Annotated in this window: 39 protein-coding genes; 19 read left to right on the forward strand and 20 right to left on the reverse strand. The window is 63.5% G+C overall.

Annotation, left to right across the window (positions count from 1 at the left end; genetic code table 11):
* Positions 1-213: 213 nt before the first annotated feature.
* Both HY836_RS09875 and HY836_RS09880 read left to right on the forward strand, forming a co-directional pair.
* Positions 214-576 carry a hypothetical protein gene (locus HY836_RS09875; RefSeq protein ID WP_290675925.1) on the forward strand — a complete coding sequence of 121 codons (363 nt, stop codon included), beginning with the start codon at positions 214-216 and terminating at the stop codon, positions 574-576.
* A gap of 93 nt (positions 577-669) precedes the next feature.
* Positions 670-1,074, forward strand: a complete 405-nt coding sequence (locus tag HY836_RS09880) for a phage holin family protein (protein WP_290675927.1) — start codon at positions 670-672, stop codon at positions 1,072-1,074.
* On the opposite strand, the gene fumC is transcribed toward HY836_RS09880, so the two are convergent.
* Together fumC and HY836_RS09890 are read right to left on the reverse strand one after the other, a co-directional pair.
* Positions 1,075-2,457, reverse strand: coding sequence for a class II fumarate hydratase (gene fumC / locus HY836_RS09885; RefSeq protein WP_290675991.1), 1,383 nt, complete (start codon positions 2,455-2,457; stop codon positions 1,075-1,077). It abuts the gene before it with no gap.
* Between the two features lie 28 nt (positions 2,458-2,485).
* Positions 2,486-2,701, reverse strand: coding sequence for a hypothetical protein (locus HY836_RS09890; protein WP_290675929.1), 216 nt, complete (start codon positions 2,699-2,701; stop codon positions 2,486-2,488).
* A gap of 134 nt (positions 2,702-2,835) precedes the next feature.
* On the opposite strand from HY836_RS09890, the gene HY836_RS09895 reads away from it, so the two are divergent.
* Positions 2,836-4,308, forward strand: coding sequence for an RNB domain-containing ribonuclease (locus tag HY836_RS09895; RefSeq protein WP_290675931.1), 1,473 nt, complete (start codon positions 2,836-2,838; stop codon positions 4,306-4,308).
* A 185-nt stretch (positions 4,309-4,493) separates the two neighbouring features.
* Here HY836_RS09895 and HY836_RS09900 read toward each other — a convergent pair whose 3' ends face one another.
* Positions 4,494-6,278, reverse strand: coding sequence for a methyl-accepting chemotaxis protein (locus HY836_RS09900; RefSeq protein ID WP_290675933.1), 1,785 nt, complete (start codon positions 6,276-6,278; stop codon positions 4,494-4,496).
* A gap of 156 nt (positions 6,279-6,434) precedes the next feature.
* Here HY836_RS09900 and HY836_RS09905 point away from each other — a divergent pair, with 156 nt between their 5' ends.
* The 4 genes from HY836_RS09905 to speD all read left to right on the forward strand — a co-directional run bounded on the left by HY836_RS09905 (position 6,435) and on the right by speD (position 9,862).
* The gene (locus tag HY836_RS09905; RefSeq protein ID WP_290675935.1) at positions 6,435-7,478 is read left to right on the forward strand and encodes an AraC family transcriptional regulator; all 1,044 of its coding nucleotides are present in this window, start codon (positions 6,435-6,437) and stop codon (positions 7,476-7,478) included.
* Positions 7,479-7,563: 85 nt separating this feature from the next.
* Positions 7,564-8,661 (forward strand): fatty acid desaturase, encoded by a 1,098-nt coding sequence (locus HY836_RS09910; RefSeq protein WP_290675937.1) that lies wholly within the window; start codon positions 7,564-7,566, stop codon positions 8,659-8,661.
* 59 nt (positions 8,662-8,720) lie between these two features.
* A complete protein-coding gene (gene murU / locus HY836_RS09915; RefSeq protein WP_290675938.1) occupies positions 8,721-9,437 on the forward strand; it encodes an N-acetylmuramate alpha-1-phosphate uridylyltransferase MurU in 717 nt (238 codons plus the stop codon).
* 11 nt (positions 9,438-9,448) lie between these two features.
* Complete coding sequence (speD, locus tag HY836_RS09920; protein ID WP_290675939.1) at positions 9,449-9,862, forward strand: adenosylmethionine decarboxylase; 414 nt, start codon at positions 9,449-9,451, stop codon at positions 9,860-9,862.
* On the opposite strand, the gene HY836_RS09925 is transcribed toward speD, so the two are convergent.
* The 5 genes from HY836_RS09925 to HY836_RS09945 form a co-directional block, all read right to left on the reverse strand.
* On the reverse strand, positions 9,820-11,499 hold the full coding sequence (locus tag HY836_RS09925) for an NAD(P)/FAD-dependent oxidoreductase (protein ID WP_290675940.1): 1,680 nt from the start codon (positions 11,497-11,499) through the stop codon (positions 9,820-9,822). The genes speD and HY836_RS09925 overlap by 43 nt on opposite strands.
* A gap of 38 nt (positions 11,500-11,537) precedes the next feature.
* A complete protein-coding gene (locus HY836_RS09930) occupies positions 11,538-13,112 on the reverse strand; it encodes a polyamine aminopropyltransferase (protein ID WP_290675941.1) in 1,575 nt (524 codons plus the stop codon).
* The gene (locus HY836_RS09935; RefSeq protein ID WP_290675942.1) at positions 13,105-13,329 is read right to left on the reverse strand and encodes a DUF350 domain-containing protein; all 225 of its coding nucleotides are present in this window, start codon (positions 13,327-13,329) and stop codon (positions 13,105-13,107) included. The genes HY836_RS09930 and HY836_RS09935 overlap by 8 nt, the downstream gene beginning before the upstream one ends.
* A gap of 16 nt (positions 13,330-13,345) precedes the next feature.
* Positions 13,346-14,845: a DUF4178 domain-containing protein gene (locus HY836_RS09940; protein ID WP_290675943.1), complete on the reverse strand. Its 1,500-nt coding sequence runs from the start codon at positions 14,843-14,845 to the stop codon at positions 13,346-13,348.
* A 106-nt stretch (positions 14,846-14,951) separates the two neighbouring features.
* Entirely contained in the window at positions 14,952-15,983 is a 1,032-nt protein-coding gene (locus tag HY836_RS09945) for an SPFH domain-containing protein (protein ID WP_290675944.1), read from the reverse strand.
* A 118-nt stretch (positions 15,984-16,101) separates the two neighbouring features.
* Here HY836_RS09945 and HY836_RS09950 point away from each other — a divergent pair, with 118 nt between their 5' ends.
* From HY836_RS09950 to HY836_RS09960, 3 genes are all read left to right on the forward strand, one after another.
* The gene (locus HY836_RS09950) at positions 16,102-16,566 is read left to right on the forward strand and encodes a hypothetical protein (protein WP_290675946.1); all 465 of its coding nucleotides are present in this window, start codon (positions 16,102-16,104) and stop codon (positions 16,564-16,566) included.
* 34 nt (positions 16,567-16,600) lie between these two features.
* Positions 16,601-18,004, forward strand: coding sequence for a tRNA (N6-isopentenyl adenosine(37)-C2)-methylthiotransferase MiaB (miaB, locus tag HY836_RS09955; RefSeq protein WP_290675948.1), 1,404 nt, complete (start codon positions 16,601-16,603; stop codon positions 18,002-18,004).
* Positions 18,005-18,138: 134 nt separating this feature from the next.
* Positions 18,139-19,257 carry an HD domain-containing phosphohydrolase gene (locus HY836_RS09960; protein WP_290675950.1) on the forward strand — a complete coding sequence of 373 codons (1,119 nt, stop codon included), beginning with the start codon at positions 18,139-18,141 and terminating at the stop codon, positions 19,255-19,257.
* Here HY836_RS09960 and bioF read toward each other — a convergent pair.
* Genes bioF through HY836_RS09975 form a run of 3 tightly spaced genes read right to left on the reverse strand, consistent with a single transcriptional unit; the run spans position 19,242 to position 22,693 of the window.
* Entirely contained in the window at positions 19,242-20,474 is a 1,233-nt protein-coding gene (gene bioF, locus HY836_RS09965) for an 8-amino-7-oxononanoate synthase (RefSeq protein WP_290675952.1), read from the reverse strand. The two genes, HY836_RS09960 and bioF, sit on opposite strands and share 16 nt — an antisense overlap.
* Positions 20,475-20,483: 9 nt before the next feature.
* Positions 20,484-21,704, reverse strand: a complete 1,221-nt coding sequence (locus HY836_RS09970) for a PLP-dependent aminotransferase family protein (protein ID WP_290675954.1) — start codon at positions 21,702-21,704, stop codon at positions 20,484-20,486.
* Positions 21,701-22,693: a DMT family transporter gene (locus HY836_RS09975; RefSeq protein WP_290675956.1), complete on the reverse strand. Its 993-nt coding sequence runs from the start codon at positions 22,691-22,693 to the stop codon at positions 21,701-21,703. The genes HY836_RS09970 and HY836_RS09975 overlap by 4 nt, the downstream gene beginning before the upstream one ends.
* A gap of 125 nt (positions 22,694-22,818) precedes the next feature.
* Between HY836_RS09975 and HY836_RS09980 the strand changes: the two genes are divergently transcribed.
* Positions 22,819-24,237: a PLP-dependent aminotransferase family protein gene (locus HY836_RS09980; protein WP_290675958.1), complete on the forward strand. Its 1,419-nt coding sequence runs from the start codon at positions 22,819-22,821 to the stop codon at positions 24,235-24,237.
* Between the two features lie 15 nt (positions 24,238-24,252).
* On the opposite strand, the gene nhaR is transcribed toward HY836_RS09980, so the two are convergent.
* Positions 24,253-25,158 carry a transcriptional activator NhaR gene (nhaR, locus tag HY836_RS09985; protein ID WP_290675960.1) on the reverse strand — a complete coding sequence of 302 codons (906 nt, stop codon included), beginning with the start codon at positions 25,156-25,158 and terminating at the stop codon, positions 24,253-24,255.
* A 101-nt stretch (positions 25,159-25,259) separates the two neighbouring features.
* Between nhaR and HY836_RS09990 the strand changes: the two genes are divergently transcribed.
* Positions 25,260-25,664: a hypothetical protein gene (locus HY836_RS09990; RefSeq protein ID WP_290675962.1), complete on the forward strand. Its 405-nt coding sequence runs from the start codon at positions 25,260-25,262 to the stop codon at positions 25,662-25,664.
* Positions 25,665-25,743: 79 nt separating this feature from the next.
* Complete coding sequence (locus HY836_RS09995) at positions 25,744-26,400, forward strand: Bax inhibitor-1/YccA family protein (protein ID WP_367114673.1); 657 nt, start codon at positions 25,744-25,746, stop codon at positions 26,398-26,400.
* 7 nt (positions 26,401-26,407) lie between these two features.
* On the opposite strand, the gene HY836_RS10000 is transcribed toward HY836_RS09995, so the two are convergent.
* Positions 26,408-27,454, reverse strand: a complete 1,047-nt coding sequence (locus HY836_RS10000) for a nitronate monooxygenase (protein WP_290675966.1) — start codon at positions 27,452-27,454, stop codon at positions 26,408-26,410.
* A 236-nt stretch (positions 27,455-27,690) separates the two neighbouring features.
* Between HY836_RS10000 and HY836_RS10005 the strand changes: the two genes are divergently transcribed.
* Positions 27,691-29,337: a GMC oxidoreductase gene (locus tag HY836_RS10005; RefSeq protein WP_290675967.1), complete on the forward strand. Its 1,647-nt coding sequence runs from the start codon at positions 27,691-27,693 to the stop codon at positions 29,335-29,337.
* On the opposite strand, the gene HY836_RS10010 is transcribed toward HY836_RS10005, so the two are convergent.
* Positions 29,338-31,764 carry an ATP-binding protein gene (locus HY836_RS10010; RefSeq protein WP_290675969.1) on the reverse strand — a complete coding sequence of 809 codons (2,427 nt, stop codon included), beginning with the start codon at positions 31,762-31,764 and terminating at the stop codon, positions 29,338-29,340.
* A 151-nt stretch (positions 31,765-31,915) separates the two neighbouring features.
* On the opposite strand from HY836_RS10010, the gene HY836_RS10015 reads away from it, so the two are divergent.
* The gene (locus HY836_RS10015) at positions 31,916-33,226 is read left to right on the forward strand and encodes a sugar ABC transporter substrate-binding protein (protein ID WP_290675971.1); all 1,311 of its coding nucleotides are present in this window, start codon (positions 31,916-31,918) and stop codon (positions 33,224-33,226) included.
* Here HY836_RS10015 and HY836_RS10020 read toward each other — a convergent pair.
* Complete coding sequence (locus tag HY836_RS10020; RefSeq protein WP_290675973.1) at positions 33,217-34,707, reverse strand: PLP-dependent aminotransferase family protein; 1,491 nt, start codon at positions 34,705-34,707, stop codon at positions 33,217-33,219. The genes HY836_RS10015 and HY836_RS10020 overlap by 10 nt on opposite strands.
* A 107-nt stretch (positions 34,708-34,814) precedes the next feature.
* Here HY836_RS10020 and HY836_RS10025 point away from each other — a divergent pair, with 107 nt between their 5' ends.
* Complete coding sequence (locus tag HY836_RS10025; protein WP_290675975.1) at positions 34,815-35,510, forward strand: pyridoxamine 5'-phosphate oxidase family protein; 696 nt, start codon at positions 34,815-34,817, stop codon at positions 35,508-35,510.
* 40 nt (positions 35,511-35,550) lie between these two features.
* Positions 35,551-36,018 (forward strand): OsmC family protein, encoded by a 468-nt coding sequence (locus tag HY836_RS10030; RefSeq protein WP_290675977.1) that lies wholly within the window; start codon positions 35,551-35,553, stop codon positions 36,016-36,018.
* A 33-nt stretch (positions 36,019-36,051) separates the two neighbouring features.
* Here the strand turns inward: HY836_RS10030 and bioD are convergent, their stop codons facing one another.
* Genes bioD through HY836_RS10055 form a run of 5 tightly spaced genes read right to left on the reverse strand, consistent with a single transcriptional unit; the run spans position 36,052 to position 39,542 of the window.
* Positions 36,052-36,750, reverse strand: a complete 699-nt coding sequence (bioD, locus tag HY836_RS10035) for a dethiobiotin synthase (protein ID WP_290675979.1) — start codon at positions 36,748-36,750, stop codon at positions 36,052-36,054.
* 16 nt (positions 36,751-36,766) lie between these two features.
* A complete protein-coding gene (gene bioA / locus HY836_RS10040; RefSeq protein ID WP_290675981.1) occupies positions 36,767-38,182 on the reverse strand; it encodes an adenosylmethionine--8-amino-7-oxononanoate transaminase in 1,416 nt (471 codons plus the stop codon).
* A 36-nt stretch (positions 38,183-38,218) separates the two neighbouring features.
* Positions 38,219-38,590, reverse strand: coding sequence for a 6-carboxytetrahydropterin synthase (locus HY836_RS10045; protein ID WP_290675983.1), 372 nt, complete (start codon positions 38,588-38,590; stop codon positions 38,219-38,221).
* 15 nt (positions 38,591-38,605) lie between these two features.
* Positions 38,606-39,268, reverse strand: a complete 663-nt coding sequence (queE, locus tag HY836_RS10050) for a 7-carboxy-7-deazaguanine synthase (RefSeq protein WP_290675985.1) — start codon at positions 39,266-39,268, stop codon at positions 38,606-38,608.
* A gap of 4 nt (positions 39,269-39,272) precedes the next feature.
* Positions 39,273-39,542: a hypothetical protein gene (locus HY836_RS10055; protein WP_290675987.1), complete on the reverse strand. Its 270-nt coding sequence runs from the start codon at positions 39,540-39,542 to the stop codon at positions 39,273-39,275.
* A 166-nt stretch (positions 39,543-39,708) separates the two neighbouring features.
* On the opposite strand from HY836_RS10055, the gene hemA reads away from it, so the two are divergent.
* Together hemA and HY836_RS10065 are read left to right on the forward strand one after the other, a co-directional pair.
* Positions 39,709-41,073 carry a glutamyl-tRNA reductase gene (gene hemA, locus HY836_RS10060; protein WP_290675989.1) on the forward strand — a complete coding sequence of 455 codons (1,365 nt, stop codon included), beginning with the start codon at positions 39,709-39,711 and terminating at the stop codon, positions 41,071-41,073.
* Positions 41,074-41,081: 8 nt separating this feature from the next.
* Positions 41,082-41,855, forward strand: a 774-nt coding sequence (locus HY836_RS10065; RefSeq protein ID WP_290675993.1) for a PCRF domain-containing protein, incomplete at its 3' end; no start/stop codon positions are given.

A 41,855-nucleotide genomic window follows, 5' to 3' on the forward strand; every position in this document is an offset into this window, starting at 1 on the left:
CGCTTACTTGAGCAGGCTCGTTACTTCGTGCTCCCTCCTCGTCGCACCGATCGCAGCTTCCCCCGCGAGGTCAAACGCTCCGCCCGCGGTAAGTACCCATCAAAAAAAACGCCAGTCAGGCTTAACTGACTGGCATTGACCCTAGAGGTGGCTTTTTGTTTTGTGGCTGCAAGCGGACTCAAGTCACTCACGGTCCATGCCGAAGTTCCCGGGATGCCCAAGCCTGCTTCCACCCTGAGCGATACGCAAACGCCCGTGCCCGATGACGCGCATTGGCGCGCTGCCGCTGAAATGGGCGCGCGACTGGCTGCCAAGCATTGGCAAGTCCCACTTGCGAACATCAAAGAGATCGCCTTGTCGGATGCGGACGGCCCTTGCTACCTGTTCAAGGTGATCTACACCGATGACAGTGGCCAGCGCTTCACGGGCGCCGTGCACATGCCAAAGTGCATGATGTTCACGAGCCAACTGTCGATGTCCGCGCTGAGCGCGGGCCAGAACGGCTGCACCGATGAGCTGACAGTAACGTCGGCAACGAACGAGGACCAGTGGCCCCACTTGGCCCGCCCACACTGAGGCGTCAAAGAGTCTCCGCAAGGTTGGGCATGGCCTGCCACGATGACCCTATCATGCCTGGATCGCAGTCACAGCCAGTGCTTGAACCAAGCCATGCTTTACCACCTCGGCCCATTTCTCATTCACTGGGCCATCACTGCCCTGTCCCTATGGGCGGCCAGCCGCATCTTTGATGGCATTCGCTTCGGCCAGACATCTGATCTGGTGGTGGCGGCCTTGCTTTTGGGGTTCGCCAATGCCATGGTCAAACCGATCCTGATCGTCCTGACCTTTCCACTGACCTTGCTGACGTTTGGCCTCTTCCTGCTGGTGATCAACGCCTTGATGATCATGCTGGTCTCGTCACTGGTACGCGGGTTCACGGTATCGAGCTTCTGGACAGCCTTCTTTGCCAGCATCTTCATCTCGCTGCTCAGTGCCTTCATGGGCGGCATCCTGCTCTCCGATGGCAGGCAGACCGACATCATTCACACGCCAAACGGTGGCACCTGGATATAGTCAAGCGCCCGACAACACGCCCTTGATCCACTCGTCAAATTGCGCTGGCGACACATACCCGAGCGCCAGGGCGGCCTCACGCAGGGTGCTGCCTCGGGCCAGGGCCTGCCTGGCAATCTCCGCTGAGCGGTCGTAACCGATGTGCGGCACCAACGCGGTCACCAACATGAGCGATCGGTGCAGCAACTCGTCAATGCGAGCCTTGTCAGGGCCCATGCCCCTGGCGCAGTGCTGATCGAAGCTGGCCACCGCGTCGGCCAGAATCCGCGTGCTTTGCAGAAAATTGTGAGCAATCAAAGGCTTGAACACGTTCAGCTCGAACTGGCCCCATGCACCGCCAATGCTCAGCGCCACGTCATTGCCCATCACCTGGCAACACACCATGGTCAGGGCTTCGCATTGCGTCGGGTTGACCTTGCCGGGCATGATGGAGCTGCCAGGCTCGTTCTCGGGCAGATGCAGCTCGCCCAGTCCACAGCGCGGCCCCGAGGCCAGCCAGCGCACATCGTTGGCGATCTTCATGAGCGCCACTGCCAGCGTCTTGAGCGCCCCATGGGCATGAACCATGGCATCGTGCGCCGCCATGGCGGCAAATCGGTTGTCAGCGCAACGCAGCGGCAAGCCTGTTTCTGCCGCCAGGCGGGCCGCAACCCGATCACCAAAGCGTGGGTCGGTATTGAGGCCATTGCCCACTGCCGTGCCGCCAATGGCCAGCTCGCACAATCCGGGCAGCGTTGACGTGATGGCCTGCCGAGCGTGGTCCAACTGTGCCACCCAGCCAGACATTTCCTGGCCCAGTGTCAAGGGCGTGGCATCTTGTAGATGAGTCCGCCCGATCTTGACAATGTGCGAGCAGGCTTGCGCCTTGTCTGCCAAGGTGGTCCGCAAACAGCCCAAGGCAGGTAGCAGGTCTCGGGTCACGTTGAGCGCAGCGGCGAGGTGCATCGCGGTAGGAAAGACATCATTGGATGATTGCCCCAGGTTGACATGGTCGTTTGGGTGCACACACCGGAGCGAGCCACGCCCCCCGCCCAAGATCTCCGAAGCGCGATTGGCCAGCACCTCGTTCATGTTCATATTCGTTTGCGTACCGGAGCCCGTTTGCCAGACGGACAGAGGAAAGGCCTCGTCATAGCGACGTGCCAACACCTCGTCTGCGGCCTGCGCAATGGCAGACGACAGGCGCTGCGGCAGCAGGCCGAGCTCCGCGTTGACCAATGCGGCGGTACGCTTGACCTGTGCCAAGGCCATCAACAGATCGATGGGCATGCGCTCGGTCGAAATGCGGAAGTACTGCAAGGAGCGCTGCGTCTGTGCGCCCCACAAGGCAGTGACGTCAACCAGCACATCACCCAGAGCGTCATGCTCGGTGCGCGTTGTCAGTGGCACGGGGAAACTCCGAACGGGCCCGTCAGGATGGTGTCGGACCACGCAAGGCGGCACGACTGGTGCAGGCCATCGGCAGGAGGGGCGCCATCACCTGAGCTGCCAGACTCCCGACAATGCGTTCTTCCACACTCTGCACCACGATGTCATCGCTCGCCAAAGGGTAAGCGCCTTCAGAGACCAGATCATCCAAGGCCCGATGCAGCGTCCATTCAGCTTGCTTTCTGGTGGTTCGACTCATGACTCTTGCCTTTCAATACGGAAGGCTCCGACATGGCACCAACTCCTGTTGCAGCGTGCGCGCTCTGATCCAGTCTGTCAAGGCGCCGCATGCGATCATGAGCGATCGCGCCATCGGCGCCTGTCGCTGTCAACATGTTTGCCTCTCACCACCACCAACGTGCCGACCTGGTCCGCATCGCCATTGACGCCATGACCGAGCGAGGGCTCGCGCCAGATTTCCCGCAGCCGGTGCAACAACAACTGGATGCACTCACCGGCCCGAACGGCGATGCGGACAGCAGCATCCGGGACCTGCGTCACCTGCCCTGGTGCTCCATCGACAACGACGACTCGATGGACCTGGATCAACTCACCGTCAGTGAGCGACTGGATGATCAGTCTGTGCGGATCATGGTGGCCATTGCCGACGTGGACGCTCTGGTTGAAAAGGGCTCCGCCATCGACGAACACGCCCGAATCAACACGACTTCGGTCTACACCTCATGCAAGATCTTTCCGATGCTGCCGGAGCGGCTGTCAACCGATCTCAGCTCGCTGAACCTCGACGCAGACCGGCTGGCCATCGTCACGGAGATGCGCATTGCGCCAGACGCGTCGATCACCCACACCGACGTCTACAGGGCGCGTGTGCGCAACAAGGCCAAGCTGGCCTATGACGCGGTATCGGCCTGGATCGACGGCAAGGGCCCTGCTCCGGACGCATTGCAACGCCAGCCAGAGATGGCGCAACAGGTGCGCACGCAAGATGAAGTGGCCCAGAGGCTGCGTCAGCGACGTCACACGCAAGGCTCCCTGGAGCTGGAGACCTTTCAGCCTCGCGCCGTGTTCGAGGGCGAGAAGGTTGTGGACATTCGTCAGCAGGTACAGAATCGCGCCCGGCAATTGATCGAGGAGTTCATGATTGCCGTCAACACCTGCACGGCCAGGTTCCTGGCCTCGCACGGCGGAACCTCCCTGCGCAGAGTGGTGCGGTCGCCTGAGCGCTGGTTGCGCATTGTCGAACTGGCACGCCGATACGGTGAATCACTGCCCGGCACACCGGACGCTCGCGCACTGGAAGCGTTTCTGGCTCGCCAGCACAAGGCTGATCCCTTGCGTTTCCCGGACCTGTCCCTGGTGGTCGTCAAGCTGATGGGCTCGGGTGAATATGTCGTCGAGCAAGCGCAAGCCGAGCCGGTGGGACACTTTGGCCTGGCTTTGCGTGACTACACCCACTCGACAGCCCCGAATCGCCGTTATCCCGACCTGATCACCATGCGGATGATCAAGGCCTTGCTCAAAGGCGGCAAGTCCCCCTACAACGGCACGGAACTGCAGGATCTGGCCGCGCACTGCACCACACAGGAAGATGCGGCACGCAAGGTCGAACGTCGCGTCAGAAAGTCCGAAGCTGCGCTGTTTCTGGAACCCCGGATCGGGCAGGTGTTCGAGGCCATCGTCACAGGCAAAACCGACAGTGGCACCTGGGTGCGCCTGCTCACACCTCCCGCCGAGGGCATGCTGACGGGGCATGTGCCGGACGCGGACGTAGGGCGCCAGTTGCGCGTGAAGCTGGTTGACACCGATGTGGAGCGCGGCTTCATCGATTTCGTCGCCACGCACTGAGGCCACACAGCAAAACGCGGCCCTGGTGGAGCAAAGTGCAGCCGCGGCCGAAAGCCTCAAGCAGCAGGCGCGGCAACTGGTGCAAGCTGTCGCGGAATTCAACCTGGCTCGCTGAAGCAAGCTCGCGCAGCCAACAAAAAGCCCGGCTCAATGCCGGGCTTTTTGTTGGAGAAGTTATCAAGACGTCAGAACGTTTCCCAATCGTCGCTCGCCCCTTTGGGTTCACTCTTGGGTTCGAATGATGGCGGCGCGGCCAATGGTTCATTGCGAGGAGCCGCGCTGGCTTTGGGTTGCGGCGTGAAACTCGGTGCAGCAACCGGAGTCGATGCGGGAGTAGACGATACCGAGGGCTGCACGCGACTCCCCGCGCGTCGCTCCTGCCCCCCAAAGCTGGACGAAGAGGCCGACATGTGTTTGGAGGCGCTCGCCCCGCTCATGCCGTGGTCCACCTTGAACACCGCCACCGCTTGCACCAGTTGCTGAGCCTGCTGCTTGAGGCTTTCGGCCGCCGCAGCGCTTTGCTCCACCAAAGCGGCATTCTGCTGCGTAGCCTGGTCCATCTGGTTGACGGCATCACCGACAGATGCCACGCCACTGCTTTGTTCGGCACTGGCCGCGCTGATCTCGCCGATGATGTCAGAGACACGCTTGATGGAAGCCACGATCTCCTGCATGGTCGAGCCTGCCTGATCCACAAGCTCGGTTCCTTGCTCTACACGCTCCACACTGGTACTGATCAGGCTCTTGATTTCCTTGGCTGCTTCAGCGCTGCGTTGCGCCAGATTGCGCACCTCGCCTGCCACCACAGCAAAGCCACGCCCTTGTTCACCGGCACGAGCGGCTTCCACCGCCGCATTCAGCGCCAGGATGTTGGTCTGGAAGGCGATGCCATCGATCACGGTGATGATGTCGGCAATCTTGCGCGAGCTTTCGTTGATGCCCTTCATGGTATCGACCACCTGAGACACCACCTCCCCACCACGCGCGGCCACGCTGGAGGCGCCTTGCGCAAGTTGATTGGCCTGCCGTGCATTGTCAGCATTCTGACGCACGGTCGAGCCCAGCTCCTCCATGGAAGAGGCGGTCTGCTGCAGCGAGGAAGCCTGTTGCTCCGTGCGCCCGGACAAGTCCTGGTTGCCCTGCGCAATCTGAGAGCTAGCGGTGGCCACGCTGTCGGAGTTACGACGCACCGTGCTCACCACATGGGACATTTCCGAGCGCATGCGATCCAGGGCCAAGACAAACTCGCCCACCTCGTCATCCACCTTGTCGGTGTTGGCCCCTGTGAGATTCAAGGCCGCCAACTCTTCAGCCTGAGCCTTGGCATAAGCAAGCCGGCGATTGATGTTGGCTGCCAGCACGAAGCCGCCAGCCACGCCGCCCAGGCCAATCACCCCGCACAGCAAAAGCAGCCAGACGCTGGTACTGGCCGCCAGCGCATCACGCGCATCCACATTGGCCTTGGCGTCCTTGCCCACTGACTCGATAAGCTTGTTGATGGAGGCCACCGTGGCCGCACCTGCCGGTGTCAGTTCGGCTGCCCGAAAGGACGTAGCCTCATCGGTGTTACCTGCGTTCATCAGTTCAAACCAGCGGGAGCGGGCCGATGCGTACCTCTTGTAGTTCTGCTGCACATCCGCCAGGCCAGCTTTGATCCCATCCGAGATGGGTTGTTCGCCGAACTTCTTCAGGCCGGCATCGAACTCGTCATAACGCTGTTTGTCGCCTTCCATCAGCTTCTGGCGCTTCTCGGCATCACCGAGTGCGAGATACTGTGCCACCCCCCAGCGCAAGGACCACAAGGCACTGTTGGCCTCGGCCAGATGAGCCGTGGCCAAGGTATCAGCCCTGTAGGCATGATCATTGTCTGCGCGCGCAGATTGAGCCTGCCAGACCGCCACCGAACCGGCGATACCAATACCGGCAAACATGCCGATGGACAACAATTTCACCTGAGATGTCAGCTTCATGGAGCAGATCCTCTGTACGTGCGATAGGACACACCACGAACGAGCTTGTGTGAAAGAATCAGGACCCGTTCGCTTTGATAGCAATGGGCTATCGGCACTAAACCAGCCAACTTGAATGGTTGATCCCAAAAGCTTCACGCTTTGACGCTGTATTCCATGCCGCCTGCATCGACGCCCACGCCGAACATCCCCGCCACGTATGGACTGTCCCTGTTGTCCTTGATGGTAGAGCGCCGCCATCAGGTGACGGACATCCTCGCTGGCAGCGATCTGACCCACGCGCAACTTCAGGATCAGCACGCGCAGATCAGCGGCTGGCAATATGTGGTCATGCTCAACAACGCGCTGCGTCTGGATGGCGACGGCGGCCTGGCTTACGAACTGGGCCTGCGCAGCCAGGTGACCAAGCATGGCTTCGTGGGGTTCGGATTGATCAGTTGCGCCACGCTGCGTGAAGCCATCGAGTTCAGCGAGCGCTACTTCCAGGCGCGCGTCTCCGTTTTCCACAGCGACATGTCGATCAAAGGCGATCAGGTTGTCATCGACTTGCGTGAAACCGTGCCCCTGGGGCCACAGCGCACCCTGATCCTGGACATGGTGCTGGTCGAGTTGTGCAGCCTGTTCGCCAAGGTGCTGGGCACCGACACCACGACAGCGGGTTGGACCAGCGAGATCTGGGTCCCCTATGCCGAGCCAGTGGCATATACACGCTACCAGGATCGCTTGCCACGCTTCCGGTTCAACCAGGCTGCCGTGCAAATCCGCTTTCCGGCGCGCATGCTCGATGAGCCTATCCCTTCTGCAGACGCCGTCAGCGTGCAACTGGCGATTGACCGGTGCGAGCAGGAGATGGCCAAAAGGGCTGCCTCACAAACCACCGCAGACCTGGTGCGAAACCATCTGATCTGCACGGACGGACGCTACCCGGACGTGGCGACCATGGCGCAAAAGCTGCTGCTGTCGGAGCGCACGCTCAAGCGCCGGCTGCAGGAAGAAGGCAGCAGCTTTCAGGCCCTGCTGGATCAGGCCCGCCACCAGGACAGCCTGCGCCTGCTGGGCAACCCTGCCCTGGCGATCAAACAGGTGGCCGAAGCCGTGGGCTACACCGATCCAGCCAACTTTGCACGGGCCTTTGCCAAGTGGACCGGCTTTTCACCACGTGAATGGCGGCAGCACCAGGCTACTCGTGGCCCGAATTGACAGATTTTCGGCCTGATTGCCCCTCACGCTGATCCGGGCCAACTCGGTACGCTCCTGCCTCAGGATTGCGTATAACGAGGAGACCATGAGCAAACACATCAACCCCAATCGCATGAGCGATGCGCAGAAGTCAGAGCACATCCGCTCGGTGGTGCTGCAGGCAGGCATTGATCTGCGCCAGCGCCACGCCTGGCTCGCACACCAGGATGCCATTGGCGCGACCATCATGGTCATCTCGCTGGCCGGCATGATTGCCAGCGGTTGGCTGTATATCGAGGGCGTGATCCCCTGGTGGCTGTGTGTGCCCGTCACCGCCATCTTCGCGTCCTTCATCCACGAGCTGGAGCACGACCTCATCCACCAGATGTACTTCCGCACCAGGCCATGGGCCAACAGCCTGATGCTGGGCGTGGGCTGGGTGGCCCGGGCCAGCACCGTGAGCCCCTTTGTGCGCCGCAAGCTGCACCTGCACCACCACAAGGTGTCGGGCACCGAATCTGATCTGGAAGAACGTGGCATCACCAACGGTGAGACCTGGGGCCTGCGCCGCCTGCTGATGACGGCCGACAACATGCTGGGCGTGATGCTGCGCCCCCTGACCATGCGCAAGGCCGTGCGCAGCTACATCAAGGCCCAACAGCCCGCCAGCAAGGAAGAGTTCATCAAGCTGCTGCGCGAACAGGCCTCGGCCTTCCTGCCACTGGGCACGCTGTACTACTTCGTGTTCCACGCCTGGATCGTGCTGCATGTGGTGATGTGGGCGGCACCGCTGCTCGGCTTCAGCGGCCCGCAGTGGGCTGACGGCCTGCTGCAGAAGCTGGACGTGTTCGGCGTGGTCTACATGCTGCCCAGCCTGCTGCGCACCTTCAGCATCCAGTTCATCAGCTCCAACATGCACTACTACGGCGATGTGGAAGCGCGCAATGCCATGCAGCAGTGCCAGGTGCTCAACCCCTGGTGGCTGATGCCGCTGCAGTTGTTCTGCTTCAACTTCGGCAGCACGCACGCCATCCACCACTTTGCCGTGAAAGAGCCCTTCTACATTCGGCAGTGGAATGCACGCATTGCCCACGACGTGATGCGCAAGATGGGCGTGCGTTTCAATGACTTCGGCACCTTCAAGCGCGCCAACCGCTTTCACCTGACGCCGGCTGCACCCGCGCAACAAACCCGCACCGCGTGAGTTGCCCGCTGCGGTCATGCACGACAATCGGAGGCTGACAGCGAAAGCAGCCTCCGCACATGACCCAGCTCCCTGCCCTGATCCTGGCCGCCGGCCGCGGCGAACGCATGCGGCCTTTGACCGATGCCACGCCCAAGCCTTTGCTGCACGTGCAAGGCAAGCCCTTGATCGAATGGCATCTGGAAGCTTTGGCTCGTGATGGCGTGCGCGAAGTCGTGATCAACACGGCGCACCTGGAAGAACAGTTCCCGGCCACCTTGGGCGATGGAACGCGTTGGGGGTTGCGCCTCCATTACTCGATGGAAGGCCGTGACCATGGCGGTGCGCTGGAAACTGCCGGCGGCATGACCAAGGCCCTGCCCTTGCTGGGCGACGCCTTCTGGGTGCTGGCCGGCGATGTGTTCGTGCCGGGCTTCCGATTTGAGGCGGATGCCGCCGAGGCCTTTGTGCAAGGCGAAGACTGGGGGCAGATGTGGCTGGTGCCCAATCCCGCGCATGTGCCGCAGGGCGACTTTGCGCTGACTGCGCCAGGCCGCGTGCTGCGCAAGGATGCTGCGCCAGCCGGCACGCCCGCCTACACCTACTCGACCATCGGTTTGTACAAGCCCGCCATGGTGGACGGCATCCAGCCTGGCGAAAAGGCCGCGCTGCGCCCCAGCCTGGAGCGCGCCATCGATGCGGGCAAGCTCTCGGGCCGCTTGTACATGGGCCCCTGGGTGGACGTGGGCACACCGCAGCGGCTGGCCGAGTTGAACGCGGCCACGCCAGCTCGCTGAGCCCGCTTGCCATGACCCACCCGACAACGCAGCCGCAAGGCACTCACCTCACGGCTGATCTCGCAGGCTGCCAGGCCGCGCACCCCTGGATGACCCAGCCCGAAGCCTTGCGGCAAGCTTGCCTGCTGGCGGTGGCCGAAGCGGGCCTGCAAGCCGTGGGAGAGCGCTTTCATGGCTTCGAGCCTGCGCAGGGCCATCAGACCGCAGGCGTCACCGGCGTGGTGCTGCTGGCTGAATCGCATCTGGCCGTCCACACCTGGCCTGAACTGGGCGTGGTCACGCTGGACGTGTTCGTCTGCAATCTGTTGAGCGACAACGCCGCACGTGCCCAGCAGTTGCTGGATCGGCTGGTGGCGGGCTTCGAGCCTGAGCGCCAGTCGCGTCACACCTTGCTGCGCGCCTTGCCTGATGCCCGCAGCACCTGATCGGCTGCACGCACGCCATGGGTGAAGGCTTCTTCGAACACCGAGTAGCCTGACAGATCACTGTGTGCGAATTGCAGGCGCCCCTGCGGTTTGCGCAGCGCGTCCAGTGCCGCATGGCCACGCACGCCAGGCACGGGGATGCTCATGGCGTGGCCATAACGCATGAGGTCCATCTGCCTGACCAGGCCGGGCAAATCGGGGTGAACGCGAGCCAGATCAGCCGCCACCCTGCCCGCCCACACGGCCCAGTCATCCCTGAGCAAGGCTTGCCGCAAAACCTGACCTTGCGCCGCATCCTGGCCACCGAGTGCCCAGTAGTGGGTGAGCAGCATGGGGCCCGTGACCGGCGCCAGGCTTTGATGGCGCGCATCAACATAGCCCAATGAGGGCACGGGCACACCGCTCACGCCATCTGCGGTGTAGGGCACGTTGTCCCAGGCCAGAGGGGCACCTGGCCGATCGAAGAAGGGCTTGTCCAGCAGGATGTTGCTGACCAGCCAGGGTGCATACGCCATGCGAGGCGCCACGGCCTCCAAGGCGGGCAAAGCTTGCTTCACCAGTCTCTGCGCCACAAACAGTGGCACAGCCATCACCACCTGCCTGGCCAGCCAGGTCTGCACACATTGCTGCTGGCTGTGCCAGGCCTGCACACGCACCTCATCACGCCCGGCATCGACGCTCAAAGCCACCTGGCCGGCATGCCAGCGCGAACCCAGGTCTTGCGCGAGGTGCTGGGTCAACCAACCATTGCCTTGCGGCCAGGTGAGCACGGCGTCATGGGCTTCCCCCTGCCCCGGTACGTCAAAGCCATGGCGGCTGGCGAAATAGTGCAGGCCGGCCCAGGCCGACACGCGCCCCAGGCCAGCGCCGTAGTCGTCACGGCAGGCGTAATCCAGCAGCCATCGCAGGGGTCGTGAGCTGTAGCCGCGCTGATCCAGCCATTGCGCGAAGGTGAGCTGGTCCAGCGCATCAAGGCCGGCGTGCCAGGGGCGTTTGATGCTGGGCATGGCAAAGCCCAGTTCGCCCGCCGCCGTGCTCACATCCTGCGCAAAACGTCGGTATTGCGCGAGGTCATCGGCAGCCAGGCCATGCTGCGGCAACAGGCCGTCGTGCCACTGGCCACGCCAGAACGCGGCTTGGTCCTGCAGTACATCAGGCACAAACACGCGCTCCTGAGGGCTGTGGCACAGGTGGCGCTCGTCGGCCACCCAGCGCCCGTTTTCGTGACGTATCAGGCCGATCTCTTCCAGCCATTGGGCCACTTCGGTGGCATCGGGCCCCGGCATGGGCAGGTAGTGCGCACCCAACGGACAAGGCAGGTTCTGCACCAGATGCCCACGCGCGTTGCCACCGGCCTGATCTTCCAGATCCAGCACGGCCAGGTCATCCAGCCCGGCACGCATCAGCGTGTGGGCGGCAGACAAGCCCGCCACGCCTGCACCAATGATCAAGGTGTGCACACGCCTGGTTTCGCGGCACACCGCCTTGGGCGCTCGGCCATCACGCCAGGCATGCGCACGGTCCACATGGGCCCCGACCCATCCACCTTGCAGATCAGTGCGCAAGCCCTTGTAAGCACGCCCGCCAGAGCAGCCGGTCAAGCCACTCCAGGCTGGCGCGGTCATGGCAGCTGCCATGGCGCTCGCACCACTCAACCACTCGCGCCGTGTCGGGCTCATTGGTGCACGCGGCCCCACTCGGCCTCAAAGGTCTGCACCAGCACCTGGTTGCTCAGGCGATTGGGCTCGGCGGACACGCGCGCCATGTCAGGCGGAAAATCAAACAGCGCGGGCAGACCCGGCAAGCTCACGAAACGCATGCCTTCAGGCAGCGACGTCGGCATGCGCCACGGACGGTGGTGCGCCAGGATGAAGCCCCACTCGCCAAAGCTGGGCACGTGCGCGTGATATGGCGTGGTCTGCAGGCCCACGGCCTCCAGCGTGCTGGCCACCGTCCAGAAGCTCTGCCGCGCAATCAGCGGCGACGTGGTCTGGATCACGACATAGCCGCTGGCAGACAGGTGCTGATCCAGCAGCGCATAAAAGGTGGTGGTGTAGAGCTTGCCGATGGCGTGGTTGGTGGGATCGGGGAAGTCCACCACGATGACGTCATACACCTCGTCATGTGTGCCCAGCCAGGTGAAGGCATCGGCATTGACCACCTTCACGCGGGGGGCATTCAGGGCATTCCTGTTCAAGGCCGTCATACGTGGATCCTGGCGAAACAGCGTGGTCATGGCTGGGTCCAGCTCGACCAGGGTCACCTGCTGCACGCTGGGGTACTTCAGGACCTCGCGCACGGCCATGCCGTCGCCACCGCCCAGCACGAGCACACGCCGCGGTGCACCCTGTGCGCTCATGGCCGGGTGGACCAGCGCCTCGTGATAGCGGTACTCGTCACGCGAGGCGAACTGCAAGTTGCCATTGAGGAACAGGCGCGTGCCGCCATGCCCCTGTGTGATGACGATGCGTTGATAAGGCGTGTCCTGCCTCAATACGACGCCTTCGCCATAGAAGCGGTCTTCGGCCCAGGTGGTCAGGGGTGGTGCGCCCACCATGGCAGCGGCCAGCACGAGTGTCACCGCCAGGCACGCCAGGGCATGGGAGCGCCAGGTGCGCAACTCGGCCTTGAACAACCACAGCGTCCATGCGGCCACCAGCACGTTGAGCAAGCCGAACAACACGCCGGTGCGCACCACACCCAGATGCGGCACCAGCAAGAGCGGAAACGCCAGCGAGACCGCCAGTGCCCCCAAGTAATCGAAGGTGAGCACCTCGGAGACCAGATCCTTGAGCGCGTAGCGCCGCGCAAAGTGGCGCTTGAGGATGCGCATCACCAGCGGGATCTCCAGCCCCACCATCACACCGATGAGCATGACCATGCCGTAAAGCAAGGCCCTGAAAGGCGATGTGGCCCCGGCGGGCAGCAGGCTGTTGGCCACGAACAGGCCTGCGGGCATCAGGCCACCGATGAGCCCCACGAGCAACTCGATACGCAGGAAGTGCGCCACCAGTTGGCGCTCCAGGTAGCGCGACAGCCACGACCCCACGCCCATGGCGAACAGATACGTGCCGATGACGGTGGAGAACTGGAGGATGGAATCCCCCAGCAGGTAGCTGGCCAGGGCGCCGGCTGCCAGCTCATAAACCAGCCCGCAAGCCGCCACGACGAACACCGAGGCCAGCAAGGCCACCTCGGCTGGGGCCATGCGCTCACGCACATCGGCTGACGAAACTGATTCTTCAACCATGCACGGCTGCGGCCACGATCTGCCCAATGGCCAGGCACATCGCGCCCACCACGATGGCCAGGGCCACGTTCTTCTTCTCGACGATCTCGCCCCAAAGATCGTATGGGGTGAGCTTGTCGACGATGACGAAGCACACCCAGAACATGAGCACGCCCATCAGGGCAAAGGCCATGGACCCCAGGAACACGCCGGGCTTGAGCCATTCGATGTCGATCATGTGTTTCTCCTAAACGCTATTTGTGAGAGCCGCCACTGCTGTAGCCGCCATAGGAACTGCCGTGACTGCCACTGCTGCTGCGGTACGAGCGGCATTGCTGGTATTCGGCACTGGATTCGCCATAGGTATCGCGCACATCGCTGCAGTCATCCGTGCAACGGGTCATGAGGATGATCACAAACAGCAGGATCAGGATCCAGAACACGGTGCGCCCCCAATCGCCCAACTTGATGCCGGACAAGAGGCTGGCCTCGCGCTTGAATGCGCCCAGCTGATTCTGGGGGATGCGGAACGCCGAGATCACTTCCTGAGCAGTGAGGTTTTCGCCGGCAGACCAGGTGATTTCATGGCCGGACTTTTCCCGGTTGAGCCTGAGATGCGTCGAGTTACCCGTGCCAGCAAAGTCCGAATTGAGCGTACGCTGGTTCTTGCGAACCGGCCAGTAGAACTCACCCAGCACGTAGGTGGTCTTGGCCGGGTAGGTAAAGAGCTTGCGGTAGGTGATGCCGTTGTATGTCAGGCTGTCGCCTCGCATGGACGGCACGCCGCTCACTGTGCGCACCACACTCCAGCCATCCTCGGCGTCCACCAGAAAGGCGAAGCCGGCCAGGCGGTTGTAGAGCAGGTATTCGCGCCAGAAGGTTTGCTCTTCATCCGGATCGCTGGGCTGATCACAACGTTCCTGATAACCCAGCACCTGCCAGTCATCGACACGGCCGTCTACCTTGACCCGACCGACTGCGCCGATCGGGATCAAGGGCTCAAGGGTGTTGTCCTGCCTGTAATACTTGAGGTCCCCGCCCAGGCCTTTGCTGATGTCCACCACCGCCTTGCAACTGCCACAGACGATGGATTTCGTGCTGTCCAGCGTAGGTGTGAGCGAACTGCCGCAACTCGGGCACTCTATGCCCTTGGCTTGAAGCTTCGATTCAGAAGGCTGTTGGGCATCAGACAAGCCCGACAGCTTCAGCTCGGACAGCTGCACGGACCGTCCCACGCTCAGCACAGGGGCAGCCGCCAACAGCTCGACAGACAGCACCTCGCCCGCCATATTGCGCAGCTCGACCACTGGATAGGTCGACTTGAGATCAGTCGCCTCAGCCAGCTCGCCCTGTGCCGCGTGCACATGCACTTGAACGCGAGAAGACAGCACCCAGGGTTGCTGTGCCACCAACTGTGTCGACCCGACCTCTGGCCGCAGCAAGTCGGGCAAAGTGGGTGCCGGGGTTGGCAGGCCAAAGCCGAAGACATAAGCACCGTTGTCTTCGCTCAGGCTGCCGCTGCGGCCGTTGTCAAACAGCGCGTGCCATTCGGTCCAGCGGCCTTCCAGGCCATCGTCGTCCTGGTAGGCCAGTTGAACGCGGCCGACCAGCGTGAAGGATTCGCCCTGGTACTGGCCGCGTGCGCCCAATGCCAGCGGGCTGTGGTCATCGAACAGCTCGGCGCTCTGGCCGATGCGACGCAGCGATTCGCCATCGCGCACCAAGGTACTTTTGCAGAAACTGCAGACAGCCATGGGCGATGCCGCCGATCGAAACTCGACCGGCGCACCGCAAAAGGAACAGCTTGCCCGCCAGGCGCGCTGACCTGGGCCTTGATCACTCATGTCAACAACCCGCCGTTCAGACGAGCTTCTTGAGCAGCTCGGCCTTCTTGGCGCTGAACTCGTCTTCCGTCAGGATGCCCTTGGCTTTGAGATCGGCCAGCTTTTCGAGCGTTGCCATGATCTCGTCCGGTTTGAGCCCGCCTGGCGCCGCACCCGTTGCAGCAGAAGCACCCTGCAGACCTTGCTGGATGGATTGCGCCATCACCTGGCCCAAAGCCAGCCCCGCGCCCAGACCGGCGGCATCGCCAGCCACGCCACTGCCCTGTCCCGAAGCGGCTGCGATCGTCGGCAAGGCCTGAGCGGCCTGGTACTGCACGAACTGGCCCATGTTCTGGCCCACCATGCCCATGCCGATCTTCTGATCCAGGATCTTCTGCAGCTCTTCAGGCAAGGACACGTTCTGCACGGTCAGGCCTTCGATCTTCAGGCCCAGTGCCTCGAACGAGGGCGCCACGGCCTCGGACAAGGCCTTGGCAAACTCGATCTGATTGCCGGCCAGATCCAGGAAGGGGATGCCGCTTTGCGCCACGGCATCGCTCAGATGCTGCAACAGCAGGCCGCGCAGTTGCCCGTCGAGATCGGCCACGGTGTAGGACTCACGCGTGCCGGACACCTCGGTGTGGAACTTGCGCGGATCGGCCATGCGCACGGCGTAGTTGCCGAATGCGCGCAGGCGCACGGCGCCGAAGTCCTTGTCGCGCAAGGTGATGGGCTGGCTGGTACCCCAGCGCATGTCCAGTTGCTGGCGTGAGCTGAAGAAGTACACATCGCTCTTGAACGGGGAAGCGAACAGCTTGTCCCAGTTCTTGAGGTTGGTCAGGATGGGCAGGGTTTGCGTGGTCAGCTTGTGCGTGCCCGGTCCGAACAGGTCGGCCACCTTGCCTTCGTTGACGAACAGCGCCATCTGCGATTCGCGCACCACCAGCGTGGCACCGTTCTGGATTTCGCGGTCCTCGAAGGGGTAGCGCCATGCCAGCACGCCATCGGTGGACTCCATCCACTCGATGACATCAATAAATTGTTTCTTGATGAAATCGACCAAACCCATGTGTTTCTCCCAAATCGCGGCACCTCCTCTGGGCGCCCGGCAGCCCGCATATTACCTACATCTCAAGCCCCATTGCCGTAGAATCGCCACTCCGATCAACAGCCCCTGGATCTACACCATGCCCCGCTGTCTCAAGACGGTCCTGGCCACCCTGGCCCTGGCTGCCCCTGCCCTGGCGCTGGCGCAAAGCGCCGTGCTGAATGCCTCTGAAACGAGCACCAGCAGCGACAGTGGTCAGCCTGTCTCCAATCCGGACACCCTTCAAGGCCGCGCCATCGTCATCCCCAGGCAGTCGCTGCGTGGCGACGTCGTGTTCGGCCAGCCGCCCGAGGTGTCCCTCAATGGCAAAGATGCCCGCCTTGCACCTGGCGCCCGCATCCGCGATCTCAACAACCTGCTGGTGCTCTCGGGCAGGCTGGCAGGCCAACGCTACAAGGTCAACTACACGGTTGACTCCTATGGTCTGCTGATGAACGTCTGGCTGCTGACCGCTGCAGAGGCCAGCCAACTGTGGCCCACCACCGCCGAAGAAGCCGCCACCTGGTCATACGACCCCGTCTCGCACATCTGGACCAAGCCCTGATCCTGATCCGCCCGCATCGAAGAAGAAGTTCGCCATGAGTTCCCTGCCCGCCTCCAACACGCCCACAGATCAGGCCGCTGACACGTCCACCGCTGGCAAGAAGGTCTATATCAAGACCTATGGTTGCCAGATGAACGAGTACGACTCGGACAAGATGTCCGACGTCATGAACGCCGCCAAGGGCTACACGCCCACCGACAACCCTGAAGAAGCCGACCTGATCCTGTTCAACACCTGCTCCATCCGCGAGAAGGCACAAGAAAAAGTGTTCAGCGACCTGGGGCGCGTCAAGCACCTCAAGGCCAAGGGCGTGATGATCGGCGTGGGCGGCTGCGTGGCCAGCCAGGAAGGCGCCTCCATCATCGAGCGTGCGCCTTATGTGGACGTGGTGTTCGGCCCGCAAACACTGCACCGCCTGCCCGCCATGCTGGAAAAGCGCCAGCGCTCCAAACGCCCCCAGGTGGACATCAGCTTCCCCGAAATCGAGAAGTTCGACCACCTGCCGCCGCCTCGCAAGGAAGGCGCTTCGGCCTTCGTGTCCATCATGGAAGGCTGCTCCAAGTACTGCAGCTACTGCGTGGTGCCTTACACGCGTGGCGAAGAAGTCTCGCGCCCGTTTGACGACGTGCTGACCGAGGTGGCCGATCTGGTCGACCAGGGCGTCAAGGAAATCACCCTGCTGGGACAGAACGTGAACGGCTACCGCGGCAAGATGGGTGACACGGCCGAGATCGCCGACTTCGCCACCCTGGTCGAGTACGTTGCCGAGATGCCGGGCCTGGAGCGCATCCGCTTCACGACCAGCCACCCCAACGAGTTCGGCCAGCGCCTGATCGATGTGTACGGCAAGACCGACAAGCTCGTGAACCATGTGCACCTGCCCGTGCAGCACGGCTCCGACCGCATCCTCATGGCCATGAAACGCGGCTACACCACGCTCGAATACAAGAGCACCATCCGCAAGCTGCGCGCCGTGCGCCCTGACATCCGCCTGTCGACCGACTTCATCGTCGGCTTCCCCGGTGAAACCGATGAAGACTTCGACAAGCTGATGAAACTCGCCACCGACATCGAGTTCGACGCCTCCTTCAGCTTCATCTTCAGCGCCCGCCCCGGCACGCCCGCTGCGGCCCTGGAAGACACGACGCCGCACGAGGTCAAGCTCAAGCGTCTGCAAACATTGCAAGCCTATCTGGACGGCAATGTGCAGCGCTACGGCGAAGAGCTGGTGGGCAAGACGCAGAAGATCCTGGTCGAAGGCCCCAGCCGCAAGGACCCCAGTGAACTGATGGGCCGCACCGAGTGCAACCGCATCGTCAACTTCGCGGCAGGCCCCACGCAGGCACTGCGCGAACGGCTGATCGGCCAGTTGATCGAGGTGAACATCACCAAGGCCTTCCCGCACTCGCTGCGGGCTGAGTTGAACCTGAAAAGCTGAATCTGAAGGGGTTTCGCCAAGACATACCGTGACGTAGTTGGCGATCCCGCCTTAAAGCGAGGGTTTTGGTTCTTTCACTTTTTGACTTTGTGGCCGAAATTCAGGGCACCACTGTCACTTGCGATCGGACCGACATGAAGCTCCTGCGCCTGTGCGCTCATCAGGTTCGCCTCAATGAGCCCCTGCCCTGGAACGTGCGCAACGAACCCGGTCACCTGCTGCTGGGCAAAGGCTTCTTGCTGACGGACCAGGCCCAGATCGACTCGCTCATGGAGCGCGGCGTCTTTGTCGACCAGGACGAGTACGAGGCCCATCAGCGCGAGTTGAAGGCGGCACAGGCCCGCAAGGACCCCTTCACCCTGTGGGCCAACATCCTCAAGCGCACGGGCCACTTGCTGCGCAACCACAAGGACAACCCCCAGTTCGCGAAAGAGCTGGGTGACCTCTCGATCCAGATCCAGGGGGCCATGAAGGAAGACGTCAACGCAGGCACCTTCGAGATGGTCTATGGTGACCCGACGGGCTACGCGGTATCGCACTCCTTGCAAACGGCTTTTGTGGCGGCATTGGCCGCCGAACGCTTTGGCTGGAACGAGAACGACCGCACCACCTTGATACGTGCAGCCTTGACGATGAACATCGCCATGCTGGACATGCAGAACGCGCTGACGCAACAAGCCACGCCCCTGACACCGCAACAACGCGCCGAGATTGACGCCCATCCGCTCAAAGGCAGGCTGATCCTGGAGTCCTCGAACGTGAGTTGCCAGGACTGGCTCAGGACAGTGCAGGATCACCACGTCACCACCGATGGGCGCGGCCTGCCGCAGGACCGCAAGGACTTCAGCCAGTTGGCCTGCATGATCCACTACACCGATGTGTATCTGGCCAAGCTCAGCCCACGTGCCAATCGCCCGGCCATTGCCGTCAACGTGGCGGCGCGCGAGCTGTATCTGAAGTCAGGCGGCGCCGACAACCCCTATGCGGCAGCCATCATCAAGGAGATGGGCATCTTCCCGCCCGGCTCCTTCGTGAAGCTGGCCAATGGCGACACGGCCGTGGTGCTGCGCCCGGGCGAGACAGCCAATACACCGCAGGTGCACAGCCTCATCAGCTCGGACGGCTGGGTGTTCCCCGACACCAAACCACGCGACACGGCCAAGCCTGAATTCAAGGTCGTGGCCGCCGTGCCCCGAGGCAACGTGATGATGCGACTCAACCGCCAGAAGCTGTTCGGTTACGCCACGGCCTGAGCCAGCGCCTCACACAAGCGGTCAACCTGCTCGAACGTGTGCGCCGCTGACAGCGAAATACGCAGTCGTGCCGTGCCTTCGGGCACCGTGGGCGGCCGGATGGCCGGCACCCACACACCCAGGCTGTCGAGTTTGGCCATCACCGCCAGCGCATCCTCATTGCTGCCGATGATCAGCGGTTGAATCGCCGTATCGGATGGCAACAAAGTCCAGGGCAGGTGCGCCGCCTTCACGCCGGCTTGCAGGCGCTGCTGCAAGGCGCGCAGATGCGCACGCCGCTGGGGCTCATCACGCATCACCATCAAGGCTGCACGCAGGGACTCGGCAATCATGGCCGGGGCCGCCGTGGCGAACATATAGGTGCGCGCCTTCTGCATGATCCACTCGACCAGGCTGGGTTCACCCGCCACAAACGCCCCCGCCACACCAGCAGCCTTGCCCAGTGTGGCCATGTAGATCAGGCGATCCAGCCGCCCTTGCCAGGCAGGAGCCACCCCGTTGACGCCCGCGATACCGTGATACGACAAGGTGCCTTCCCCCTGTTCGCCCAGCACGCCGAACCCATGGGCATCGTCGATCATCAACCAGGCGTCGTAGCGTTCACACAAGGCCAGCAAGGCCGGCACATCGGCCACATTGCCGTCCATGCTGAACACCGCATCCGTCACCACCAGCTTGCGGCGCGCGGTAGAGGTCTTCAAGGCGGCTTCCAGCGCACCCATATCCGCATGAGGCAACACATGGGACTCGGCGCGTGACAGGCGAATGCCGTCGATCAGGCAGGCGTGGTTGAGCGCATCGGAAAACACCGCATCGCCCTTGCCCACAAGCGCAGGAATGGCCCCCACATTGGCCGCATAGCCCGCATAGAAATACAAAGCGCGTGGCAGCCCCACCATCGCGGCCAGCTCCTGCTCCAGCGCCTCATGCGCCGGGCTGTGCCCGCACACCAGCGGTGAAGCCGTGGCGCCCACGCCGTAACGCGCGGCCGCCTGCTGCGCTGCGGCAATCAGCGCGGGATGCTGTGACAGGCCCAGATAGTCATTGCTGCCAAAGGACAGGCGCTGCTGCCCATCGATCAGATAGGTGGTGCCGCGCAAGGCTTCATCAGAGGGGGCCAGCTCGGCAGGCGCCACGCATGGCGCGACCTGCCGGCGTTTACGCTGGAGATGCGCCGCCTGCAGGCGAGCCAGCTCCTGTTCGAACAATGCAGTCATCCTGCAAGGTTAACAGGACCTCCGGCCTTTGCGACGCAGGTGTTCGGCCAGGCGGGCCACCGCATCGTGAATCTGCGCCACGGACAGCGTCACGAAAGACAGGCGCATTTGCTGACGCGATGCCAGCGTCGCGTCAACGTAGAACGCTGAACCCGGCACATAGGCCACGCCTTGCTCAACGGCGTCAGGCAAGGAAGCCGCCGCATCGAAACCATCGGGGCCTTGCACCCAGAAGAACATGCCGCCTTGGGGCACCTGCCAGAGGCAGCCATCGGGCAAATGGTGCGTCAAGGCCTGCGCCATCGCATCACGCTGCGCCTTGTAGCGCTGGCGCACGGACGCCACATGGGCATCAAGATCGAAGCCATCGGCCAGCAACTGCAGCACCAGGCGCTGATTGAAGCCTGGCGTATGCAGATCACTGGCCTGCTTGGCCTGCAACAGGCGCGCACGCAAGGCCAGGGCACCCGGTGCCTCATCCGGTGGCGTCACCACGTAGCCGATGCGCAAGCCTGGCGCCAGCACCTTGGACAAGGAGCCCAGGTACACCGTCTGATGCGGCGCGCTGGCCGCGATGGGTGCTGGCGGTAGCGCGTCGTACCACAGCTCACCGTAAGGGTTGTCTTCGATGAGCGTGACGCGGTGGGCCCGCAATGCAGCGGCCATGGCCGCACGCCGGTCTGCATCGATCGCGTGGCCAGTGGGGTTCTGAAAGCTCGGGACCAGATAAGCCGCGCGCACCGGCACGTTGATCGCATTCCGAGGCTGCAGGGCTTGAGGATCCGGGCCTTGCGCATCCGCCAGCCAGGGCCTGTAAGCCGGCTCATAAGCTGAGAAGGCCTGCAATGCGCCCAGATAGGTCGGCTGCTCGACCAACACCTCGCTGCCTGGATCGATCAAGACCTTGCCCAGCAGATCCAGCCCCTGCTGAGAGCCCGTGGTCACCAGCACCTGCTCGGGCCGTACCGGCCAGTGCGGCAGGCTCACCCGCCGCGCGATCCATTCACGCAAGGGCATCAGCCCTTCGCTGTTGGCGTACTGCATGGCTTGCGCCCCCTGGGTGCGCCACACACGCTCGCTCGCTTGCGCCAGAGCATCCAGCGGGAAGCTGTCGGGCGATGGCAAACCACCGGCCAGCGACAACACGCCCGGGCGCTCGGTCAGCTTGAGGATTTCACGGATCGCGGAAGATGTCATCTGCTGCGTGCGGGCAGCCAGGGTCAGGCTCATGAGGCACTCGTTGGAGAAGAAGCGTAAGACGCAGAGGAAGGTGAAGAGGATCCGGAGGCAGCCAGACGCTGCCCCACCAGCACGATCACCAGCACTGATGCGGCAAACAACCAGGCATTCATGGGTACAGCCTCACCCAGTACGCCGGCCGAGATCAACATCGCCAGCAAAGGCTGCAGCAACTGCAACTGGCTCACACGCATGGCGTCCCGGGCCAGTGCCGCATACCAGAGGAAAAAGCCCAACCAGGTAGAACACACGGCCACATAGGCCAGCCCCAACCAGGCCGACAACTGGATCTGATCACCAGCCTGGGCGAGGCTGTGGATGTCGGATGGCCACCAGTACACCGCCAGCGTCGCCGTCAAGGGCCAGGCCAGCACCAGCGACCAGGACATCACCTGCGCCGAAGGCATCTGCCTGGCCAGGCGTGCGCCCGCCACATACGCCACCGACGCGCCCATCATGCCCAGCACCAGCGCACCATCGGCCAGCAGCGTGAGGTGGGCCGATGTGGATTGACCGCCAGAAGATGTCCAGGCGAACACGCCCATCACCATGGCCCCCGCCATGCTGGCCAGCCAAAAGCCCAGGCGCGGCCTGTGCCCCAGCCACCAGGCCGCCAGCGCCGCCGTGCACAGTGGCAAGAGCCCGGTGATCACCGCCGCATGAGAAGCCGGCACGATGCGCACCGCCCAGCCCATGCCCAGCGGAAAGCCCATCACCCCACCCAGCACGATGCCCAGCAACCAGGGCCGGTGCGAGCGGTCAGGCCAGCTCGCCCTGGCCCACAGCAGGTGCAGCATCGCCAGCACGCCCGCCAGCGCCGCTCGGGCACTGGCCACGAACAGCGGTGGCCATTGCGGATCGCTCAGTGAGCCATTGGCCAGACGGGTCATGGGCAAGGTCATGGCGAACAACAAGACGGCCATGAGGCCCAGCGCCCTGGGCCACCAGTGGCGGCCTTGAAACGCAAATGTCACTTGCATGGTGGTGTTCATGTATGGCAATGTAGACACCAACACCAATACAGCACCAACACAGATCAACACATCAGCCAACACACTGTACTGGCCACACCACCAACACAGCGCGACCATCCAGCCGATACACCATGAGCAGCCCCGCCCTGACACGCGACAGCGACCAGACCCTCACCGAGCAACTGGCGCAGCGATTTGCCGACCGCATACGCCAGCACTGGCTCGCCCCGGGAAGCAAGCTGCCATCGGTGCGCGAATGCGCCAGAACACATGATGTGAGCACCTACACGGTCGTGGCCGCTTACGATCAGCTCCTGGCACAAGGCCTGATCGAGGCCCGCAGCCAGCGCGGCTATTTCGTCCGGCAGACACCACGTGCGGTGGCCGAGCCCACGCCGGGCGACACCAAACCTCACCCATTCCAGCCCAGCACCCCGCTGGACGCCACCACCCTGATTCGCGGCCTGTTCCACGAGCCGGGCGCACGCCCCATGCCGGGGCTGGGCACACTGCCACCAGCCTGGCTGGACGCGAGCATGCTGGGCGCAGCCCTGCGCCGTGTCACCCAAGGCGACAAGCTGCTGCCATTGACCCTGCATTACGGCGAGCCAGCCGGTGACGCGCGCTTTCGGCGTGCCATGAGCATGCGCCTGGCCGAATACCAGCTCCAGGTCGATGCCGACCAGATCGTCACCACCTTGGGCGCCACACAGGCACTCGATCTGGTCACGCGCACCTTGCTGCAACCGGGCGATGCCGTGTTGGTCGACGAGCCGGCCTGGCCTGTTGAATTCGCGCGCCTGGCGCAGCTGGGCCTGCGCGTGCTGCCCATACCTCGAGGCGCGGAAGGCCCCGACCTGGATGTGATGCACAAGCTCGCCCAGGCGCATCAACCCAAGCTGTACGTGACCGTGTCCGTGCTGCACAACCCCACCAGCGCCATGCTTTCGCCCGGCCACGCTCACCAGGTGCTGCGCCTGGCCGAGACCCACAACTTCCACATCCTGGAGGACGATATCTACGGCTTCCTGGCACCGGCCCACGCCACCCGGCTGAGCGTGCTGGACAAACTCCAGCGCGTCATCATGGTGGGCAGCTTCTCCAAGATCCTCACGCCCAGCTGGCGCGTGGGCTACATCGCCGCGCCCACGCACCTGGTGGAGCGCATCACCAACACCAAGCTGCTGACCTCACTGACGACCCCGCCCATACTGGAGCAGGCCATCGCCCTGTGCCTGGAGCAAGGCCAGTTGCGGCGCTTCAGCGAGCGGGTCATCCAACAGCTTGATGCCGCACGCGCACGCACCGTCCAGCTGGCACGCCAGGCGGGCTGCCGCTTTGCGTCGGAGCCACAGGGCCTCTTCGGCTGGGTTGATACAGGGATGGACACGGAGCGTCTGACCATTCCCATGCTGGACGCGGGCTGGCTGATTGCCCCAGGTGCCTTGTTTTACGCGCAGCGCCGCCCATCCACGCTCATGCGCATCAACTTTGCCTCGTCGCAAGACGCCAAGTTCTGGCGCGCCATTCAGGCGCAACGCAGCAAGTGAGACTGACTGTGTGGCTCACCGACTCCAGGCTGCGAACAAACCTTCACGCGCAGCCTGGGTGATGGCCACCACCCCAGGGTGAGTCAATCGACGCTCCACCGTGATCACATAGTAGGACTCGATCAGGTCGGTCGCTTCACCCAGGCGTTTGACGCCGTATTGCGCCTGCATGGACTCATCCAGCACCATGGGCGCCATGAACACCCCATGCCCGAGATGGCCCAGTGCCATGGGCATGGCACTGTCGTCAAATTCACCCACCATGTGCGGCTTCAACTTGTGCCCGCCCAGCCACTGCCCAAGACGCATGCCCAGCGCAGAGTCCGAGGCGGGCGCCAACAATGGCGCCCCATCCAGGCACGCTGGAAAGCCCTTCTTGAGCTTGCCTGCCAGGGCCTTGCTGGCATAGAAACCCACCGTGGCACCGCCCAGACGGTGATTGAAGGCATGCACGCTCATGTCCTGCGGCAGGGGGCGGTCTGACAGCACCAGATCCAGCCTGTGCACGGCCAGCTCGGCCAGCAAGCTGTCGAGCTTCCATTCCCTGCAGATCACCTTGAAGGGCTGCTGGTGCTGCAAAGCCGGCTCAAGCAGGCGGCAGGCCACCAGCTTGGGCACGGCATCCGCAATGCCCACGCGCAGCTCCAGCGGCCTGGGTGTGCCGCGCGGCTGACGCACAACCTGGTCCAGCTCCTCACCCAGGTGAAAAATGTCACGGGCGTAGCTGTAAGCCAGTTGCCCCGTCTCGGTCAGCTCCAGCTTGCGGCCCTTCTTCTGAAAGAGCGGCCGACCGAAGTGGTCTTCCAGCAGCTGAATCTGCCCGCTGACCGTCTGAGGCGTCACATGCAGGTGTTCGCTGGCCTTGACCACGCCACCCAACCTCGCCACGGCCCAGAAGTACTGCAGGTGCTTGTAGTTCATTTCGATTTTCCCGAACAGTTCGAATCAGAATTTCGAATTTACGCGAAGTATAGGTTTTCGTACATTGAGTCTGTCATCCACTCACAAGCAAGGACCTCATCATGCGCGTGTTCATCCAGACCCAAGGCCTGATCCTGTCTCGCGAAGACAGCGAGCACATCCGCCAACGTCTGCGTCAACTGCTGGGCCGCTTCGGAGACAAGGCCATTGGCGCCACCCTGCACTTGAAGGACATCAACGGCCCACGCGGCGGCGAAGACAAGGATTGCCAACTGGTGATCGAACTTGAAGACACCACCACGGTGGTGCGTGACCGAGGCCACCAGATCCGCGCGATGGTTGATCGTGCGCTGCATCGCGCCTCGCATGCACTGAGCAAGCAGGTCGAGCGCATCCGCGATCGCCCCCTGCGCGCGCCGCATCTGGGCAAAGGCAGAACACCGGGCCGCAACCGCCGCATGGAGCGGGCTTTCAACGCCTTGAGTCCAACGCCGGACCTGACCTGATCCCACTCGTTTTCAAATTGCAACCAAGAAGGAACACATCATGAACCGCGACAGTCACTCCACAGCCCAGGCCATTCGCATGCCCGTGAACATGGGCGCCGTGGTCGACGTCAACGCCAGTCGGCGCGTGCTGCGCAACACCTACGCCCTGCTGGGCATGACGCTGGCTTTCAGCGCTGCCGTGGCGGGCACCGCCATGAGCCTGAACCTGCCCGCGCCTGGCATGTTGCTGACGCTCGTCGGTTTCTATGGTCTGTTCTTCCTGGTGCACAAGCTCTCGAACAGTGGCTGGGGCGTGGCCGCCGTGTTCGGCCTGACGGGTTTCATGGGCTACACCCTGGGCCCGCTGCTCAACTCGGTGCTACAGATGCCCAATGGTGGCGCGGTGATCACCAACGCGTTGGGCGCCACGGCCGTCGCCTTCATCGGCTTGTCCGCCGTGTCGCTCACCACGAAGAAGGACTTCAGCTTCATGGGCAAGACCTTGTTCGTGGGCACGCTGATCGCGATGGTGCTGGGCCTGGGCGCCGTGTTCTTTGAGGTGCCCGCCTTGAGCCTGGCGGTGTCGGCGATGGTGGTCCTGCTGATGAGCGGCATGATCCTGTTCGAGACCAGCCGCATCGTCAACGGTGGCGAGACCAACTACCTGATGGCCACCGTGAGCCTGTTCGTCTCGATCTACAACATGTTCACCAGCTTGCTGATGCTGTTCGGCATTGGTAGCCGCGACGAATAAGCAGCCCCTAGTCTGCCGCGTTGATCAGGCCGGACACGTTGGACACCACAGTCCGCGCCTGAGACATCACACGGTCCACGATCTCGGCCACGCTGGCCACATCGTGGACCAGGCCTTGAGACTGGCCGATCAATTGCACGCCATCCACGTGATTGCCCTCGTGGATGGCTTTTCTCATGGCCAGGGTGGCCGCACCAAAGTAGGCTACCTTCACGGCACCCACCAGGCCCTGCCCCATCGCGTCCTTGGCCAGCGCCGTGAGCGGTGTGTTGAGCTCACGCGCGGCGGCCAGCGAACGGCCGATGGCCACAGGCGGGCTGAGCTTGCGCGCCGTGTATCTGCGGCCACCAGGCGTGCGCATCACGCGGCACGGGAAGGTGTCGAAGTTGCTCGAAAAGATGGTCTCTTCGGCTTCCTTGTCCAAAATAAGCTGCTTGGTGTCCGCGTGAACCGGGCTTTCCTTGGAACTGGCAAAGCGCGTGCCCATGGCCACGGCGTCAGCGCCCAGTGACAAGGCCGCCACCAGGCCACGCCCATCGGCAAAACCACCGGCCGCGATGATGGGCAGATCCGTCATGTCGCGCACGGCGGGGATCAGCACCATGGACGTCACCTTGCCGCCATGCGCCGCCGCTTCATGGCCCGTCACGATCAGGCCATCCACACCGGAGTCAATGGCCGAGCGCGCGTGCTTCTCGTTGGAGATGGTGGCGATCACCTTGCCCCCATAGGCCTTGACGCCTTCGATCACCCATTCGCCTTTGCCCATCGACACATTGATCACGGGCACCTGTTCTTCGAGCGCCACCTTGGCACACTCGGCTGCACCCGGCAGCATGAGGCTGCACCCCACGCCGAAGGGTTTGTCTGTCAGGCGGCGGATTTCGCGAATCGCTGCGCGGCACTCTTCAGGCGACAAGGCACCCGAGGCCAGGATCCCCAGGCCGCCCGCATTGCACACGGCGGCCACCAGCGACGGTACGGCGATGTAGGTCATGCCGGGCAGCACGATGGGGTGCTGGATGCCCAGCATCCGGGTCAGGCGTGTTTTCATGGCGATAGCAGCAAGTTGGGCAAGGCGGATGGCGAAGTCGGCGGGACTCTATCACCGTCACACAAGGGCATACGTTCATCCCAGGGGGGCAACCCTCAGGCAGCACGGCGACAATTGTCGGCTGAACGACACTAAATCGACCCTCGCTTAAGGGATGGCACAGGGAATACCAAATCACGATCAACCCTGCGCATTCAACATAATTCATTCAACTGTTTCACGGAGTTCCTGATCTCATGCTGTCACGCCGCCGCTTCCTGGGTACCGCTGCCTTGCAATCTGCTGCTGCACTGGGCCTGTCCTGTATCTCGCTGCCCAGCCAGTCCTCGGCCGCACGCAGCTTCAATGACGCCATGGCTGCGCCCAAAAAGGGCTTGGGGCAGTTGGGCCGCGTGCCGGCCCTGGTGATCGGCACGGGTTATGGCGGCGCCGTCACGGCCCTGCGCTTGGCCGAGGCTGGTGTGCCCGTGGTCATGCTGGAAATGGGCCGTCTGTGGACGCAACCGGGCAGCGATGGCAAGGTCTTCACCAAAACCCTCTCGCCCGACGGCCGCGCCATGTGGTTCAAGGACAAGACCGAAGCGCCGCTCAAGACCTTTCTCGGCCTGGACGTCATCAACAAGAAGATCCCGCGCTATGCCGGCGTGCTCGATCGCGTCAACTACGACGAGATGTCGGTGTACGTGGGCCGCGGCGTGGGCGGCGGCTCGCTGGTCAACGGCGCCATGGCCGTGACGCCACCCCGCTGGTACTTCGAGCAGATGCTGCCTGGCGTGGATGCCAACGACATGTACGGCACCTACTTCCCGCGGGCCAACGCACTGCTGGGGGTCAACCAGGTGGACCCGGCCTGGTTCGAGACCGCCGCCTGTTACCGCTACGCCCGGGTGTCACGCGCTGCAGCAGCGCAATCGGGCTACAAGACCGTATTCGTACCCAGCGTGTATGACGCCAAATACATGGAGGCCGAGCTGGCCAACAAGGTGCCCCGTTCGGCCCTGGCACAAGAGGTGATCTACGGCAACAACAACGGCAAGCTCAGCCTGGACAAGACCTATCTGGCTGATGCGGTGGGCACGGGCCGCGTCACCATCTACACACTCAGCGAAGTGCGCCGCATCGAGCAGCAGGCCAATGGCGACTACCTGCTCACCGTGCGCCAGATCGACGAATTGGGCAATGTGCTGGGCACGCATCAGATCAGCTGCGGCAAGCTCTTCCTGGGCGCAGGCAGCCTGGGCACCACCGAGTTGCTGGTGCGCGCGCGTGACACCGGCACCCTGCCCAAGCTGGGCGCCCAGGTGGGTCAAGGCTGGGGCCACAACGGTAACGTGATGACGGCGCGCGCCAACCACATCTGGAACCCCACGGGCGCGGTGCAATCGACCATGCCGGCCATGGGCATCAACGACTGGTCCAACCCCACCAACCCGGTGTTTGCCGAGATCACGCCTTTGCCGACAGGCTTCGAGAACTGGGTCAGCATGTACCTGGCCATCACGCGCAACCCCGAGCGCGGCTACTTCCAGTACGACGCGACCACCGACACCGCCCGCCTGCGCTGGACGCGCGCGCAGAACGCCGTCACCGTCAACTCGGCCAAACAGATGTTCGACAAGATCAACAGCAAGCAAGGCACTGTCTACCGCACCGACCTGTTCGGTGGCGGCAAGGCCTTCGCCGATGACTTCTGCTACCACCCACTTGGCGGCTGCGTGCTGGACATCGCCACCGACAACATCGGCCGTGTCAAGGGCTATCAGAATCTGTACGTGACCGACAGTGCGCTGATCCCGGGCAGCATTGGTGTGAACCCCTTCGTGACGATCACGGCCCTGGCCGAACGCAATATCGAGCGCGTACTGGCGCAGGACTTCGTGTGATCAAGCCTCACCGGACCGGGGAAGCTTGATCACCTCAGCGCTGTGGCGTTGCCCGGCGCCGCGCAAGGCGAACCAGTGCAGCAAGGTCTGGTAGAGCGCCTGCGTGTCGATGGGCTTGGAAAGATGGCCGTTCATGCCGGCGGCCATGCAGGCGTCTTTTTCTTCCTGCAAGACGCTGGCCGTCATCGCCACGATGGGCAGCGAGCGGTGATCGGGCAACAAGCGGATGGCGCGAGTCGCTTGCAAGCCATCCATCTCGGGCATGTGCATGTCCATCAGCACCAGGTCAAAGGCCTGCTGCTGTAGCAGCGACAGGGCTTCCACCCCATTGCGGGCAGGCGTCACATTCACACCGGCCATGGCCAGCAACTCCATGGCCAGCGCGCTGTTGATGGGATTGTCCTCAGCTAACAGCACACGTGCGCCCGCGTGGTTCTGCTTCAGCAGGCTGATGGCCTCATCGGCTGACAGGGGAGCGCAAGCCTCATCGACATCCGTGGCTGAAGGTGCGTGCGCCGCATGCAGCCTGATGCGACACCAGAACACACTGCCCTGCCCGACCTGACTGCGCACACCGATGCGCCCCTCCATGAGCTCCACCAGGCTACGCGTGATGGCCAGTCCCAGCCCCGTACCACCAAACCGACGCGTGGTCGAGTCATCAGCTTGCACGAAGGCATTGAACAGCTTGCTGGCCTGTTCGGCAGAGATGCCCACCCCGGTGTCCTGCACCTCGATCAACAAGTTGACCTCGTCGTCGGTCAGCGACTCCGGCTTGACCACCAGCGTCACCTGCCCTCTCTCGGTGAACTTCACGGCGTTGCTCAACAGGTTGATCAACACCTGGGACAAGCGCACCGCGTCGCCACGCACGCGTTGAGGGCAGCCATCCGAGCTGACAAGCAAGGACAGCTTCTTTTCCCGAGCCTTGTCCGACACCATGGCCACGGCCTTGTCCATCAACTCGATCAGATCGAAGTCTTCCTGCGTCAACGTGAACATGCCGGCCTCGATCTTGGACAGATCCAGGATGTTGTTGATGATGTCCAGCAGGTGCTCGGCCGCTTCATGTACGGTGTTCAGCCTTTCGGCTTGCCCCGTCAGCATGGGCCCTTGCTGCATCAGATAGGTGACCCCCATGATGGCATTCATGGGGGTGCGGATCTCGTGGCTCATGTTGGCAATGAAGGCGCTCTTCGCGCGGGTGGCGGCCTCGGCCTTGTCGCGTGCCGACTGCAACTGTTCGGTGCGCTGCGCCACGGTTTCTTCAAGGTGATCCCGGTAGGTGGACAGCTCGCTCATGCGAGCCTCCAGGCGGCCATGCATGTCGTGCAGGGCCCTGGACAAAGACTCGATTTCATCGGCCTGGCGACCGCCCAGATCGAATTGCGCGGGCTCGCCTTCGCGCAAGCTGGCTGCTGCTTTTGCCAGGGCATCCAGCGGGCGGGTGATGCGCCCCGCCAACCACCAGCTGATCAACATGAACAAGCCCGACCCGATCAAACCCAGCAGCAGCATGCGCTGCCAAAGTTTGGTGGCAGGGCCATAGGCCATATCAGGATTCTGGCGCAGCACCAGCAACAAGGGTGGTTTGCCCTCGCGCTCGGTCCAGCGCACAGGAGCCACCGCTGTCAGTTGTTCGCCGATATCGGGCCAGTTGATCAACCTCGCTACCGCGTGGATCTTGAGGTCATCGAGCCCTGCTGGGTTGAGCTTCTTGCCCAACAAGGGCAAGGGCCCCACGGTCACATCACCATCCGGCGTGAGCAACAAGGTATGCGCCAGGCTGTCGTCCTGCGCAACCATGACGCTGTGCATGTCACGCACCCAGCGCCAGTTGAGCATGCCCACGATCACGCCGATCTTGCGCCCCTCGTAGTCCAGAACCGGCACGGCCATGTCGATCAACTGCACCGGACGACCATCCACATCGAGAGGCAGGTAATCAGCCAGTGGCCCAGCGGCCTGAGGCTTGCCCAGCCAGGGGGCCAGCATGCCCGATACAAACCAGGCTTGCGCAGAGAAATCCTGGCTCTCCAGCCGGGCGCCCGTGGCTGTCACCACCACACCCTTTGCATCGGTCAAGGCCAGCCATTCAAACTCAGGGCGACTGGCCTTGACGCGCTCCAGCGCAAGCCGCATGTCCCCCGCATCCAGCAAGCCACTGGCCACTTCGGGCCGCTGCGCCAGTTGGGTGATGTCGCGCTGCCGCTCAGCCAGTGCCAGCGACACCACCTGTCCCAGCACACTGGCCTCCCGGCGCGCCGCCTCGCTGACAGCCTGTTGCAGTTGCTGGCGTTGATCCTGCGCCAGCCAGAACGACAGCAGCACGGCAAAGATGACCCCGCTGAGGCCCGTGACCCAGGCCAATCGTGCACGCACGCTGCGGTGGGGCAGATAAGGTTGCAATCTATCCAGCGCTGTCATGATGCCGGGCTGTCGTCCGTGATGCTGTGTTCGCGAATGTACGGATGTGGCGCCGCACGATGCGCCTCCACAATCCCTGACCACATACCGCTTTGGCGTACAACCCAGGCCCAAGGCGTTGGTGACCATCATAAACACACGGAGCAGGTTCATGGCTAATGGTCGTCTGGCGACCTTGTTGGCGGGTGTGATCTGGATCACACCCTGGGCGACGCACGCCACCGAACTGGTGATTGCCACGGTCAACAACGGGCACATGATCACCCTCCAGAAGATGTCAGGGGAGTTCGAGCGCGCACACCCGGACGTCAAGCTGAAGTGGATCACGCTGGAAGAGGGTGTATTGCGTCAGCAGGTCACGCGAGATGTCACAACGAAAGCGGGGCAATTCGATGTGATGACCATTGGCGCTTACGAGGCACCCATCTGGGCAAAAAAGGGTTGGATCAGGCCACTGACGCCATCCCCCGGCTACGAGGTGGCCGACTTGCTGGCCCCGATCCGACAATCGTTGAGCGTCTCAGGCCAGCTCTACGCCTTACCCTTTTACGGCGAAAGCTCCATGACCATGGTGCGCACCGACCTGCTCAAGGCTGCTGGCCTCAAACTGGGCGCTGCCCCCACGTGGGCCCAAATCCACCACGCTGCAGAGAAGCTGCATGCCCCTGACAAAGGGGTCTATGGCATCTGCCTGCGGGGCAAACCAGGCTGGGGCGAGAACATGTCACTGATCACCACCATGGTCAACACCTTTGGCGGACAGTGGTTCAACATGAGTTGGCAACCCCAGCTTCAAACGCCAGCCTGGCGCAACGCGGTGACGCTCTACGCCGATCTGCTCAACCAGTTCGGCCCTCCGGGCGCAGCCGCCAACGGCTACAACGAGAACCTGGCCTTATTCATGGATGGTCGCTGCGCCATCTGGGTCGATGCCACCGTGGCAGGCGGCTTCGTCAACCGCGCGGAGAGCTCAAAGGTGGCGGGAAAGGTGGCCTTCCTGCAGGCGCCAGTGGCGGCAACCCCCAAAGGCGCCCATTGGGTCTGGACCTGGGCCCTGGCCATCCCGACATCGTCCAGCAAGGCACAAGCGGCGCAGCGCTTCATGGAGTGGGCCACATCCAGAGACTACATCCGCCTGGTTGCCGAACGCGAGGGCTGGGACGCCGTGCCATCCGGCACCAGACAATCCACCTACGCCTCACCGCAGTTCAGGCGGGCCAACCCACATGCCCTGGTCGAGCAGCGGGCCATCTCCACAGCCAATCCGCAAGATGCCACCTTGCCCCGCTCACCCTACACGGGCATCCAGTGGGCGTCGATTCCAGAGTTCCAGGCCATCGGCACGGCAGTGGGGCAAGAGATCAGCGAGTTACTGCAAGATCCTGTCAGCGTGGATGAAGTGCTGAGCAAGTCGCAACAGATTGCCGACCGCAAGATGCGCGCAGCGGGCTACTACCGCTGAAGGCGGGCCACCGCCAGCGCCTCTACCAGGCGCTTGACGGCCCCTTCCATCCGGGCTTGTGGCGTGTTGGCATAGCCCATGACCAGGCCGTTGAAGCCTGACACGCCACCCGTGCCATACATGGCCAGTGGCCGAGGGCTGAGACCCAGCGCATACGATGCATGGGCCAGGCTTGTATCCTGCACCGCATCGGGCCCCTCCGAGGGCAGACTCAGCACCAGGTGCATACCTGCCTGCCCGCCCAGCACCTGTCCTGACAAAGGCCACTGGCGCGCCAGCGCTTCGCGCAGGGCAGCCTGTCGTTCTGCGTACAGCTTGCGCATCTTGCGCAGATGACGGGTGAAGTGCCCTTCATCGATGAACGCGGCCAGCGCACGTTGTTCGAATGGTCGGCCACGTCGCACCAACTCTCCCACCACGCCAGCAGCACGGTCAGCCAGCGCTTGCGGCCACACGATGAAGCCCAGACGCAAGGCGGGGAACATGGATTTGCTGAAAGTGCCGAGATAGACCACAGGGGCATCATCCACCTGGCCTTGCATGGCGGCCAGCGGCGGGCCGTCGTGCCGGAACTCGCTGTCGTAGTCGTCCTCCAGAATCCACGCGCCCGCCTGACGCGCTTGCTCGATCAGGCGCAGGCGCCGTGGCAAGGTCAGCACGGCACCTAAAGGGTACTGATGCGAGGGCGTCGTGTAAATCATGCGCGGCGGCTTGTCGCGCCACCAGGCCTCAGGCGGCGCGATGCCGTCGGCGTCCACCGTCACGGGTACCACGTTCAATCCCGCCTGCACGAACGCGGTACGGGCGCCGCCGTAGCCGGGGTGCTCGATCCACACTGTGTCTCCCACGTCTGCCAGGATGTGCGCACACAGTTCCATGCTGTGCTGGGTGCCATCGGTGATGGTGACCTGATCGGCGTGGCAGCGCACACCACGTGCCGCACGCAGGTAGGTGGCAATGGCCTGGCGCAGATCCGGCTCGCCCACGGCATGGCGATAGCCCAAGTCCAGCGTGCTGCCTTGCCGCAAGGCGCGATCACACAAGCGCTGCCACGTGGGCAAGGGAAAGGCATCCAGCGCAGGCATACCGGGCATGAAGGGCCGCAAGTCATCCTCGGGCAGGCGGCGACGGTCACACTGGCGCACACGCTGAGACACCAAGGCAGTGGCATCAAGCAAGGCCGGCGCGCGCACCCTCGATGCCGACACCGCAGAAAACGCAGCCACCACCGTGCCTTGTCGACTGGGTTGCACATAACCTTCTGCGGCCAGCTGTTCGTAAGCGTGGATCACGCCATTGCGCGCCATGGCCAGGTCCCGCGCCAGATCCCGGCTGGAAGGCAGCACGGCGCCTGCCTGCAGCCGGCCCTGAGCAATCGCGTCGCGCAAGGCTTCGTACAGGACGCGCTGCAGCGCCTGTCGCTTCTTGATGGCCTGGGCTTTGAGGCGCTTCCCGTCCAGCAGCAAGTGCAGATCGGCCATGTGGTCGTGGCTCCATGAATTTGGTTGATCGTGGTTCTTTGCATGGTGCCAGAAATTCTCTATCGTTCACGCACTGATCACACACAAGACCTGTAAGGGACACCGTCATGCAAGCCAACCACACGCCTGATTCAGAACCGCCTCAAGCTGTGCCACCCAGCAACCGGACACGCGTCAGGCGCGCGGCAGAACGGGCTCACTACGATGCGCCCACCGTGCATGCCATCGTGGACGATGCCTGGCTCTGTCACGTGGCCTTCGCCTGCCCTGACGTGCTGTGCCTGCCCACCACCTGCTGGCGCGTGGACGACATGCTCTACATCCACGGCTCCAACGGCAGCCGCATGATGAAGCACCTGGCCAGTGGTGCGCCCGCCTGCGTCACCATCACGCACCTGGATGGCCTGGTGATGGCCCGCTCGGCCTTTTCGCACTCGATGAACTACCGCTCGGTGGTGGTGCATGGCGCTTTTGAAGTGGTGGCGGACGAAGACAAACCCGCCGTGCTGCACGCGCTCATGGAGCACATTGCGCCGGGCCGTGGCCATGACAGCCGCGAGCCGGATGCCAATGAGCTGAAAGCCACCACCGTGTTGGGCATCCCCCTGCATGAATCGGCCGCCAAGATCCGCAACTGGGGCCCGCGCGACAACGAAGAAGACCTGAACCTGCCGCACTGGGCCGGCGTGCTGCCTTTGATGACCCAACGCCTGCCAGCCGTCACGCACCCGGACAGCCGCTCGCCCGTGCCGGGCTACATTGCGGACTGGCTGACCCAGGCACAGCCACCCGGCATGATCTGAGATCAACGCTTGCACACCAACCAAACAGGAAGGAAACCGCATGGCCCACCGCTACACCGCCGAGACCATCTGGCACCGGGGCGATCAGCCCTTCACCGACAAACGCTACAGCCGCGCTCACCTGCTGCGCTTTGACGGCGGCATCGAGGTGCCGGGCTCGTCTTCGCCGCTGTCCGTCCCTCTGCCCATGTCCATCGAAACCGCCGTGGATCCGGAAGAGGCTTTCGTGTCGGCCATATCCAGTTGCCACATGCTGTGGTTCCTGTCGATCGCCTGCCAGCAAGGCCTGGTGGTCGACTCGTATCACGATGCAGCCGAAGGGGTGATGACGCGCAATGAACAAGGCCGCATGGCCGTGACCCACGTGACACTGCGGCCGCGCATCGTGTTCGCCGGCACGGCGCAGCCCGACGCCGATGCGGTGATGACGATGCACCACCAGGCCCATGAGGCCTGTTTCATCGCCAACTCGGTGAAAAGTGAGATCGTGGTCGAGCCGCGCACCTGAGGTTTGCGCGCTCAAGCGCCAACCGGCACCCGATCAGGGCAAGCGCATGGACTGCGCCAGTTCGGCCGGATCAGCCTGCGGATCCCAGCCCCAATGCGCCAGCATGGGGGCCTGCAGATGCGCCTTCAGGGTTGCCAGGTTGGCGGCCTGCTCGGCCATCTGGGGATCGACCACATTGGCCACCCAACCCGCCAGGGTCAGGCCACGCGACAGAATGGCCTCCTGCGTCAGCAAGGCATGGTTCAGGCAGCCCAGCCGCACGCCCACCACCATGATCACGGGCAGCCACAGGCGCTGCGCCAGATCCGCGCTGGTCTCGAAACAACCGGGCTTCTCGCACAGGGGCACGATGAAGCCCCCGGCCCCTTCCACCACCACCGCATCGGCGTGTTGCTGCAAGGCATGGAAGCTGGCCTCGATGTGGGACAGATCGATCTCGGTGCTCGCCAGCCTGGCCGCGATGTGCGGCGAGGCAGCCACCGGCAAGGCATACGGGTTGTCGAACGACGAGGGCACATGCAGGCTGGAGGCCGCGCGCAAGGCCACCACATCCTCGTTGAGCCATTGGCCAGGATGCCCGTCGGCGCCGTCGATCCAATCGCAGCCAGCCGCCACAGGCTTCATGCCGACCACGCGCGCATGCCCGGCGTTGCGCAAGGCATGGATCAAGGCCGCACTGGTGCGGGTCTTGCCCACGCCCGTGTCGGTTCCGGTGATGAAGTAAGCGGTCATGGTCAGTCAGGCGGAATCAAGGCACAGGCACCATGGGTGCGGGTGAGGCAGGCAGGCCTTCGATGTCGGCCAGCACCTGATCCAGCACGCGCAACATGCCATCAGCCAGGAAGTGCTGATCAGCCTCGCTCAGCACATAGGGTGGCATCACATACAGCGTAGAACCAATCGGGCGCAGCAGCAAGCCGGCGTCCATGGCAGCACGGTGGTATCGCGATGCAAAGGTGGGCTCGGTCGTGTCCACGTCCCAGGCCCAGATCATGCCGATGTGGCGCGTGGCCTTTATGCGCGGGTGCTGACGCAAAGGCTCGGTCATCGCCGTGAAGCGCGCGGCAGACACGCGGTTGCGAGCCAGCACATCCTGGCCATGTTCGTCACGCGCCGCAAAGGTATCGAGCACGGCCAGGGCCGCACGGCAGGCCAGCGGGTTGCCGGTGTAAGAGTGCGAATGCAGGAAGCCATGCACCACGCGGTCATCCCAGAAGGCGGCGTACACATCGTCGGTCGTGAGCACCGCTGACAAGGGCATCACGCCACCGGTCAGGCCCTTGCTCAGGCAGATGAAATCAGGCTTCACATGGCGGCCATCGGGCAACACGGCCTGCTGGTGCGCGAACATGGTGCCGGTGCGGCCAAAGCCCACGGCGATCTCGTCGGCGATCCAGTGCACCTGGTACTGGTCACACAAGCGGCGCACGGCCAGCAGGTATGCGGGGTCATACATGGCCATGCCCGCCGCGCCTTGCACCAGGGGCTCCAGAATCAGCGCCGCCGTGTGTTCATGGTGCTCGGCCAGGTATGCGGCCAGTGCATCAATGGCAGATTGCAGATGCGCCTGAGCCGACACACCCGGCGCCGCATGCCGCGGATCAGGCGAAGGCAAGGTAGCGCTCAAGCGCAGCAAGGGCGCGTAGGCCTCGCGGAACAAGGGGATGTCCGTCACCGACAAGGCGCCCGCGGTTTCGCCGTGGTAGCCGCCTTGCAGGCCGATGAACTGGTTCTTCTGCGCCTGGCCACGGTTGCGCCAGCTGTGCGCACTCATCTTCAGCGCGATCTCGGTGGCGCTGGCGCCGTCACTGGCGTAAAAAGCGTGGCCCAGGCCGGTCAAGGCCGCCAGGCGTTCGGACAACTCGACCACCGGTGGGTGCGTGAGCCCCGCCAGCATGATGTGATCAAGCTTGCCCAACTGGTCCGTGATCGCGTCACGGATCGGGCCGAAGTTGTGGCCAAACAGGTTGACCCACCACGACGACACGGCATCCAGGATGCGCTGTCCCTGGTCGTCTATCAGCCAGGGGCCCTCGGCGGCCACGATGGCACGCGGCGGAAAGTGCTCGTGCACCTTCATCTGCGTGCAGGGATGCCAGACGGCCTGCCGGCTGCGCTCGGCCAGATTGGAGGCCTCGGAGGAAGCCAGGGGGGAAGATGTCATAGGCGCGCAGTATGCCGCCAGTCCAGCCCGGGGAAGTCAGGCCGTAGGGCGGTAGACGCAGCGATCGCCCGCGGCGCGGGACACGGCCACGCTCGACACCTGCGGGATGTGCATCCTGGCTTGCGCATAGATGAACACGCAGAGGTTTTCCAGCGTGGGCGCGCCCAGGCCGGCTACTTCGTCCAGAAAGTGGTGATCGAGCTGCTGGCGGATGCCGGCGATCACCTCGCGCACCACGGCCAGGTCCACCACCATGCCGGATTCGGGCTGGCGTTCGCCGCGCACAAAGATTTCGGCCGTGTAGGTGTGGCCGTGGATGCGGCGGCTGCCCGCGGCCTCTTCGGCCGACACCTTGCGCTTGAGCGTGTGGGCGGCATCGAAGGAAAACGACTGACTCAACTCGAACATCTGATCTGACTTTCTTCAGCGAATACCAAGTGTCTTATGGGTCTGCACGCTGAGCAACCAGCGCGGGTGGTCCAGGCACCACTGAACCGCCCATTCCATGGCTTTTTTACGGTCCTGAGGCTGTGCGCTGTCCAGGGCCTGCACACGCATCTGCTGAAAGTCCAGCTTTTCGAAGGCCAGCAGATCGGTTTGCGTGAAGCCGGCTTGCGGCACCACCACCTTCAATTCGTGCCCGGATGTCTGCACCAGGGTCGATCCGGCCTTGGGGCTCACGCAGATCCAGTCCAGGCCCGCAGGCGCCACAATCGTGCCGTTGGTTTCGACCGCCAGCTCGAAACCTTGCGCATGCAGCGCATCGATCAGAGCCGGATCGACCTGCAACAAGGGCTCGCCGCCCGTCATCACCACAAAGCGCTGGCCTTGTGCGCCGGCCTCCGTGGCAGGCCAGAACGACGCGATACGTTCGGCCAGGGCTTGCGCCGTGTCGAACTTGCCACCGCCCAGGCCATCGGTGCCCACGAAATCGGTGTCGCAGAACTGGCAGACGGCGTTGGCGCGATCGGCCTCACGGCCCGTCCACAGATTGCAGCCGGCAAAGCGGCAGAACACGGCCGGACGGCCCGCATGCGTGCCTTCGCCTTGCAGGGTGTAGAAAATCTCTTTGACGCTGTATGTCATGGTTTCAACGCAATCCCGTCCACCAGACGGTCATGGCCGACGCCAGCACCAGACCTGTGTAGGTCAGCATGGCGCCATCGCGGCCGGTCAACAACAAACCGACGATCAGCACCGCAGCGTTGATCAAGGACGCCCATTTCACCTGGCGCAACCAGCCCGCGCTCTTGAGGGCCTTCCACCACACCAGGCGGGCGAGGCTGGGCACCAGCAAAGCCATGCCGAGCGCGGGCAAGAAGAAATTCAAAGCGTGGTTCAAAACGTCCAGAAAACCCATGGGGCTCCTCGGGCGCAGCGCCGTTTCGGAACTTGCGCTGCATCAAATCGGGCGAAGGTTCCTGGGCATATGGGAGGCGCCTGAGGGCCAAAAACCCCGTTGTTCGGACGAACCAGGTCATCCAGCCTCGTCCCAGGCAAAGAGGAGGATTTTATAATGCCGTCATATGACCGTCTTGACCCTGGGCCTGAACCACACCACAGCCGCTGTTGACCTGCGTGGTCGATTCGCGTTCGCCGTGGACCAACTGGCCCCCACACTCAAGACCTTGCACCAGCGTCTGACGGGGGCCCCGCACGCTGAAGTGGCCTTGCTTTCCACCTGCAACCGCACCGAGTTGTACTGCGCAGCCGGTGGTCTGGGCGGCCCCGCGCACGCGCTCAAACACGCTGCGGTGGACTGGCTCTCCGGCATCGGCGGCGTCAGCCATGAAGAGCTGATGCGCCACACCTATGTGCTCGAAGGCGGCCCGGCTGCGCGCCACGCCTTCCGCGTCGCCAGCGGTCTGGATTCGATGGTGCTGGGCGAACCCCAAATCCTGGGCCAGATGAAACAGGCCGTGCGCGAGGCGGATACGGCCGGCACCCTGGGCACCACCCTGCACCAGCTCTTCCAGCGCAGCTTTGCGGTGGCCAAGGAGGTGCGCACCTCCACCGAGATCGGCGCGCACTCCATCAGCATGGCCGCCGCAGCCGTTCGTCTGGCATCCCAATTGTTTGAAGACCTGGGCCGCACCAAGGTGCTGTTCGTGGGCGCTGGCGAGATGATCGAGCTCACCGCCACGCACTTCGCCGCCCGCAACCCGCGCACCATGGCTGTGGCCAACCGCACGCTGGAGCGCGGCGAAAAGCTGGCCACCCACCTGGGCGCACAAGCCATGCGTCTGGCTGACCTGCCTGATCGCCTGCACGAATTCGACATCGTCGTGTCCTGCACGGCCAGCACCCTGCCCATCATCGGCCTGGGTGCCGTCGAACGCGCCCTGAAAGCCCGCCGCCGCCGCCCCATCTTCATGGTCGACTTGGCGGTACCACGCGACATCGAACCCGAAGTCGCGCGCCTGGACGACGTCTACCTCTACACCGTCGATGACCTGTCCACCATGGTGCAGACCGCCGGCGAAAAACGTCAGGCTGCCGTTGCCCAGGCTGAAGCCATCATCGAAAGCGGCGTGCAAGGCTTCGTGCACTGGCTGGACCAGCGCACCACCGTGCCCCTGATCCAGGCCCTGCACACCCAAGCTGACTCGTGGCGTGCCGCCGAAATGGCACGCGCCCGCAAGCTGATCGCCAAGGGCGAAGACATCGAGGCCGTGCTGGAGGCCATGTCGCGCGGCCTCACGCAAAAGATGCTGCACGGCGCCATGGCCGAGCTGCACAGCGCCGACGCCAGCCAGCGCCCGCAAGTGGCCGCCGCCCTGTCCAGGCTGTTCCTGCGCGGAGAACTGGTGCCCGGCCGCAACCTCGCAGCCAGCAGCCCGCCTGACAAATCCGTGCCCGGTCGGCATGACCCATCGGGGGACAAAGCGTGAGCGCCGGTCTGGCGCCCTCGCTTGCATCATCGCTCGAACGCCTGGCTCGCCGGCTGGAGGAGCTGGATGCAGCCTTGTCCGACCCTGTGATTGCGGCCGACAACAAGCGCTTCCGTGATCTGTCGCGCGAGCACGCCGAAGTCAGCAGCGTGTGCGACCTGGCCCAGCGCCATACCCGCCGCCAGCAGGATCTGGACGGCGCCCGCCAGATGCTGGACGAAGCCGGTGACGATGCCGAGATGCGCGCCATGGCCCAGGACGAAATCACCCAGGCCGAAGCCGATCTGACCCAGCTCGAAACCCAGTTGCAGACCGCCTTGCTGCCCAAGGATCCCGACGACGCCCGCAACGCCTTCGTGGAAATCCGCGCCGGCACAGGTGGCGATGAATCCACGCTGTTTGCCGGCGATCTGGCCCGCATGTACACCCGCTATGCCGAACGGCAAGGCTGGCGCACCGAGATCCTGACGTCCAGTGAATCCGATCTGGGCGGCTACAAGGAAGTGGTGCTGCGCATCGAGGGTGCGGGCGCGAATGCCAACGTTTATGGGCAGCTCAAGTTCGAGTCCGGCGGCCACCGCGTGCAGCGCGTGCCTGTCACCGAAACCCAGGGCCGCATCCACACCAGTGCCTGCACAGTAGCCGTGATGCCCGAGCCGGACGAAACCGAGGCCATCAAGCTCAACCCGGCCGACCTGCGCATCGACACCTTCCGCGCCAGCGGCGCCGGCGGCCAGCACATCAACAAGACCGACTCGGCCGTGCGCGTGGTGCACTTGCCC

It is taken from the genome of Aquabacterium sp. (assembly GCF_016234775.1).
Taxonomy (GTDB): domain Bacteria; phylum Pseudomonadota; class Gammaproteobacteria; order Burkholderiales; family Burkholderiaceae_C; genus Aquabacterium.

Excerpts from the sequence above, each read along its gene's own strand:
- HY836_RS09875 (WP_290675925.1), top strand. The coding sequence starts at position 214 with ATGCCCAAGCCTGCTTCCACCCTGAGCGATACGCAAACGCCCGTGCCC.
- HY836_RS09880 (WP_290675927.1), top strand. The coding sequence starts at position 670 with ATGCTTTACCACCTCGGCCCATTTCTCATTCACTGGGCCATCACTGCC.
- HY836_RS09890 (WP_290675929.1), bottom strand. The coding sequence starts at position 2,701 with ATGAGTCGAACCACCAGAAAGCAAGCTGAATGGACGCTGCATCGGGCC.
- HY836_RS09895 (WP_290675931.1), top strand. The coding sequence starts at position 2,836 with ATGTTTGCCTCTCACCACCACCAACGTGCCGACCTGGTCCGCATCGCC.
- HY836_RS09900 (WP_290675933.1), bottom strand. The coding sequence starts at position 6,278 with ATGAAGCTGACATCTCAGGTGAAATTGTTGTCCATCGGCATGTTTGCC.
- HY836_RS09905 (WP_290675935.1), top strand. The coding sequence starts at position 6,435 with ATGCCGCCTGCATCGACGCCCACGCCGAACATCCCCGCCACGTATGGA.
- HY836_RS09910 (WP_290675937.1), top strand. The coding sequence starts at position 7,564 with ATGAGCAAACACATCAACCCCAATCGCATGAGCGATGCGCAGAAGTCA.
- murU (WP_290675938.1), top strand. The coding sequence starts at position 8,721 with ATGACCCAGCTCCCTGCCCTGATCCTGGCCGCCGGCCGCGGCGAACGC.
- speD (WP_290675939.1), top strand. The coding sequence starts at position 9,449 with ATGACCCACCCGACAACGCAGCCGCAAGGCACTCACCTCACGGCTGAT.
- HY836_RS09925 (WP_290675940.1), bottom strand. The coding sequence starts at position 11,499 with ATGGCAGCTGCCATGACCGCGCCAGCCTGGAGTGGCTTGACCGGCTGC.
- HY836_RS09930 (WP_290675941.1), bottom strand. The coding sequence starts at position 13,112 with ATGGTTGAAGAATCAGTTTCGTCAGCCGATGTGCGTGAGCGCATGGCC.
- HY836_RS09935 (WP_290675942.1), bottom strand. The coding sequence starts at position 13,329 with ATGATCGACATCGAATGGCTCAAGCCCGGCGTGTTCCTGGGGTCCATG.
- HY836_RS09940 (WP_290675943.1), bottom strand. The coding sequence starts at position 14,845 with ATGGCTGTCTGCAGTTTCTGCAAAAGTACCTTGGTGCGCGATGGCGAA.
- HY836_RS09945 (WP_290675944.1), bottom strand. The coding sequence starts at position 15,983 with ATGGGTTTGGTCGATTTCATCAAGAAACAATTTATTGATGTCATCGAG.
- HY836_RS09950 (WP_290675946.1), top strand. The coding sequence starts at position 16,102 with ATGCCCCGCTGTCTCAAGACGGTCCTGGCCACCCTGGCCCTGGCTGCC.
- miaB (WP_290675948.1), top strand. The coding sequence starts at position 16,601 with ATGAGTTCCCTGCCCGCCTCCAACACGCCCACAGATCAGGCCGCTGAC.
- HY836_RS09960 (WP_290675950.1), top strand. The coding sequence starts at position 18,139 with ATGAAGCTCCTGCGCCTGTGCGCTCATCAGGTTCGCCTCAATGAGCCC.
- bioF (WP_290675952.1), bottom strand. The coding sequence starts at position 20,474 with ATGACTGCATTGTTCGAACAGGAGCTGGCTCGCCTGCAGGCGGCGCAT.
- HY836_RS09970 (WP_290675954.1), bottom strand. The coding sequence starts at position 21,704 with ATGAGCCTGACCCTGGCTGCCCGCACGCAGCAGATGACATCTTCCGCG.
- HY836_RS09975 (WP_290675956.1), bottom strand. The coding sequence starts at position 22,693 with ATGCAAGTGACATTTGCGTTTCAAGGCCGCCACTGGTGGCCCAGGGCG.
- HY836_RS09980 (WP_290675958.1), top strand. The coding sequence starts at position 22,819 with ATGAGCAGCCCCGCCCTGACACGCGACAGCGACCAGACCCTCACCGAG.
- nhaR (WP_290675960.1), bottom strand. The coding sequence starts at position 25,158 with ATGAACTACAAGCACCTGCAGTACTTCTGGGCCGTGGCGAGGTTGGGT.
- HY836_RS09990 (WP_290675962.1), top strand. The coding sequence starts at position 25,260 with ATGCGCGTGTTCATCCAGACCCAAGGCCTGATCCTGTCTCGCGAAGAC.
- HY836_RS09995 (WP_367114673.1), top strand. The coding sequence starts at position 25,744 with ATGCCCGTGAACATGGGCGCCGTGGTCGACGTCAACGCCAGTCGGCGC.
- HY836_RS10000 (WP_290675966.1), bottom strand. The coding sequence starts at position 27,454 with ATGAAAACACGCCTGACCCGGATGCTGGGCATCCAGCACCCCATCGTG.
- HY836_RS10005 (WP_290675967.1), top strand. The coding sequence starts at position 27,691 with ATGCTGTCACGCCGCCGCTTCCTGGGTACCGCTGCCTTGCAATCTGCT.
- HY836_RS10010 (WP_290675969.1), bottom strand. The coding sequence starts at position 31,764 with ATGACAGCGCTGGATAGATTGCAACCTTATCTGCCCCACCGCAGCGTG.
- HY836_RS10015 (WP_290675971.1), top strand. The coding sequence starts at position 31,916 with ATGGCTAATGGTCGTCTGGCGACCTTGTTGGCGGGTGTGATCTGGATC.
- HY836_RS10020 (WP_290675973.1), bottom strand. The coding sequence starts at position 34,707 with ATGGCCGATCTGCACTTGCTGCTGGACGGGAAGCGCCTCAAAGCCCAG.
- HY836_RS10025 (WP_290675975.1), top strand. The coding sequence starts at position 34,815 with ATGCAAGCCAACCACACGCCTGATTCAGAACCGCCTCAAGCTGTGCCA.
- HY836_RS10030 (WP_290675977.1), top strand. The coding sequence starts at position 35,551 with ATGGCCCACCGCTACACCGCCGAGACCATCTGGCACCGGGGCGATCAG.
- bioD (WP_290675979.1), bottom strand. The coding sequence starts at position 36,750 with ATGACCGCTTACTTCATCACCGGAACCGACACGGGCGTGGGCAAGACC.
- bioA (WP_290675981.1), bottom strand. The coding sequence starts at position 38,182 with ATGACATCTTCCCCCCTGGCTTCCTCCGAGGCCTCCAATCTGGCCGAG.
- HY836_RS10045 (WP_290675983.1), bottom strand. The coding sequence starts at position 38,590 with ATGTTCGAGTTGAGTCAGTCGTTTTCCTTCGATGCCGCCCACACGCTC.
- queE (WP_290675985.1), bottom strand. The coding sequence starts at position 39,268 with ATGACATACAGCGTCAAAGAGATTTTCTACACCCTGCAAGGCGAAGGC.
- HY836_RS10055 (WP_290675987.1), bottom strand. The coding sequence starts at position 39,542 with ATGGGTTTTCTGGACGTTTTGAACCACGCTTTGAATTTCTTCTTGCCC.
- hemA (WP_290675989.1), top strand. The coding sequence starts at position 39,709 with ATGACCGTCTTGACCCTGGGCCTGAACCACACCACAGCCGCTGTTGAC.